Genomic DNA, 55762 nt, shown 5'->3' with positions numbered 1-55762 from the left:
ATGAGGGGGGGGGATGTCCACGGCAGGCCTGATGATTCTTCCGATGGAAGAAGGATACGCGCGGGAGCGCCTTGCCGAGGTGGCAATAAGACGGGCAAAAAGGCGATTATTCCGGGCTTTGCAGTGCGTGCCCGCCGCATTGCGCAGGTGGGCCTGGATCGCACATGGCCTCGTTCGGCGGCACGGGCGGGGGCGTGGCCCGCCCTTCCTCAGCCGCGAATTTTCCGCATCCGCTCGGCGGGCGTGATGATGTCGGTCAGGCGGATGCCGAACTTGTCGTTGACCACCACGACTTCGCCCTGTGCGATCAGCGTGCCGTTGACCAGCACGTCCATCGGCTCCCCGGCGAGGCCGTCCAGTTCCACGACGGAGCCATGCGCGAGTTGCAGCAGGTTGCGGATGGAAATCTTCGTTCGGCCCAGTTCGACGGTAAGCTGGACGGGAATGTCCAGAATCATGTCGAAGTCGTTGAGCGTGCCCGAGCGCGGCGATGTTGCACCGAAGTCCGGGAACAGATGGCTCGCGGGCTTTGCCTGGTACGGTGACTCAGCCGCGGCGGCGGCAAGGTCCGCGGCAACGCGGCGCGCTTCTGCGTCGGTACCGCTTTCGGCGGCCGACTGTTCCATCATCGCTGCGGCCCAGTCGTCTTCGGTGATCTGGTTCTCGATATCGTTGTCAGCCATTCTGGCCTCCGAGTAATGGGGAGTCGGCCTCTTCATTGGCGATGAAGCGCTCGACCTTGACCGCGTAGTTGGTGCCTTGCCGGCCGTAACTGAGTTCCAGTACCGGGGTGCCGTCGACGTCGCCTTGCAGCATTTTTGGGACGTCGATCGGTATGACGTCGCCGACGCGCATGTTGACGATGTCGCGCAACGTGACCTGTGCGGCGCCCAGGTTGCATACCAGTTCGACTTCGGCAGTCTGCAGCTGGCGCGTCAGGAGATTGATCCAGCGGTTGTCCTGACTCAGGTGGTCGCTCTGCATCGTCGAGTAGAGCAGATCGCGGATCGGCTCGACCATCGAATATGGAAAGCAGATGTGCATGTCCGCCTGCGAGCCGCCAAACTCCAGCGAAAAGCTCGCCGAAATCACGATTTCGGAGGGTGTTGCGATGTTGGCGAACTGGGAGTTCATCTCCGAGCGCACGTATTCCATCTCGATTTTGAACACCGGCGCCCAGGCACGCGTGTATTCGGCGAACACCACGCCAAGCATGCCCTGGATGATGCGTTGTTCGGTCGGCGTAAAGTCGCGTCCCTCCACCCGCGAGTGGAAGCGGCCGTCGCCGCCGAACATGTTGTCCACGACCAGGAATACCAGGTTCGGGTCGAACACCACCAGCCCGGTGCCACGCAGCGGCTTCGCGAGCACCAGGTTCAGGTTCGTCGGGACCACGAGGTTGCGGACGAATTCGCCGTATTTCTGCACCTTCACCGGGCCTACCGAGACTTCGGCGTTGCGGTGCATGTAGTTGAACAGTCCGATACGCAGGTAGCGGGCGAAACGCTCGTGGATGAGCTCCATGGTGGGCATGCGCCCACGTACGATGCGCTCCTGCGTTGCCAGGTTGTACGGCCGCACGCCGGACTGTTCGCCCGACTCTTCTTCCAGCTCCTCGGGCTCCCCGGCAACGCCCTTGAGCAGGGCATCGACTTCATCCTGGGAGAGAAAATCGGAAGACATGGCCGTCCGTCTCCTTACTGCACGATGAAAGAATTGAAAAGGACCGCCTGGATTGGGCCGGTCGGTGCCGCGGTAGTTCCCTCCCGCCTTGCCACAGGCGGCGCGCCCAGTACGCGGTTGGTGCGCTCGACGATTTCATCGGCGAGGTCTTCGCGGCCTTCCGTAGTGGCCAGTTCCGAGGGCAGCTTGCTCGACAGTATCAGATTGATCTGATGCCGAATTTCCGGCATGAATCCCTTCAGGCTCTCGCCCGTTCTTGCGTCGACGACGCGCAGTGCCAGCACGACCTGCAGGAAGCGCTCGCCTTCAGCTGGCGCGAGGTTAACTACAAAGGGTTCAAGGGCCACGAAGGTCGGCGGCTTGTTCAGATCCACCACGGCTGTTGCCGGTGCCTTCCCCGCCTGATCGTCTTCCGTGCCAGAACCCTTCTTCAGCAACAATACACCCACCACCGCGGCGATCAGCAGCAGCACTACCAGCACGGCGGCCATAATGATGATGATGAGCTTTTTGCTCCTTTTCGGAGCCGGGGCCTGTTCTTGCGCTGCTGGAGCGGGGGGGGCCTTTGCCATTAACTTCTCCTGTTTCCACAATTGAATTATGCGCGAGAATAACCTCGGCCGAATTGCGGAAAAGTGGGGCAGAGCGGCCCTAATTCAAGCGCTTCAGGCGAAGGTGTCGACCATGCCGCGGCCCGCATGCGACCAGTTGCTTGACGCCGTGCTTGCCATCAGTCCCTCGGGTCCGGCGCTTTCGAGGCCCGAGCCGCGACCCGGGCGCGAACCGCCACTGCCGCTATCCTGCTGTGCACGCTGGTCGCTGGAAGTGCTGACGTTGGCCTGGCCAAGGTTGATGCCGGCTTGCTGCAGTACCTCGCGAAGGCGCGGCATGGCCTGTTCCAGGGCGTCACGGGCGGCAGATGTGGCAGCGATGAAATGTGCAGTGGTCTGGTCGCCGTTGATCTGGATCGAAACTTCAAGTTTACCCAGATGCGCGGGCGTTAGCACGAGTTCCGCCTTCGATTCGTGGCGACCCACCATCCACATCATGCGATTTCCCACATCCTCGGCCCATACCCGCTGTCCGGCTGGCGTGTGCACCGGCAATTGGGGTACCTGCGCTTGTTCGGTCCGAGTGCCGGGGTTGAATGCGGCGGCCTGCAGGCCGGCCGCCTGTGCGTCGGGCGGCAGGGATTGCAGTGCTGCGCCATTTGAGGTGCTGGGCAAAACGGGAACCTGCAGGCGCGCCTTGAGCGCCCCTGCATCTCCGGTCGCCGGTGCGGCGTCGCCTTTCGATGTCCGGCTGGCGAAGGCGCCGAGTTGTTCGCCGAATCCGCCTGCTGGATTGTCCGCCTGTGCGCCGGGCGTGGCCTTGCCGCTGGCTTCGGCGATGAGCTTCTCCAGAACGGATGCCCCCGATTTCTGCGCGTCGGGGTCGAGCAGCTTGTCGGACGTCAATGCACTGTCGGTGCTGGTGCCGGCAAGTGTGGCCGGTAGGGCGGCAACTCCCGGCATGAGGGCGGCAAGGCTTGCCGCCAGGGCAGGATCGACTGCTTGGTCGGGCGCGCTTGGTGTTTCGTCTGCGCCTGCGGATTCGCTTGTCGCTGGCTCGTGTTCGGCGGTTCCGGTTTGTGCGACCTTTGATTCGTCCTCAGCCGAGGGCTCGGGGCGGGATTCGGTTTCGCGTCGTGATTCCGTAGTGGTATCGGTGCGCGGGCGTTCAGCCGCCCGCGTTGGTGTGCGTGCAAGGTCGGCAGCGCGCTCCGGTTCCGGACGGACAGGAGGGCGATCCTCCGCGTTCATGCGGCGTTCCAGCGCGCGCGAGAAGTTGTCGTCCGTGACTTCGTTGCCGGTGGAGCGGTTTTCCTGGGAGGCTCGCTGGAACATCTGCGCTGGCCCCGACGGCGCAGTGGCGCGCAGCATGTTGCTCAATACCGGGTCTGACATGGTGAATTCCCTTTCACGGCTGGTTCTGCCGTGATCACGCAAGGCGTATGCCAGCTTGCAGAACGGGAAATGCCGTTCAGGACTCCTCGGCTTCCCCGCGGTCGCGGTAGCGGTTGGCCGAATGTTCGTCCGATTGATGCTGTTCGACCCGGGCAGCCTTCTTCGCTTCGCCCACTTCGTGCCGCTTTTGCAGCGTATCGAAGGCCTTGACCTTGTTGCGCTGAGTCATCCAGGCATTCTGCCCGGCTGCGGTCAGTTGCCGCGAACGATCGACCTGGGTCTTCTGGATTGCGATGGCTTCGTCAATGCGGCCGATAAACGCACTGAAGTTCCGCCATGCCTCGGGACTGATGCCATTGCGTGCGGCCTCGTGAAAGCGGGACTCATACTCGTCACGATAGTTCTGCAGCAGTTCGAGCTTGCGCGTGCCTTCCTGCTCGCTGGCAATCAACTCGCCAAGGCGGCGCGCCGCGTCGTCCATGCGGTTCTGGCTCAGGTCCAGCAGCGGTTTGAGGGGAAACGGATTGGTCATCGTGAACGTGTCGCCTGTGCCCGATGCCGCCGCAAACCGGCAGTGCACGGAAGTGTTGTACTGCTAATTGTAAGAGGTGATTCGGATTCCCGCTTGTGCGACAAGTCACCCGGTCGCAAACAACGCGTCCAGATGTGCGGTCGCTTGGGTGTAGGTTTCCTGCTCGTTGATGCGTTGCTGCAGGAAGGCCTCGAGCTTGGGGTACATCGCCACCGCCTTGTCGAGCAGCGGGTCGGAGCCGGGCTGGTAAGCGCCGACAGCGATCAGGTCGCGCGAACGCTGATAGCGCGAAAAGAGTTGCTTGAAGCGTCGCACGAGATCGAAGTGCTCCTGGCTGACAAGTCCATGCATCGCGCGGGAGATGGATTGTTCGATGTCGATGGCAGGATAGTGGCCCTGGTCGGCCAGCGAACGCGAGAGCACGAAGTGGCCGTCGAGGATTGCCCGTGCCGAGTCGGCGATCGGATCCTGCTGGTCGTCGCCTTCGGCCAGCACGGTGTAGAACGCCGTGATCGAACCGCTGCCTTCGAGGCCGTTGCCGGCGCGTTCCACCAGCGCAGGCAGGCGCGCGAACACGCTTGGAGGGTAGCCGCGCGTAACCGGTGGTTCGCCGATCGCGAGGGCAATCTCGCGTTGCGCCATCGCATAGCGTGTCAGCGAATCCATGATCAGCAGTACCTGTTTGCCGTGATCGCGGAAATATTCGGCGATGGTGGTGGCGTAGGCAGCACCTTGCAGGCGCATCAGCGGACTGGTATCGGCGGGCGCGGCGACGACGACGGAGCGAGCACGGCCCTCGGCGCCGAGGTTCTGTTCGATGAATTCCTTGACTTCGCGACCCCGCTCGCCGATCAGGCCGACGACGATCACGTCTGCCGCGGTATAGCGGGCCATCATGCCGATCAGTACCGACTTGCCGACGCCGGAACCGGCGAACAGGCCGAGCCGCTGCCCGCGTCCGACCGTGAGCAGTGCGTTGATCGCGCGAATGCCGACATCGAGCGCAGTGTTGATCGGCGCCCGCGTCAGCGGATTGAACGGGCGGCTCTGCAGCGAACGGCTCTCCGCGCTGTCGAGGGGGCCGAGGCCATCGAGCGGACGCCCGGCGCCATCGACCACGCGTCCGAGCAATTTGTCGCCCACCGGCAGGTGTTTGGCGCGATCCGATGTGCGCCGCCGCGGGACCGGTTTGGCGCCAACTGCGAGTCGCGCCGACCGCGGTTCGACCGGCATCACGGGGGCGCCGGGGGCCAGCCCGAACACGTCGTCGGTGGGCATCAGGTACAGCTTGTCGCCATTGAAGCCGACCACTTCCGCTTCGACGGTTGCTCCGCCGCTGGCAGTGATGCGGCAGTCAGCGCCGAGAGGCAGCCGCAGCCCCGCGGCTTCCATCACCAAGCCGTTGATGCGGGTCAGGCGCCCCGACACCTCGAACGGGGAGATCGTACCGAGCAGCCGGCGGTGTTCGGCGAGATAGCTGGTCCAGGCATCGGCGTGGCGCATGGTCAGGCCTTTTCCTCCCATGCCGTGTCGCCGCGGCCGAGGCCTTCGAGGATTCGCCGCCAGCGGGTCTCGAGCGTGGCGTCGATTTCGCCACTGGGTGTGTGCAGGCGGCAGCCGCCGCGGGTGACGCTGTCATCCTCGAGAAGCTGGTGGTGGACGTGTACGGATTGCTCCGCAAGAAACTCGCGAACGAGCGCCATATCGTCCGGATGCACGTGAATGCGCACCTGGGACTGCGGCAACTGGTGAAGTGCTGTCCGCACCGTGTCGTTGATCGTCGACGGATGATCGGCGAGGGTGTGGCGCACCATCTGGCGTGCGATTTCGACCGCGAGCGCGACGACCTCCTCGGCAACGTCCTGGTCCAGGCGTTTGAGCGACTCATCGAGGTCGTTAGCGAGGTCGGCGAGCCGTTCCGCCTGCTGGCGCGCCAGTTCGGCCCCTTCCGCGAAACCGGCGGTGTAGCCCTCGCGGCGCGCATCCTCGTACATCGCTTCGATATCGGCGGCGGTCGGCAGCTGGATTGTCGGCTCCGGTGCCGGCTCGGGAAGTGAGGCCGCGGGCGGTTCGGGTGGAGGAAGTGGCTCGGGCTCCGCCGGTGTCACGTGGACCTGCGCCTGCCCGGGGTCGTCCAACGAGGGCGGCTCCCAGCGCCGGTAGGCCCCCACCGCCTGGTGGCGCGAAATGCTCATGGGCGCCCTCGGCTGTCGTGCTGCGGATGATTGGAGCATTTACACGAAAGCATCTTCGCTTCCCTTGCCGCCCAGCATGATCTGGCCTTCCTCGGCCAGGCGGCGAACGATCTTGAGGATTTCCTTCTGCTCCGCCTCGACTTCCGACAGGCGCACCGGCCCCTTGGATTCGAGATCCTCGCGCAGCATATCGGCTGCGCGCTGGGACATGTTCTTGAAGATCTTTTCGCGCAGTTCGGGGGCTGCACCCTTGAGCGCAGTCACCAGGGAATCCGACTGTACCTCGCGCAGCAGCGTCTGCACGCCGCGATCGTCGATGTCCATGATGTTTTCGAACACGAACATCTCGTCGAGAATCTTCTGTGCGAGTTCCGGGTCGTATTCGCGCACGTTGTCGAGCACGGCCGTCTCCGCGCCCGCGCCGACGAAGTTGAGAATTTCGGCGGCGTGCCTTACACCCCCCATTGACGCTTTCTTGACTGCGGATGCACCCGACAGCATGCGTCCGAGCGCCTCGTTCAGTTCCTTCAATGCGGTCGGCTGAACGCCGTCGAGCGTGGCGATGCGCAGGATCACGTCGTTGCGCAGACGGTCCGGAAACTGTTTGAGGATCTCGCCCGCCTGGTCGAACTCCAGGTGCACGAGAATCGTTGCGATGATCTGCGGGTGTTCATTCTTGATCAGGTCGGCCGCGGTTGCTGCATCCATCCATTTCAGGCTTTCGATACCCGCCGTGTCCGATCCCTGCAATACGCGCGCGATAATGTGACCGGCGCGGTCGTCGCCAAGTGCCTTGGTCAGCATCGCGCGGATCTGTTCCTCGTCCGCTTCGACCGGTGCGCCTTTCAGGTGGTGGGCGTCGAGTTCGTCGAGCACCGCTTCGACACGCGTGCGTTGTTGCGACGGCAGCGTGGCCATCGCCATACCGAGTTTCTGCACTTCCTTCGGTCCCAGCAATTTGAGGACTTCGGCCGCTTCGTCGGAGCCTAGTGCCAGCAGCAGCAGCGCGCTTTTTTCCAGACCTTCTTCAGGCGTGCTCATTTCTTCCCGTCCTCATTGGAACCCATCCATTCCTTGATCAGGTTCGCCACCACCCTCGGATCGGATTTGGCCAGTTCCTTGGCGCGCGCCAGTTTGTCGTCGAAGTTTGACGCAGGGACACCATGCGACAGGCTGACCACTGCATCCTCGTCCTCTTCTTCGGTTTCCGTCGCGGCGGGCGGCGGCGCAACGCTGCGCAGCAAGGGACGGATGACACCGAAGTATACGAAGGCCAGGGCGATCAGAATCACCGCATACTTGAGTGCTTCCTTGCCCAGGTCGACCATCTCGGGATCCTTCCACACCGGCAGCGCCGGCGCCACATCGCCCTTCGCCGTGGTGAACGGGGCACTCGAAACGTTGAGGCTGTCGCCACGCGGTTGGCTGAAACCCATCGCCTCGCGTACCAGGTTGGTGATGCGTGCGATCTCATCGTCAGAGAGCGCGACCGTTCGTGTCACGCCATTAGGCAACGTTTCATTGCGGTGATTCACCACGACGGCGACGGACAACCGGCGCACCTGGCCGAGCGCCTGCCGCGTGTGCTGGATGGTACGGTCGAGTTCGTAGTTGATCGTCGCAGCCCGGTTGCCATTGAATGCGGCAACGGGTCCGGCTGTCGTTCCGCTCGCGACGCTGGGCGAGGTGATCGGCGCCGTCGCCGGCACCGGCGGCTGATTGCTCAGTGCGCCGGGTACGCCCTGCGCAGCGGGATCACGCATGCCCTGTTCATTGGTCTGCTGACTGCGGATGGCCTGATCGGGCGAGGGGTTCGGTTTGAAGGTTTCGGCGGTCGCCTCGACCTGGTTGAAATCGACGTCGGCGGTGACTTGTGCCTTGAAGTTTTCCGCCCCCACGATCGGGTTCAGGATCGTTTCGATGCGGCGGATATAGCCGGATTCGACCTCGCGCACATAGCTCAGTTGAGTTGCGTCCAGACCTGCAGTGCGCAGGGGGTCGGCCCGATGGGTGAGCAGCGTGCCGTTCTGGTCGACCACGCTGACGCGATCATTGGCTAGTTGCGGCACGCTGGATGCGATCAGATGCACGACGCCCGCCACCTGCGTGGCGTCCATGTTGCGTCCCGGGTGAAGATTCACCATAACCGAAGCGGTGGGCTTCTGTTCGTCGCGCAGGAAGCCGGACTGCTTCGGAATTGCCAGATGCACGCGCGCCGATGCGACCGACGCAATCGACTGGATCGTGCGTGCCAGCTCACCTTCGAGCGCGCGCTGGAAATTCACCTGCTCATGAAACTGCGATACGCCGAGCTTCTGATTCTCCATCAGCTCGAAACCGACCAGACCGCCTTTCGGCAGGCCTTGGGCGGCAAGGCGCAGGCGAACGTCGTGCACCATCTGCGAGGGGATCAGGATCGCGCCGCCGCCGGGCGAAAAACGGTAGGGCACGTTCTGCTGCTGCAAGGCGGTGACGATGGCGCCGCCGTCGCGCTCTTCCAGGTTGGAAAACAGCACGGCGTAGTCGGGCGCGCGTGTCCATAGCCACACGCCGACCAGCATCGCCACGGCGATGGCAATGGCGGCCGCAGCCGCGAGTTTCTGACGCTGGCTCAATTCATTGAAGCGCTGCAACGCCTGCTGGGCCGGCAGTGGCGTTCCCCGCGCTGCGGCGGTGTCGGCGGTAGCCATGGTCGAGTCCTTGAATTACGTCACATTTTCCGATGACCGCATTGTCCGTCCGCGAAGGCAAATCGTGCGAGTGGAAAAGCGGCATTTTTTGCCGCCTATTTGCCGGTTACCATAGACCCACCACGGCTTAATCTGCCAGCCGTGAAATCGGATCTGCACGCCATGTCTGCTGACTCGCCATCTCCCGGTACGCCGGCCGGGCCCGCGCCTGGTGCGCCACAGCGCCTTGACGCCGCGCAGCTGGCCGAAGCATTTGCGATGTTCTCGCGTGCATCCGAAGAGTTGTCGACCGCCTACAACGCGCTGCAGGGACAGGTCGCGCAACTTACCGAGCGGCTCACCGTGCTGCTTGGTGCGCTGCCGGCGGGGGTGGTGATGCTCGACCGCGGCGGTCATGTCGTGCAGTTCAATCGCGCCGCGGAAAGCCTGTTGGGTACGGGGCTTGCCGGCCGGTGCTGGGATGAGCTGGCCGTTCGACTGATCGCTACCGAAACGCCGGGCGAACTCAATCTTGGCGACGAAGTGGGGGCACGGCGCGTCTCGCTCTCCGAGGCGGCACTGGAGTCCGGAGAAGGGCGCATCATCCTGCTTCACGATGTCACCGATACCCACCGCATGCGCCTGCAGGCCGAGCGTAACGAGCGGCTCGCCGCGATGGGCGAGATGGTCGCCGGCCTGGCGCACCAGCTGCGCACGCCGCTGGCCGCGGCACTGTTGTATACGGGGAACCTGCGTCAGCCCGAACTCGCCCCCGCCGACCGTACACGGGTGGCCGACCGTGCCATCGAGCGCCTGCGTTATCTGGAACGCCTGATTCGCGACATGCTGCTGTTTGCGCGCGGAGACAGTCTCGGGCGACAGCGCTTCGGCATCTGTGATCTGGTCGGCGAGCTCGTGCACACCCTCGAACCGCTGGCGCGCGCACGTCAGATCGAGTTCTCCTCGCACTGCGACTGCGGCGAACTGACCTTGCTGGGTGACCGCAAGGCGCTCGGAGGGGCACTCACCAACCTGCTGGAGAACGCCATCCAGGCCACCGATGCCGCGGGCAGCGTGGCGCTTGCGGCAACGCTCGAAGGCGAGAGCGTGTGTTTCCGCGTCAGCGACAACGGCCGCGGCATCGAGGCGGCACACCAGACACGCTTGTTCGACCCCTTCTTCACCACCCGGGCAGACGGTACCGGCCTCGGGCTGGCGATTGCGCGCGGGGTTGCACGTGGTCACGGCGGTGACATCGCGGTCGAATCCAGCCTGGGCAAAGGGTCGCTGTTTACCCTTAGCTTGCCGCTGCTGCGCCCCGAAGAGGGCGAATCGGGACAGAACTCCAAGGACTTCACATGATCGAAAAGATCAATATTCTGGTCGTCGAGGACGACGCCGCGCTGCGCGATGCCGTGTGCCTGACGCTGGAAATGGGCGGCCATCGCGTCACCGGCGTGGACGGCGGCCCGTCTGCGCTGATCGAAATCGGTCGCCAGGCGTTCAACCTCGTCGTAAGCGACCTGCGCATGCAGCCGATGGACGGATTGCAACTGCTCGGCGAAATCCGCTCGCGCCTGCCGCAATTGCCGGTATTGTTGATGACTGCTTACGGCGAGGTGGACAAGGCAGTCTCGGCAATGCGCGGTGGTGCCTGCGACTTCCTGATGAAGCCCTTCGAGCCGGAAGTGCTGCTGGAGCATGTCCGGCGCTATGCCGCCCAGCCGCCCAGCGCCGATGACATGGTCGCCGACGATCCGCATACGCGCAATCTGCTGGCGATGGCCGCGCGTGTGGCCGACACCGATGCAACCGTCCTCCTTACCGGCGAATCGGGCACCGGCAAGGAAGTGTTCGCGCGCTACATCCACGTCCATTCGTCACGCCGCGGCGGGCCCTTCGTGGCGATCAATTGCGCAGCGATTCCCGAGAACCTGCTCGAAGCCACACTGTTCGGCTACGAGAAAGGCGCCTTTACGGGGGCGCAGACGGCCCAGCCGGGCAAGTTCGAGCAGGCGCAGGATGGCACCATCCTGCTCGACGAAATTTCGGAAATGCCGCTGGGCCTGCAGGCAAAGCTGTTGCGCGTACTGCAGGAGCGCGAGGTCGAGCGCGTCGGCGGCAAGAAGCCGGTGAGCCTGGACATCCGGGTGCTAGCGACCAGCAACCGCGACATGGTGCGTGAAGTTGCCGCCGGGCGTTTCCGCGAGGACCTGTATTACCGCCTCAATGTATTTCCGCTCGTTATCCCCGGTCTGCGAGAGCGCCCGGGCGACATCCTGCCGCTTGCGCGGCATTTTCTTTCCCGTCACGGCGAAGTGCTCAAGCGGCGCGCGCGCCTCAGCCCCGAAGCCGAGCAGTTGCTCGTGTGCCACGCCTGGCCGGGCAACGTACGTGAGCTGGAGAACGCGATGCAGCGCGCGCTGATCCTGGCTGGCGGCGATACGATCACCGCCGATACCGTGCATCTGTGCTTGCCCAACTGGGTGGCAGCCGGACCCTCGACCCCCGCAGACTCGGCTCCTCGTGCTGGCGCAGCTGTTCTACCGGCAAGTCTTGCCGCGCATTCGGAAAATATTGCCGTTTTGGGACGGTCGCAAGCGGTAGAAAAGGATCTGGCACGCCCCGCAAACATGAAGGATCTCGAGCGCGAGCACATTCTGGCGACGCTGCGAGAGGTGGGTGGCTCGCGCAAGCGCGCTGTCGAAAAGCTTGGCATTTCGGAACGAACCTTGCGTTACAAACTCCAGCAGTACCGCGACGAAGGGCATGAGGTGTAAGCGTAATCTGGAGCGCCGCGACGGCTTCGCTGTATCCGGATAAGCCTGCGTCTGGTGCCAGCGTGTGGCGTGGCCGAATTTTGTCCATGCGCCCTATTGGCATGGCGATTGCTCTGCTAGACTGGGAGCAACGGATACTCGGTCTCAGGGGTCGAGATTATGGATACGCGTGGAATTGATCAGATGATTGGCGAGTTGCGCTCCACGGCGCAAACCGCGGCAGGCAAGTCGGCAGCGCAAAGCACGCCGGCCGCTGGTGGCGTTGACTTCGCCGAAGTGCTGCAGGGTGCCCTCAAGGACGTGAGCGCCGCGCAACAGGAAGCCCGTGGAATGGCGCAGGAATTTTCCACCGGCGATCCGAACGTCAACCTTCAGGATGTGATGGTGAACCTGCAAAAGGCCAGCCTGTCATTCCAGCAGATGGTCCAGGTGCGTAACCGTCTGGTGACGGCGTATCAGGACATCATGAATATGCCGGTTTAGTTTTGCCTGGATTCAGGAAAAATGGCCGCTCGATGAGCGGCTCTTTTTTTGTTCCGTGTTTGCGTGCGGCGGAGGCCCTCAGCCGGGTTCCCGGGTCTTGCGCTCGCGCTCGAGCTTGAACATGTAGCGCTGGATGCGCGCCGTCATCTGGCTCGACAGCCCGATGAATTCGCACCCGGCACGCATCACCTTCACGCCATTCGGCCTTTCGACCTGAAACAGGTTGCGCACTTTCAGTCGCACGGCCAATGGCTCACCGTCTGGCAGCTTGAGACTGCACTGACTGAATTCCGCTCCCGGTTCAAACGAAATATCGTCCGGCGGTACGGCAATGGCCAGACCGCCACCGCTGATATCCAGGATCCGCACCGGGATGGATTTCTTGCGCCCATCCGGCAACTCCTGTGCGATCGAGCAAATCAGTGGATCCGATTGCGGCGTGGAAAGGCGGAAATACTCCCGGCGTTGCAGGCGCAGGATACTGTCCGGAATCGCCGCACACAGGGCGGGCCGGTTCTCGTACACGGTGCATGCTGGTGCAACCAGTGCGAACTGCAACCTGACGTTGTCCAGGCGCGTCGTGCAGACGACTTGCGCAGCGTTCCCAGCGCGAGCGGTGAGCGCCTCGTCGGGGCTGGCGTCGATGATCAGCGATCCGCCATCCGGGGTTACCGCCAGCGCCACCGTGATGAATGACGGTCCGCGATCGACATATGCGGTGAGCAGCACCCGCTTTTCGATCAGTGCGTTGAGCAATTGCAGAATCTCGCGCCGGTCGTGCACGGCATAGCGTGCAAATGTCTCCGGATTAAGGGGTTGCAGCGGGTTGGTGTCGTCGGACTGGTCGCGCATGCGAAACGGAAGCGAATCCAAAGACCGATTTATAACATGGACTATGGCCTGCGGGGCTCAGCGGCCAAGGCTTCTGCGCCTGGGAGCGTATTCCCGGGACGTCCTCCCTGTTCGATCCGATAGATCCATGCCAGTAATTCGGCAATTGCTACGTAGAGTTCCGGCGGAATGCGCGCGTCAAGGTCGACCTGCATCAGCAGTCCCACCAATTCGGGGGATTCGTGCACGAAGACACCGGCTTCCTGTGCGCGTTCGATGATCTCGCGGGCAATCAGGCCGCGGCCTTTTGCCACCACCCGCGGGGCACCGTCGCCGTTGCTGTATTTCAGCGCGACGGCTTCGCCGCGCATGACATCGGCGCGTTCATCGTCCGGCATCACGACGCTCCGCGACGAATCCGGTGAGGGGGACGTTTGCCGCCGACAGGGCTGCGTCCAGCTGTTGCCGTCCCTCGTCGAGCGCCTTGACGGTATCGGCATCGTCGGCTTGCAGGCGAAGGGCCACGCCAGCGGGGGTCAGGATGAGCCGCGCTTCCACCCCGCCCAGCCGCGGCAGGCTCAGGCGCACGGTGGTGTTCCACTCGGTGGGCGCGTCACCGGCGTCACCCTGATGATCGCGCTGCGGATCCTCGATTTCCCATTCCATTGCCTGACCCGGCCACACTTGGCCCTGCCAAACGTAATTCTGCGTGGCCATGGCGTCGAGCTGCTGATGTACCACCGGTATCAGGCGTTCGGGTACTACGGTGGCGCGTGATGGACCGCCCTGGGGCTGCGCATTCGGATTGCTCGCCCCCTCAGCGCCGTCGGTAGCCTCCGCCGCCGAGGACGTCGCTTGAGACATCACGGACGCGCCTGCCTCGGGAGTCGGTCGAAGGAGGCTGAGAAGTCGCCCGTCGGTCGTCCGCCCGGGCTCCGGCGTGTCGCCAGCCTGCGCGCGCGCGGGTGATTGTTGCCCTTGGGGTTCCTGGAGCAAGGCGGCCGTATCGACTTTCCCGGAAATCCATTGCAACTGGTGCGACTCGTAAAACAAGCCGCTCTGCGCGATTGCCTGGCGCAGCACCGTCGCGAGCGCTGCGCCGTTGTTCGCCGGTGGCGCGTTGAGGAGGGGTTTGCCGGCGGCCAGCGTGGCGGGGGGGGAGTCGGGTTGTCCGGTCAGCAGGAATCCGATCAGTCGCCCGACCGCGCTCAGGTTCGGGCGGCTCGCGTCGGCGCTGGCCGTTGCGCTGGCCAGTCCAGGCTGGGCAAGTTGCGCAAATACCGCCTTTGGTGTGCTCTGGGTGACAACCAGTTCCAGTGTATCGCCGGCCTTGGCTGCGTGATTGAGGGCCAAGGTGTAGCTCTTGCCGGCGACAATGGCCTGAAAGGTGCCGTCGGGCAAGCTGCGTTGAAGGGTGGCAGTGAACTTCTCGCCCGCCGCCAGCTCCGGCAGCCGCGCCTGGATCTCGCGGACACGCGCCGGTCCGTGGATCGGTGGTTCGCTGTCGAACAGGCTCGCCTCGGTCAGCATGCGGAGGCGGGCGGCGAGATCGGACGGGATCATCGTTATCGCTCCTCTACGCTAAGACCGCCCGGGAGGCGCTCAGATCCTCAGGGGCCGTAGGCGGCCCGCACCGCGCGTTCGAGGGCCGTGCCGGAGAGCAGCTTGCGGGTGCTCGCGAGCCATGGCTCGACATGACGCCGGATCTCCCGGTCGTTCTCGAGCATGCCGGCGATCAGTGAGGCCTTGTGCTCCTGTTCCGCGCGGCTCAATTTCGCGTTCTCGCGCGGGTCCGGTTCGATCCGCATCAACTCGTTCCGGATTTGCCCCATCTCCCGCTCCAACTCGGCGAGCCGGTCCCAGTCGTTGGCGCGTGCCACTTCGAGCATGGTGGTCGATATCGTGCTCATCGATTCGAACAGCGCGAGCGTGTTCATGATGGGCTCACGCGGCGGCGCTGGCACGCGCGGGGGAGATGCCTTCCCAGGCTTCTCGCAGGGTGTGCAGCAAGCCGCTGACCTCGGCCAGCGCGGGCTGGCTGCTATGCAGATTGGCGTAGAGCAGGCGTTCACTCATGTAGACGTACAAAGCCCCCAGTCGCTCGGCAATCTCTCCGCCGGCGCTCGGGTCGAGACTGGCATTCAAGCCGTTGAGGATGATCTCGATGGCTTTCGAGATGGACTGGCCCTTGGCGGCGATATCGTTCCGCTCGATCGCTGCCGTGGCGGTCGCGATGGAAAGGATCGCGCCGTCGAACAGCATCAGGATCAGCTTGTGCGGATCGGCCGTGCTTACGCCGGTTTCGATGCCGACCTGCGCATAGGCGGCGGCGCGGTTGGGAAATGAACCGAACATAGGTTTCGTTCCTTATTACTGGTTGGCGCCGGGCAGATTTGCCAGTTGCTGCGTCAGGAAATTACCGGTCTGTGTCATGCTGGCCATCATCGTATCCAGGGCTGTAAATTGCGCCGTGTAGCGGGCCTCGATGCGCTCAAGCCGAAATTCAAGTGCCTCCTTGCGGGCATCGAGCGCCTTGATCGAGCGGTTGATGCCGTCGGTCCGCGAAGTCAGGAGGCCATCCGATTCCAGCATGCTGGTCAGCGTGTCGCCAAGGGTCTTCGCGTAACCACTGATGGTCCCGTTGCCGCCAAACAGTTCGGCAACGTTCTTGGTCGGGTCGGCGAGCGCAGCGGTGAGCTTGGTGTCATCGATCGACAGGCTGCCGTCCGCCTTGAACGATAGTCCGATATCCGACAACGCCGTTGCACCGGTCAGGCCGGTGAGCGGATCGCGAAAAACGTCGCGTACCTGATTGCGGATTGATCGGATTGCCGAATCGCCATTGAGGGTGCCGGCTTTCTTCGTTTCTGCGTTGTATGCGGACTGATCGCGCAGCAGCTTGTTAACTTCGTTGTATGCCGCGACGAAATCATTGATTGCGGTTTTTGCCACCTCGTCATTGCGGGCAACCGTAATCGTCGTGGCAGCACCCATGCCTTTCGTGAGGTTAAGCGTCACACCATCGATGACGTCGGTCAGCGTGTTGCTGCTGCGCGTTACCGCGATCCCGTCGATGGTCAGGCTGGCATCCTGTGCCGCCTGGATGGAGCCCAGGGTACTGCCTCCGGGATTACCGGCGTCGAAGCTGAAACCGGCGAGCCCACCGGAGCCCGAGATCTGGAAGGCCTTGGCCGCACCGCTTGCATCGCCGCTGATCACGAGCTGGTCTACGGTGCCATTGTTGATCACTCTTGCGGTCACCCCGGTCTTTGCCGCATTGATCGCGTCGCGCAATTCGGCGAGCGTGCTGCCGGCAGCCAGGGTGACGGTCTTGGCGCCCGAGCCGTCCGGCGTAAACGCCCCGCCGGCGTCGTAGCTGCCAAAGGTGATCGTCAGGTCACCGGCGCCCACCGTCGGTTCGGTGATGGCACTGCTCGCTACCCGCTGGGCGTAGGCGAGCTTGTCGACTTGAATCGAATAGACACCGGGGGTCGCCGACGCCGATGAAGTCGCAGACAGGACCGTGGCATCGGCAATGCTTGCCTTGGTTGCGGAAAAGTTCGTCGAGGTCGTGAGCGCCTTCGCCGCATCCTGCAACTTGGACAGTGCACTCTTGACCTGCCCATAGGCCGAAAGGCGTGCCTGAAAACTGGTTTGTTGCGACTCAAGCCGTGCAAGGGGCTGGCGTTCGACCGCCATCAGCTGGCTGATGATGCTCCGGATATCCAGTCCGGAACCGACTCCGGGTGCGCTGATTGCCATGATGTAAACCTCCTCGGACGGCTCAGGCTTCCTGCTTGATCAGCAGCCCCTGCAGTTTGTCGATCGCCTGCGCGATCTTAAGTATGTCTTCCGACGGAATCTGCCGGATCATCTCGTTCGTTTCAGTATCCATGACCTTGATCACCGTGCGTCCGGTGTCCTGGTCTAGCGAAAAATGCAAACTCTGTGCCACCGGTTTGACCGCTTCGCGGACTTCGTCGAGCGCCTTGAGTATCTCTTCATTTCCAGGCGTTGCGGCGGGCGCCGTGGGAGCGTCGACCGGCTGGACGGGGCGGGATTCGCCGCTGGCCGCGATCGCGCCGCTGATCGGCGACGTCGCCGTATCGCTCGCGCGCTGCGGAGGCTGCACTACCGCGGGTGGCGCGGCGGTTACAGACTGGATGGACATGATATCCCCCTGATGGACTAACGGCGCGGGGCATTTTCATGCGCCGCGCCGGTGTTGCAGGTCAGATCGACTTCAGCTTAGCGGAGCAGCGAGAGCACGTTCTGCGGCAGCGAGTTCGCCTGGGCGAGCATCGCGGTACCGGCCTGCTGCAGAATCTGGGTACGCGACAGGTTCGCGGTTTCGGAGGCGAAGTCGGCATCGATGATCCGACCGCGGGCGGCAGCCTGGTTCTCTGCGCTGGTCTGCAGGTTGGCGATCGCCAGCCCGAAGCGGCTCTGTGCGGCGCCGTAGTCCGCGCGGTCGCCGTTGATCACATCCAGCTTGGTGTCGATTGCCCCGATTGCCGTATTGGCGTTCGCTGCGCTCAGGAGATCACCCGCAACCGTGGTCACTGCGGCTGTGGTGATGGTCAGGGTGTCGCCAACGTTGGCGCCCACCTGGAAGACCTGAGCACCGGCGTCGCCGTCGATAATCGCGAGACCGTTGAACTTGGTTTGCGTTGCGATATCGGTGATTTCTGCGGAGAGGGCCTGATATTCGGCATCCAGGCTGGTACGGTCAGCTAACGTGTTGCTGCCGTTGGCCGACTGAACGGCGAGTTCGCGCATGCGCTGCAGGGCATCGGTCACCGCACCAAGCGCGCCTTCCGCCGTTTGTGCCAGAGACACACCGTCGCTGGCGTTGCGGATCGCAACGTTGAGGCCGCGAACCTGGGCGTTCATGCGCTCCGAAATCGCGAGGCCGGCGGCATCGTCCTTTGCGCTATTGACACGAAGGCCGGAAGACAGGCGCTGAAGCGAGGTCGCGAGTGAACTCTGTGAAGTGCTCAGGTTGCGTTGTGCATTGAGGGACGCAACGTTGGTGTTGATCGTCATTGCCATGATATTTCTCCTTAGCGAGAGAGGTGTTTCGTTATCCCGGCGTCCTGCCCTGTTTGCATCTTGGTCGGGGCGATGTGTGTGCCGTTGATTCAATTAACGGAGGCACCCCGGAAAACTTTAGGCGATTTTGTGGTTTCTTCTTTTGCCGATTTCCTGCACCCCATCGAGCGGAGTGTGAGCCGTTACAAGCGTCCGTCCGGCCCCGTTAGGGAGAGTACGACAGCATACACCTGCAGTCAGTGCGCGGCCGATGCATACGCGGGCTGGCGGCAGTTCAGGTCGCGGGGTTGGCGATGACCTTGTTCTTGCCGGTTTGCTTCGCCTGGTACATCGCGTCGTCGGCGCGCTTGATGACGGCATCCATGCTTTCCTGCGGATTCCATTCGGTTACGCCGGCGCTGAAGGTTATCAGCACCCTGTTTTCGTCCGCGAGGAAGAAGTTGCGTGTGAGTTCGCGCTGCAGGCGGACGAGTGCGGTCTGCGCTTGCTCGAGGTTGGTGTCGGGGTAGAGCAGGATGAATTCCTCGCCGCCGTGGCGGGCCAGGGTGTCCTGCGGGCGCAGGTTCTGGCGGACGATGGTGGCGAGGTGGATGAGGGCATCGTCGCCGGTCTTGTGGCCGTGGCGATCGTTGAGCTGTTTGAAGTTGTCGAGGTCGAGCAGTGCCAGGCTCAGCGGGCTGCCGTGGCGACGGGCGCGGGCGGATTCCTTGTCGAAGGTTTCTTCCAGCCCGCGGCGGTTGAGGGCGCCCGTAAGCTGGTCGTGGCGCATCAGGCGGCTAGTCTCGTCGAGCTGTTGTTGCAGCTCGTTCATGCGGGCTTCGGCTTCGCGGGCGCGCTCGCGTGTGGCCTGGAGTTCATCGCGTGAGCGGCGGGCTTCGTCGCGCATCGCAAGGGATTCACGCATGACCTCGCCGAGCACGCCACTGATTTCGGTGATGTCGCGTGCGGCGGATATCTTGTCGGCGCATTCGCCGATGCGGTCGTGGTAGGTGCTGGTGGTCTCGGCAAAGCTGGCGAGGTGGTCGACGAAGCCGGCGAGCATTTCCTTGAGCGAGCGCTGGGCTTCGGAGTGGTTGTGCTTGAGCTGGCTTTGCTTGTAGATGACTTCCTTGAGGCGGCGTTCGGCGTCGTCGATGAGACGCACGTTTGCCGGTTTGCCGACGATCTCGCGCAGGACTTCGATCTGGCCGTGCAGCCAGAGGTCGTCGATGACGAGTTGATCGATGTTCTCGAGCAGCAGGCGCAGCAGGTTGAGCAGGCCGGCGTTCACCTCGGCTCGGTCGCCGGCGGTCATTTCGAGGCGGTAGGCGAATTTCCGCAGCTGGATGGCGAGCGTTTGCAGATCGTCGGGGCTGCTGGCAGCCTTCACCGCGCGCGCGAATCCTGCTGCATCGCGCGAGACTTCGGGTTGGTCGGCGAGTAGCGCAGGGACGACCGATTCGAGCGCGAGCAGCAGGAGTTCGCGCAGGCTGGTCAGGAGATCCCCTGCTTCGCCCGCAGCAACGTGCCGGATGTCCGGTGCGGTGGCGGCGGGTGGGGTGAGTGGCGCCGTTGCGGGTGTCGTGGTCGTTGCGCCAAGTGCTGAAGGTGGGGCAATGGCCGCGGGACTATCCCGTCCCGGTGCGCTTTCGGGATCTTTCGGGGCTTGCGCCCACGAGCGCACCAGCCCGTGCAGGCGAGCGTAGAGCGTGGCCGGGTCGTTGGCGGTGAAGACGCGATCGAGCGATTCGCGTTTTCGTGCCGTGGTCCAGCCGATCTGGCGTGCCTCCCACTGCCGCAGCAGGTTTGAAATCAGTTCGTTCCAGGCTTGCGGCTGTTCGACCTTGAAACTGGCGAGGTACTGCGCCAGAGCCTGGTTGCCGGCTTCGGGATTGCCTTCGGCGAGTGCCTGGTCGAGTTGGCGGGCGAGCCGGGTGCGTTCGGCCGTATCGCGCGGAATCTGGCGCGCCAGGGCTTTGACGAACTTCTCCGGGAAGGGGCCTTCGTCATCTGGTGTTCCGGCAACTTCGTGATAGAGCGTGCGAAAGTTGTCCGGAGTGGGGGGGATGCGGCGCGCAGCGAACAGTCGCAGCACTTCGCGGGCAATTTCCGAAGGCTGGGTGGGGGCGGGCATCGGCGACAGATCTCGTGCAGGCGGCGGAAGTGGCGATTATAGGGGCATCGCCGCCATACCGGTCCGGCCGGTGGGGTCTTTCGCGACCAGTTCGAAGCAGTGCTGCGCCCGTGGGATGGAGCAGGCGAGCCAGGAGCGGCTTTTGCCGCAAACGGGCTGTCTTAGCGTGTTCACGGCTGAGGCAGCCCTTCCACGGTGGTGCTATACGAAATCCATGGATTGAGCCGCCGAGAAGAGGCGGTTCAGCCGTGCTTATCCCTCGTCGAAGGTCGCGTGCGCCTGCATGCGCATCAACCACACGGCGAAGATCGTCGCTGCGGCGAGCGTCGAGGCCTCGACAACGCGACCGGTGCCGAGCATGAGGCCGGAGGCGCCACCACAACCCATCAGCAGTCGATTGATCCACAGTTCCATGTCGGTCTCCATCGGAATGGCCCTTCTTGCGGGGCCGAGTTTGTCGAGTGCTGTAATTATATACAGTACTCGGCGCGGCGAGCAAGCTTGAAGTGAATACGCCGATTGGGCGGGGGTGCGTTGCCGGCGGACGGGACGGTCGAACCGCCGGATGCCGGAAATGAAAAGGGGCGCCGAAGCGCCCCTTGAACCTGCTCTGTGTGTTGCTTACTTCTTGCGTGGTGCCGGTACGTCGGTGCAGCTGCCGTGCGCAACTTCCGCCGCCATGCCGACCGTCTCACCCAGCGTCGGGTGCGGGTGGATGGTCTTGCCGATGTCCACCGCGTCCGCGCCCATCTCGATCGCCAGACACACTTCACCGATCATGTCACCGGCCGACGGGCCGACGATCGCGCCACCAATGACGCGGTGCGTTTCGGCGTCGAAGATCAGTTTGGTGAAGCCGTAGTCGGCGCCGTTGGCGATCGCGCGGCCGGAGGCGGCCCACGGGAACTTCGCGGTCTCGACCTTGCGGCCTTCCTTCTTCGCCTGCTCTTCGGTGTAGCCTACCCACGCCACTTCGGGGTGGGTGTAGGCGACGCCGGGGATCACAGTGGCGTCGAAGGCGGACTTCTGGCCGGCCGCGACTTCCGCCGCGACATGCGCCTCATGCACGGCCTTGTGCGCGAGCATCGGATTGCCGACAACGTCGCCGATGGCGAAGATGTTCGGCACGTTGGTGCGCATCTGCGCGTCGACCGGGATGAAACCGCGATCCGTGACGACGACGCCCGCCTTCTCGGCACCGATCTTCTTGCCGTTCGGGCTGCGGCCGGCGGCCTGCAGGATCATGTCGTAACGCTGCGCACCGGCAGGTGCCTTCTCGCCTTCGAAGGTGACCCACAGGCCGTCTTCCTTCGCCTCGACGGCGACGGTCTTGGTCTTGAGCATGATGCTGTCGAAGCGCTGGGCGTTCTGCTTTTCCCACACCTTGACGGCGTCGCGGTCCGGCCCTTGCATGAGGGCGTCGAGCATCTCGACGACGTCGACACGGGTGCCGAGCGTCGAATACACGGTTGCCATTTCGAGACCGATGATGCCGCCGCCGATGACCAGCATCTTCGCCGGCACCTGACGCAGCTCCAGCGCGCCGGTCGAATCGACGATGCGCGGGTCGCGCGGGATGAAGGGCAGGTGCACCGCGGCCGAACCCGCAGCGATGATGCACTGCTTGAACTTGATGACCTTCTTCTCGCCAGTCTTGTCCTGCGCGTCGCCGCTGGTGACTTCGACTTCGATGTGGTTCGGGTCGAGGAAGCTGCCGTAGCCGCGCACGATGTCGACCTTGCGGCCCTTGGCCATGCCGGCGAGACCGCCGGTGAGCTTGCCGACGATCTTGTCCTTGTGGGCGCGCAGTGCGTCGATATCGACGGTGGGCTTGGCGAACGTGATGCCGACGGCGGACATGTGTTCGGCCTCGTCCATCACCGCAGCGACGTGCAGCAGCGCCTTCGACGGGATGCAGCCGACGTTCAGGCACACGCCGCCGAGGGTTGCGTAACGCTCGACGATGACGGTCTTGAGACCGAGGTCGGCGGAGCGGAATGCGGCGGAGTAGCCACCAGGGCCGGCGCCGAGCACGAGCATGTCGCACTCGATGTCGGCAGCGCCAGCGTGGCTCGCAGCGGTGGGGGCGGCAACCGCTGCTGCTGCTGCTGTGGGTGCAGCCGGGGCCGCGGCGGGAGCAGGCGCTGCTGCGGCCGGCGCTGCGGCGGCTACGCCGGCCGACTCAAGCTTCAGCAGCACGGCACCTTCGGCAACGCGGTCGCCGATCTTCACCAGAACTTCGGTGACGACACCGGCGGCCGACGACGGCACATCCATCGTCGCCTTGTCCGATTCGAGGGTGCAGATCGCGTCGTCGACGGCGATGGTGTCGCCGGCCTTCACGAACAGTTCGATGACGGGGACGGAATCGAAATCGCCGATATCCGGAACCTTGACTTCAACTTGGCTCATGTTGCGGCCTCCTTACAGCATGACCCGACGGAAGTCGGCCAGCAGTTGGGCGAGATACACGTTGAAGCGGGTTGCCAGCGCACCGTCGATGACGCGGTGGTCGGCGGTCAGCGACATCGGCAGGGTCAGGCGCGGCACGAACTGCTTGCCGTCCCACACCGGCTTCATCACCGACTTGTTGACGCCGAGGATCGCGACTTCCGGCGCATTGACGATCGGCGCGAAGTAGGTGCCGCCGATGCCGCCCAGCGACGAGATCGTGAAGCACGCGCCGGACATGTCGGCCGGGCCGAGCTTGCCGTCACGCGCCTTCTTCGCCAGTTCGCCGGATTCCGCGGCGATCTCGAACACGCTCTTCTTGTCGGCGTTCTTGATGACCGGCACGACCAGGCCGTTCGGGGTGTCCGCGGCGAAGGCGATGTTGAAGTACTTCTTGTAGACTAGGCTCAGTTCACCACCACTCGCGTCGAGCGAGGTGTTGAACTCGGGGAATTCCTGCAGCGCGCGCACCGAGGCCTTGACGATGAAGGCGAGCATCGTGAGCTTCTTGCCGGACTTCTCGAACTCCTTGTTCATCTGGACGCGGAAGGCTTCCAGATCGGTGATGTCGGCGTCTTCGTGATAGGTCACCGCCGGGATCATCGCCCAGTTGCGGGCGAGGTTCTGGCCGGAGATCTTCTTGATGCGCGACAGCGGCTTCGATTCGACCTCGCCGAATTTGGCGAAATCGACCTTCGGCCACGGCAGCAGGTCGAGACCTCCGCCCAGGCTGCCGACTGCGGCAGCTGCCGCGGACTTGCCCGGCACGACGCCGGTCTGCATTGCGCCCTTGATGAAGGCGGTGACGTCTTCCTTGAGGATGCGGCCTTTCGGCCCGGTGGCCTTGACCTGGGCGAGATCGACGCCGAGTTCGCGGCCGTAGGCACGCACCGACGGGCTTGCATGAACCTTGCCACCGAGCGTGACCGCCGACGGTGCGGCGACGACGATGGCCGGGGCCGACAGGGCCGACTGGCCGAACGCGGCCGTCGAGGCCGCCGGGGTGACGCCCGACGAGGCGGGCGCCGGCGCCGACGGTGCCGGTGCGGCTGCGGCCGACGCTGCGCCCGCGCCTTCGAGGACGATCAGCACGTTGCCCTGCGACACCTTGTCGCCGAGCTTGACTTTCACTTCCTTGACGACGCCAGCGGCCGAGGACGGCACGTCCATCGTCGCCTTGTCGGATTCGAGTGTCGCAATGGCGTCGTCGACCTTGATGGTGTCGCCGACCTTTACGAACAGCTCGATCACCGGCACGTCGGAGAAGTCGCCGATGTCGGGCACCGTGACTTCGATCGGGCCGGCGGCAGCTGGCGCTGCCGCGGCTGCGACGGCCGGAGCTACAGTCGCGGCGGCTGCCGCGGCCGGCGCCGCCGGGGCCACGGCTACGGGAGCCGGAGCGGCGGGCGCCGCGGCAACTGCGGCGTCAGCGGCCTCGACGCGGATCAGCACGGTGCCTTCGGCAACCTTATCGCCGAGGCTCACCAGCACTTCCTTGACGACACCGGCCGCCGAGGACGGCACATCCATCGTCGCCTTGTCGGATTCCAGCGTCGCGATCGCGTCTTCGACCTTGATCGTGTCGCCGACCTTGACGAACAGTTCGATCACCGGCACTTCGTCGAAATCGCCGATGTCCGGAACTTTTACTTCTACGAGTTGGCTCATGTTTTTATCTCCCTCGGCGTTCAGACGGTCATCGGGTTCGGCTTGTTCGGATCGAGCTGATACTTCAGCAGCGCGGCGGCTACCTTGTCGCGTTCGATCAGGCCGTCATCGGCGAGCGCCTTGAGGGCGGCAACCGTGACCCAGTGACGATCCACCTCGAAGAAGTGGCGCAGTTTCTCGCGCGTGTCCGAACGGCCGAAACCGTCGGTACCGAGTGCAACGTAGCTGCGCTTGACGAACGGGCGGATCTGTTCGGCGAACAGCTTGATGTAATCGGTCGCGGCGACCACCGGGCCGGTCGTGCCCTTGAGGCACTTCTCGACGTGGCTGACGCGCGGCGCTTCCATCGGGTGCAGCATGTTCCAGCGCTCGGCGTCCTGACCGTCGCGCACCAGCTCGTTGAAGCTCGGGCAGCCCCAGATGTCGGACTCGACGCCCCAGTCGTTCTTCAGCAGGTCGGCCGCGGCGATGACTTCGCGGAAGATCGTGCCCGAACCGAGCAACTGCACGCGCAGTTTGCCTTCGCCGCCCTTCTTGAACGCGTACATGCCCTTGATGATGTCGGCTTCGGCGCCGGCAGGCATCTCGGGATGCTCGTAGTTCTCGTTCATCACCGTGATGTAGTAATAAACGTCCTGCTGTTCCGCAAACATGCGGCGCATGCCGTCCTGCACGACGACGGCGACTTCGTACTGGAAGGTCGGGTCGTAGCTGATGCAGTTCGGGATCATGTTCGCGAGCAGCAGGCTGTGGCCGTCTTCGTGCTGCAGGCCTTCGCCGTTGAGCGTGGTGCGGCCGGCGGTGCCGCCGATCATGAAGCCGCGGGTGCGCTGGTCCGCAGCCGCCCAGCACAGGTCCATCGTGCGCTGCAGGCCGAACATCGAATAGAAGATGTAGAACGGCACCATCTGCACGCCGTGCACCGAGTAGGCGGTGCCGGCGGCGATCCAGTCGGCCATCGCGCCGGCTTCGTTGATGCCTTCCTGCAGCACCTGGCCTGTCTTCGATTCCTTGTAGAACATCAGCTGGTCATGGTCTTCCGGCACGTAGTTCTGGCCTTGCTGGTTCCAGATGCCGTACTGGCGGAACATGCCTTCCATGCCGAAGGTGCGCGACTCGTCGGGCACGATCGGGACGATGTTCTTGCCGATCTGCTTGTCCTTGAGCAGGGTGTTCATGATGCGCACGATCGCCATCGTCGTCGACAGCTCGCGGCCTTCGCCCGATGCCTTCAGCAGCGCGGCGTAGGTGTCGAGTGCCGGCACCGGCAGCGGATCGGCCTTGCGGCGGCGCTGCGGCAGGAAGCCGCCCAGCTCGACGCGACGTTCCATCATGTACTTGTGCTCGGGCGAGTCCTCGGCGAACTTCAGGTAGGGCAGTTCGGAGAGCTTGTCGTCCGGCACCGGCAGGCCGAAGCGATCGCGGAAACGGCGGATGGCTTCCTCGTCCAGCTTCTTCTGCTGGTGCGAAATGTTCATCGCCTCGCCGGCCTGGCCCATGCCGAAGCCCTTGACCGTCTTGGCGAGGATCAGCGTCGGCTGGCCCTTGTGTTCGACGGCGGCCTTGTAGGCGGAGAAGATCTTGAACAGGTCATGGCCGCCACGGTTCAGTGCCCAGACCTCGTCGTCCGTCCAGTCGGCGACCAGCGCCTTCAGTTCCGGGGTGTTGAAGAAATGCTCGCGCACATAGGCGCCGTCCTTCGCCTTGAAGGTCTGATACTCGCCGTCGACGCATTCCATCATGCGCTTCTTCAGCAGGCCCTTGGTGTCGCGTGCGAGCAGCGAATCCCAGTGGGTGCCCCAGATCAGCTTGATGACATTCCAGCCGGCGCCGCGGAATTCGGCTTCCAGTTCCTGGATGATCTTGCCGTTGCCGCGCACCGGACCGTCCAGGCGCTGCAGGTTGCAGTTGATCACGAAGATCAGGTTGTCGAGCTTCTCGCGCGCGGCCATGCCGATTGCGCCCAGCGACTCGACTTCGTCGGTCTCGCCGTCGCCGAGGAAGGCCCACACCTTGCGGTCCTTCGCTTCGATGAAGCCGCGGCTGTCGAGGTATTTCATGAAGCGGGCGGAGTAGATCGCGCACAGGGGGCCGAGGCCCATCGACACCGTCGGGAACTGCCAGAAATCCGGCATCAGCCAGGGGTGCGGGTAGGACGAGATGCCCTTGCCGTCAACTTCCTGGCGGAAGCTGTCCAGTTGCTCCTCGTTCAGGCGGCCGAGCATGTAGGCGCGGGCATAGACGCCCGGGACCGAATGGCCCTGGAAGAAGATCAGATCGCCGCCGTGATTCGCCGAGGTAGCGCGCCAGAAGTGCGAGAAGCCGACGTCGTAGAGCGCCGCAGCGGAAGCGAAGGAGGCGATGTGGCCGCCGACGTTGGTGTGCTTGTTCGCGCGCACGACCATCGCCATCGCGTTCCAGCGGATGTAGGAGTGCAGCTTGATTTCCATGTCCGGGTTGCCCGGATACTTCGGCTGCTGGCTGGCCGGAATCGTATTGATGTACTGCGTCGTCGCCGAGTAGGGGATGTCGATGCCTTCCTCGCGGCCGGCTTCGATCATCTTCTCGATCAGGAAATGCGCCCGTTCGGGGCCTTCGTTTGCAACGACGGCCTGAAGGGCGTCCAGCCATTCCTGGGTTTCCTGGCTGTCCTGGTCGGGTTGCAGTATTACGTTGGGTGTCGCGGCCATGCTCTGTCTCCTTATGCGTTGAGCTTAGCGGTTAGCGAATCCGTCCTTGCGAAGCGTTGGAGCCTGAATTCGCGGGTCGCCGATCCCGTTTATTGATCGACATGTTTCGCATTCTAAAACGAGATTTCAGGATGTGCAATAATCAATGTAACGAAATTCGGGTGGGGATTGGCCGCGCGCAGACGGAAAAAAACGCTCGCGGCGAACGGCACGTGAGCCCGAGTACGCGATGTCGCAGGTGCTGCGGAATGCGGGAGCAGGAAAAAAATCGGCCGGGAGAAGGGGAGGGAGGGAGAGGAATATCTCCCGGCCGATCGAGAAAGCTGAATGGGTGGCGCGTGGCTCACCGGGCCGATGCCCGGCGGCGGTCTTCATCGTAGGCAAAGACGACCTGGCCATTGCGCACCTCGCCCATGAAGATGTCGTGGACGCTGGTGATCGTCTCGTGGCGCTCGCGCGTGAAGGGGCGCTGATACGTCATGACGACCCCGTCGATCTTCTCGTCCAGGTTCTCGAGCGCTTCGCGGATCCGGTCGCCTTCCGTACTGCCAGCCTGACGAATCGCCGCCGCGAGCAGAAGCAGGGAATCATACCCCTGTGCAGCGGCGGGGGGGACAGGAATGCGCGGGCTGCCGGTCGCATTCTTCCACGCGTCGAGGAACGCCTTGCGGCGTGCGGTGGTTGCCTCGGGGATGAAGGTTTGCGGCATGCGCGCGCCTTCGCCGTTGGGGCCCGCGTTGTCGATGAAGTTCGACATCGCCAGCGTCCAGCTGCCGATCAGCGGCGCGCGCCAGTTGATGCGTGCCATGCCATTGGCAATCTGTGCGAGCTCCGGGCCGATGCCATAGGTCAGGACCGCCTCCGCGCCCGCGTCGCGTGCCCGGCGCAGTTGCATGCTCATGTCGGCCTGGGGAATCTGGAAGCGTTCCACGGCGACGGGACGGATGTTGCGTTGGGCCAGCGTGCGCTCCAGATCCTCGCGCCCGAGTTGCCCGTAGTTGGTCGCGTCGTGGAAGATCGCAACACGTTTCAGGCCACGTCGGTCCACGGCCTCGGCGACGATCATCGCGGCCTGGATCGTGTCGTTGGCGGACACGCGGAACACGAAATTGTCCGGATGCTGCGGCGGCAGGAACTGCTTGGTCAACAGCGAGCCGGTGGCGACCGAGGTGACGACCGGAATGCGCGCCTGCTGGTAAAAGCGTTGACTCGCGAGCGCCACGCCGGTGTTGGCGATGCCGAGGCCCGCCACCACGCGTTCCTTGTCGATGAGTTGCTGCACCACCTGCGCGCCGCGCTCGTTGCGTGCCTCGTCGTCGCGCTCGACCAGTTCGATCGGCCGCCCGAGCACGCCACCGCCGGCGTTGAGTTCGGCGGCGGCAATGCGGATGCCTTCGCGCATCGAAATGCCCATCGGGCTGGAGCCCCCGGTGAACGGGCCCGACACACCGACCCTGATCGGGGCGGCGGCGATGGCGGGCAGGGCGATGAGACACAGCAACGCGAAGATGGGACGCAGCACGCAGGGGCCTCTCGCGATTGGGGACGGGGGCTCAATGTACGGGTCCCGGCCATCGGACTGAATTGGCGAAAACCCGAAGGCCGCGTCATGGCTGCCGTTTGGTGCGCTGCAGCGGTCGATGACGGACGTGCTAGGGGAAAACCCGATTGCCGTCGCAGCATCCGCCCCATGACAATGGCAGCGGGCCATCAGGAAGGGGCCAGTTTCCCGCGGTGCGCTTTTCCCGATTGTCCCGATTGCCTTGATCCCAATGCCCGATTCCTCTGAATCCCGCCGCCTCGCGCGAGCCCGCTGGTACTGGACCGCTCCCTATGTGGCGGTCGGTGTGTTCGCGCTGACGATGCTGGGCTTGGTATGGCTGCTGCAATCGCGCGATGCCGAGACGCAGCGCAACGCCGTCGCGCGCGACGTGCAGTGGGCCGAGCAGACCATGCGGCTCCACATGCAGGGTACGGAAGAATTCCTTAGCCAGCTTGCCCGGGATCTGGCGGTGGACACGCTCGACATGGACGGCTTCCAGGTGCGTGCCAATCAACACATCGCCAATAATGGCGAGCTGGTAAACGTCGTATGGGCCGGGCCGGAAGAAATCGTGCGCTGGTCCGCGCCTTTCGATACCACCGACTGGCTCGCCGGCGATGCCTTGTCGCGCGTGCAGACGGTGCCCTTCTACCGCGCACGCGACCTCGGTCGGCCCAGCTACGGCGAGGCGTATTTCAATCCGCGCAACCGCATGGTGCTGGAAGTGTACGTGCCGGTGCGCCACGGGCGCGAATTCCGCGGCGCCATCGTCGGCGTCTATTCCATCGACCGGATGGTGCAACACCTGGTGCCCAGCTGGTTCGCCGAAAAATACCACCTTGCGCTGATCGGTCCGGAAGGCGACACGCTGGCGGTCAATTCCAGCGTGCGCGATCTCGACGAGAGCATTTCCTATTCGATCCCGCTCGACCCCCCGGGCAGCGGCCTGATCCTGCGTGCGACGGCCTTCCGCACCGCCAGCCAGCTACCGCAGGCCCTGCCGGCGGCGATGATCATCGGCCTGTCCGTGATCGTGCTGTGGAGCCTGTGGCTGCTGCGCACCCATGTGCAGCGCCGGGTACAGGTCGAAAAGGAGCGCGACCGGCTGTTCAATCTGTCGCTCGATCTGCTGTGCATCGTTGGCCTCGATGGCGCGTTCCGGCGGGCCAATCCGGCTTTCGAGCGGATTCTCGGTTACAAGCCCGACAACTTGCCCGGCACCCCCTTGCTGGACCTGATTCATGCCGACGACGTACCGGATGCCGTGGAGCAACTGCGCCGCCTGGCCGAGGGCAATCCGGTCAGTTTCGAGATTCGCTGTCGTTGTGCCGACGGCAGCTTCAAGTGGCTGGACTGGAGCATCAATCCGGTGCGCGAGGAAAAGCTTGTGTACGCGGTGGCGCACGACATCACCGGACGCAAGGCCGGCGAAGAAGCGCTGCGCGCCGAGTCCGCATTCCGCAAGGCGATGGAAGAATCCGTCATGACCGGCATGCGTGCCATCGACCTCACGGGGCGCATCATTTATGTGAATTCGGCGTTCTGCCGCATGGTCGGGTTCGAGCAGGAAGAGCTCCTCGGCGCGACCCGACCGTTCCCGTACTGGGCGCCGGAAGAACTCGATGTCTGCAGCCGCAACCTGGATCTCACGCTGTTGGGCCGCGCCCCACCCAGCGGCTTTGAAATGCACATCCGGCGCAAGAACGGTGAGCGGCTGGATGCGCGCTTCTACCTGTCGCCGCTGATCGACAGCAATGGCGTCCAGACCGGATGGATGGCGTCCGTCACCGACATCACTGAACCGAAGCGCATCCGCGCGGCGCTCGAGGCGGCGCACGAGCGCTTCGAGGCGGTGCTCGATGGACTCGAAGCCGCGGTGTTCGTCGCCGACGCCCGCACCGACGAGATTCTCTTCGCCAACCGCGCGTTCAAGAGCATTCACGGCTTCGACGCGGTCGGGCGCACGGTGCGCGGCGTCGCGGTACCGCAGCCCGAGCGCGGCGATTACCTGATCGATCCGCGCGGGATGTCGGCGGCGGACTTGCCGCGCGAGTTGTTCGACGGCGAATTGCAGCACCCGCTGTCAGGACGCTGGTACCACGTGCGCGAGCACGCCACGCGCTGGGTCGACGGGCGCGTGGTGCGCATGGGGATCGCCACCGACATCACCGAGCGCAAACAGACGGCCGAAGTCTCGCGCCAACAGGCCGAGCGTCTGCAACGCACGTCGCGCTTGATCACGATGGGCGAGATGGCCTCTACGCTGGCGCACGAACTGAATCAGCCGCTGTCGGCGATTGCCAATTACTGCATGGGTTGCGTCACGCGCATCCAGACCGGCAATGCTCGCGAGGAAGACCTGCTGGCGGCGATGCAGAAAGCCAGCTTCCAGGCCGAGCGGGCTGGCAAGATCATTCGCCGCGTGCGCGAATTCGTGAAAAAGAGCGAGCCACGTCGCAGCGCGGTGCAAATCACCGATGTCCTCGAAGATGCCATCGGCTTTGCCGAGATCGACGCTCGCCGCATGAGTTCGCGCATCGTCTCCGAGGTGGCTCCCGACCTGCCGCCTGTCTTTGCCGACCGTATCATGATCGAACAGGTGGTGCTCAACCTGGTCAAGAACGGCCTCGACGCGATGTCCGACCTGCCCGCAGGCGAGCGCATCCTCGTCGTCAGCGCGCGCGCCCTCGGCCCGCGTGCCGTCGAAGTCTCGGTGATCGATCGTGGCCACGGCATCGGCGACGAAGAACGCAACCGGCTCTTCACGCCCTTCTACACCACCAAGACGGAAGGCATGGGCATGGGCTTGAACATCTGCCGTTCGATCATCGAGTTTCATGACGGGCGTTTAATTGTGGACAGCAACCCGGAAGGCGGTACCATCTTCTCCTTCACACTGCCTACCGAGGTTGCCAGTGAGCGACTTGTCCGCCGCGCCTGACCAGTTCATCTACATCGTCGACGACGACGAAGCCCTTCGCGATTCGCTCGTCTGGTTGCTGGAATCGAGTGGGCATCACGTTCGCGCCTATGAATCGGCCGAAGCCTTCCTCGGGCTCTACAACGCCGCGATGACCGGTTGCCTCGTACTCGATGTGCGCATGCCCGGGATGAGCGGGTTGGAGCTTTTTGAAGAACTGACGCGTCGTCACTGTACGTTGCCGGTGATCTTCATCACCGGCCACGGCGACGTGCCGATGGCGGTGTCCGCGGTCAAGAAGGGTGCCGTGGATTTCATCGAAAAGCCGTTCAGCGAACGCGACATGCTCGGGCTGATCGCGGAGTGCCTTGCCGCCGAGCAGCAAAATCGTGGCAAACGCCAGCACGAAGCGGAAACGGCGCGTCGCCTGCACCACCTTACCCAGCGCGAGCGCGAAGTGCTCGATCTGATCATTGCGGGCAAGCTCAACAAGCAGATTGCCGATGTGCTCGGTATCAGCATCAAGACCGTCGAAGTGCATCGCGCGCGCGTGATGGAGAAAATGGAAGCCAATTCGCTTGCGGAACTGGTGCAGAACGTCCTTGCCGCGGAGCCCGGTCAGGGGCGCTGAAAGCGGCCTGCCGCTGTCGTCCGGATGTGCCGTGGTGTAACTGGATTCGTGCCGTGAGTGTCGTGGCATGGCCGAGCGAGGGAGGTCAAATCATGAGAGTCAGAGTGTGCATGGTGGTGGCCCTGATGCTGGCGGCGGTGCCGGTTGCCGAGGCGGCGGTTGACCGTCCGGTTGAGCAGCTCGTCCGCGAACGCTGCCGGAAGTGCCATGGCCTCAATGGTCTGAGCAGCGAACCGGAGTTTCCCAAGCTCGCTGGGCAGGATCCCGATTACCTGACGCGCCAGATGGCCAATTTCAAGACCGGAGTGCGCAAGAGTGCGCGGATGAAGCAAAGGGTTGCGGACCTTAGCGGCGGCGAAATGAGAGCCCTGGCGGAGTATTTCAGCGAGAAGTCGCTGGTTCCGGAACGCACGGCCGATCCGGCGCTGGTCGAGATCGGTCGACGCATCTATTTTTCCGGACAGCCGACCCAGGGCGTGACCGCCTGCACGACCTGTCACGGCCCGGCGGGGCGCGGTGCAATCTATTTGCCGCGGCTGGCGGGGCAGCATGCGGAATATCTCGCCGCACAGCTGCGTGCGTTCCGCAGCCATTCGCGCACGTCGCCCAACATGGTGATGCATACGGTCGTCGAAAACATCACCGATCCCGAGATCGAAGCGGTCGCACAGTTCCTTAGCGTCATGGAGTGAATGCGCGACGCGGGATCTGGCCCGGAACGCCGGTTGCCGATTCGGACGAGAGTCCGCCTGGCCGGGTGATGCCGGTAGCCCGCGCTGAAGGCGAATTCGCGCGCGCCGCGTCACGTGGCGAATGAGACTTTGCGCTCAAGTTTTGTTCGCATCGTCCGATAAGCTGACCGTGGCCCGGCGCGGCCTGTAATTATTTCCGGAGGTGTTTTGTGCTGAATTTTTACAACCTGAGCGTCGGTTTTCGCCTGCGCCTCATCGTGATCATGGCCCTCGCCATGTTCGCGGTGGTGATGTTCGAGGCGGTTGGATCGCTCAGGGAAGTGTTGGCGGACGAGCGGAACGAACAGACGAAAAATTCGGTCGAGGCCGTGCACGGCATCCTGGAGTATTTCCAAAAGCGTGAGGCAGCCGGTGAGATGACCCGCGAAGCGGCGCAGGACGGGGCGAAGGCGGTGATTCGCGGTCTGCGCTATGGTGACGGCGAGTATTTCTGGATCAATGACATGCAATCACACACCGTGATGCATCCGATCAAGCCGGAACTCGACGGCAAGGACATGCGCGAAGTTGTCGACCCGAACGGCAAGCGCCTGTTCGTCGAATTCGTCAACACCGTGCGCAAGTCGGGCAGCGGCTACGTCGACTACCTCTGGCCCAAGCCGGGCGCGACGGCGCCGCAACCCAAGGTGTCCTACGTAAAGGGCTTTACTCCCTGGGGTTGGGTGGTCGGCACCGGCGTGTATGTGAACGATCTGGATGAAGTGTTCTGGGTGCATGCGTCGCATTCCCTGATCCTCGGGTCCATCGCGACGCTGCTGCTGCTGGTGCTTTCCTGGCGCATCGGACGCGGGGTCTTGCGTCAGCTTGGTGGCGAGCCGTCCGACCTGCAACGCATTGCGGCGCAGATTGCAGAGCGCGATCTGACCGCGCAGGTCAAGGTGAGGGAGGGGGACGCACGAAGCGTCACCTATGCGATGGACCAGATGCAGTCGCGCCTGGCAGAGGTGATCCGCAGGGTGCGCGACAACGCCCACGACGTCACCGATGCCGTGCGCCAGGCCGCCGACGCCGGGCGTGCCATTCACGACGCGTCGTTGCGACAGACCGAAGTCGCGGGCAGTACGGCGGCGGCGATCGAGCAGATGGCAGTCAGCATCGCGCATGTCTCGGAAAACACCGACGAGGCGCGTGGCAATTCACAGCGCACCGTGGACGTGGCGCAGCGCGGCGAGGCTCTCGCTCGTGATGCCTCCGAGGGCATCGCGCAGATCTCCGATACCGTCACCGGCGCTGCAAAGCAGATTCAGGTGCTGCGCGATCGGTCTGGCGAGATCGGCAAGATTGCCGACGTGATCCGCGAGATTTCCGACCAGACCAATCTGCTGGCGCTCAACGCCGCGATCGAGGCGGCGCGGGCCGGCGAGCAGGGCCGCGGGTTCGCGGTGGTCGCCGACGAAGTGCGCAAGCTCGCCGAACGTACGGGTGCGGCAACGGCGCAGATCTCGCAGGTGATCGTCTCCGTGAAGGCCGAAACGGAAAGTGCGGTGGCCAGCATCGAACAGATCGTGCCGAAGGTCGATTCCGGCGCGCGCCTGTCCAAACAGGCCGCCGATGCGCTGCGTGAGATCCGCGAGGGCGCGCGCGACACGCTGGACCGACTGGAAGACGTCGTGTCGTCGATGAAGGAATTGACGTCTGCGAGCAACAGCGTCGCCACCAACATGCAGGAAGTGGCCGAGATGGCCGAGCGCAGCAGCGACGAGATCCGCTGCAGCACCGAATCCACCGAGAAACTCAAACACAGTGCCGAGGCACTTGAAAGCCTCACCGCGGGATTCCGCGTCAGCTGATTGATGTGCCGACACCGGGCATCCGGTGTCGTTTGATCTTGGTCAATGGAGCAAAGCTGACCGGTCGGTAAACTTTGCTCTCTCTTTTTGTCCAGGGTCGTTCCATGTCCGCCATCCAGTCTGCCCCCGCAGCCGCCCGCATGTTCCTGTCCGGCAACGACGCGGTCGCCCGCGCAGTCTGGGAGGCCGGCACCCGCGTCGCAGCCGCCTATCCCGGCACCCCGTCGACCGAAATCCTCGAGGTGCTGTCGCGCTACCGCGACCTGCATACCGAGTGGTCGATCAATGAGAAGGTCGCGCTTGAAGTGGCGCTGGGTGCGTCGATGGTCGGTGCGCGCGCCTTTTGCGCGATGAAGCATGTAGGCCTGAACGTCGCTTCCGACGCGCTGATGACGATGACCGTGACCGGTACCGAAGGCGGTCTGGTGATTGCGGTGGCCGACGATGTCGGCATGTCCTCGTCGCAGAATGAACAGGACTCCCGCTACTGGGGCCGCTTCGCGCACGTTCCGGTGCTCGAACCGGCGGATTCGCAGGAGGCCTACACGATGACGCTTGCCGCCTTCGAGTTGTCCGAGCGCTTCAAGACCCCGGTGATCCTGCGTCTCACCACCCGAATTTGTCACGTCAAGGGTGTCGTTCAGACGGGCGAACGCCAGGCGTTCGAGCCCACTGGCTTCGTCAAGGATCCGCGCCACTGGGTGATGGTCCCCGGCAATGCCAAGCCACGCCTGCCGTTGATGTTTGCGCGCGAAGCGGCAGTGCGGGCCGAGGCGGAAGTTTCGCCGTTGAATATGCAGATCGATGGATCCGACCGCCGCATCGGCTTCATCACTTCCGGCCCGGCCTTCATGCACGTGCGCGAAGCCTTTCCCGATTCGCCGGTCTTCAAGCTCGGCCTGTCCTGTCCCGCGCCGCTGGAAAGCCTCGGGCGCTTCGCCGCGACGGTCGACTCCGTATTGGTGGTCGAGGAAACCGAACCGTTGCTCGAAACCGAACTGAAAGCCGCCGGCATCGCCTGTCACGGCAAGGACGTGCTGCCGCGCATAGGTGAGCTCGCCCCCGACGTGCTCGAACCGGCGGTTGCCCGCCTGCGCGGCGAGATCGTTGCGGAGCCCGAGCACGTCGTGCCGCAGCAGGTGTTCCCGCGCCCGCCGACGATGTGCGTCGCGTGTCCGCACCTGGGCGTGTATTACACGCTGTCGCAGATGCGCAACGTGCTCATCTCGGGGGATATCGGCTGCTACACGCTGGGGGCGGGACACCCGTGGAACGCGCTCGATACCTGCATCTCGATGGGCGCCTCGATGGGTATGGCGCTGGGCATGGACAAAGGGCGTGGCAAGGTCGACGCGAACAAGAAGGTGGTCGCGGTGATCGGCGATTCCACCTTCATGCACATGGGCATGCAGGGACTGCTCGACATCACCTGGAACCGCGGCAACGTCACGGTGCTGCTGCTCGACAACCGCGCCGTCGGCATGACCGGCGGACAGGACAATCCGGGTACCGGGCGCGACATTCACGGCGAGGAAACGGCGCGCGTCGATTTCGCCAAGATTTGCGAAGCGCTCGGGGTGAAGAAGGATCGCATCCGCGTCGTCGATCCCTACCAGCTGCCGGTGCTGTTCAAGGCGCTGCGCGAGGAAACCAAGATCGAGGAGCCCTCGGTCATCATCACCGACCGGCCGTGCGTGCTGATCGACCACTACAAGCCGACGAAGTCTTACATGGTGATGGAGGACCGCTGCACCGGCTGTGGCAATTGCGTCGAGGTCGGTTGTCCGGCGATCCATGTCACCCGCCGCGGCAAGGAGGTCAAGGCTTCCGGCAAGGAAGTCGACCTGTCCTTCGTGCGCATCGAAACCTCGGCCTGCACAGGTTGCGGCCTGTGCGTGCAGCCCTGCGCGCCGGAGGCCATCGTCCACGCCGAACCCGTCCAGACCATCCAGTTCGTGAGGAAATGAACGCCATGTCGAAAATCACCAATATCCTCGTGTGCGGCGTCGGCGGGCAGGGCGTCATGACGGCCACCGAAATCCTCGCCGAAGCTGCAATTTCCCTCGGCTTCGACTTAAAGAAAACCGAAGTTGCCGGCATGAGCCAGCGCGGTGGTGTGGTCACATCGCACCTGCGCTTCGGCACGGTCGTGCTGTCGCCGCAGATCCTTCCCGGTGAGGCGGACCTGCTGGTCGGCTTCGAAGCGGCCGAGGCGCTGCGCTGGGGGCACATGCTGCGCCCGGGCGGTGTTGCGCTCGTGAATGTCGGGCGCATCGTCCCGCCGGTGGTCAACATCGGCCTGTTCGACTACCCCGCTGACCCCGTCGCCGAAATGCGTGCACTCGGCCTGACCGTCCATGCCTTCGATGCCACCTCGCTGGCCGTGGAACTTGGCAACATCCGCCTGGGCAATACCGTCATGCTTGGTGCCAGCTCGGATCGCCTGCCGTTTCCGGCCGAAGTGCTGCGCGATGCGGTCCTCGCCCGTTTCGGCACGCGCAAGCCCGATCTGGTCGAGGCCAACCGCGCTGCCTTCGAGCTTGGTCGCCGCGCAGTCGCCGGTGAAGCGCTCGCGGCCTGAGGGGCCGGGAGGCGCACGTCGCCCATCAATCATCGCCCGCTGTCAAAGCTGATTCCGGCAAGGTGTAGGCCCCGACGGCGGATGTTTCGGGCTGAGGCGTCCGCCACGCGCCAACGAAGCGCGGAACATCCGCCGTCGGGGGCGGTTCTCGTCCAAAGCCTTCCATGGGAGTGATTCGCGCACAAGCCCCTGATCCTGCGATAAAATCACAGGTTTTTTCAGGGCATCGACCATGACGGCTCGCATTCTCGACGGTAACGCCCTTTCCGCCCGCGTCCGCGGCGAACTCGCCGAACGTGCGGCGGCATTGACCGCGCGCGGCGTTCAGCCTTGTCTCGCGGTGATTCTGGTGGGCGACAATCCGGCTTCCGCCGTGTATGTGCGCAACAAGGTCGCTGGCTGCGAAAAGGCCGGCATCCGCTCGCTGCGCTACGATTTCGCCGCCAATGTCGACGCCGCGGAAGTCATGGTGAAGATCGCCGAACTCAACGCCGACCCCGCTGTGCACGGCATCCTCGTTCAGCTCCCGCTGCCGAAACAGTTCAATGAAGCCGAAGTGCTCGAAGCGATCCGTGTCGAAAAGGACGTCGATGGCTTCCACGCCGAGAACGTCGGCCGTCTGTCGCAGGGGCAGGAAGCCTTCCTGCCCTGTACGCCGCACGGCGTCATGAAGATGCTCGAAGCCGAGAGCGTGCCGGTCCAGGGCGCCGAAGCGGTCATCATCGGCCGCTCCAACATCGTCGGGAAGCCGATGGCGATGCTGCTGACCAACGCCGGCGCGACCGTCACCGTCACCCACTCGAAGACCCGCGATCTCGCCTTCCATACCCGCCGTGCCGACATCCTGGTTGCAGCGATCGGCAAGCCGCGCTTCGTCACCGGCGACATGATCAAGCCGGGCGCCGTCGTCATCGACGTCGGCATCAACCGCCTCACTGAAGGGCCGGATGCCGGCAAGCTGTGCGGCGACGTCGATTTTGCCTCGGCGAAGGAAGTCGCTGCGCTGATCACCCCGGTGCCCGGTGGCGTCGGCCCGATGACCATTACCATGCTGCTCGCCAATACCGTCGAGTCGGCCGAACGCGCTGCGCGCAGAAAGAGTTAAGACAATGAGCGACAAACCCCTGGTCGGCATCATCATGGGATCGAACTCCGACTGGCCAACGATGCAGGCCGCGGCGAAGATCCTCAAGGAATTCGGAGTGCCCTACGAGGCACGCGTCGTGTCCGCACACCGTACGCCCGACCTGATGTTCGCCTATGCCGACACCGCGCGCAGTCGCGGCCTCAAGGCGATCATCGCCGGCGCCGGCGGTGCGGCCCACCTGCCGGGCATGGTCGCGGCCAAAACGACGCTGCCGGTGCTTGGCGTGCCGGTGCAATCGAAGGCGCTGTCCGGGCAGGACTCGCTGCTGTCGATCGTGCAGATGCCCAAGGGCATTCCGGTCGCGACCTTCGCGATCGGCGAAGCCGGTGCGGCCAACGCCGCACTGTTCGCCGTCGCGCTGCTCGCCAACGCGGACGCTGCCCTCGCCGCGAAGCTCGAGGATTTCCGCACCCGCCAGGCCCAGGCGGTGCTCGACATGACCCTGGACGACCAATGACGATGCCCACGCTTTCAGCGCTCGCTGCTGCGCTGTCGCCCGACAGGGCGAACGTCCTTCTTGGGGCGGCCCGGCGGAGGGCGTCATGATCCTCCCGCCCGCAACCCTGGGAATGCTCGGTGGCGGCCAGCTTGGCCGCTTCTTCGTTTCTACCGCCCACGAAATGGGCTACAAGGTGTGGGTGCTCGATCCCGATCCGCACAGTCCCGCCGGCCTGATCGCCGATCGTCATCTGGTCGCCGCCTATGACGACTACACCGCGCTCGACGACTTTGCCGGCGGCTGTGCGGCAGTGACGACGGAATTCGAGAACGTCCCGGCGACGACGCTCGACTACCTTGCGAAGTTCATCCCGGTGCATCCGTCCGCGAGCGCGGTCGCGGTGTGCCAGAACCGCATCGCGGAAAAGACCTTCCTCGCCGAAAACGGCTTGCCGCATGGTCCCTTTGCCGTGATCCGCTGCGAGGAGAACCTGCGCGACATCGATGGCGCGCTGTTCCCGGCGATCCTCAAGGTCGCCCGCTTCGGCTACGACGGCAAGGGGCAGGCGCGCGTGGCCAATCGCGATGAAGCGCTGCACGCTTTCCACCAGTTCGGCGGCGAGTCCTGCGTGCTCGAGAAGATGCTGAGCCTCGACAGCGAGGTCTCGGTGGTGCTCGCGCGCGACGAGTCGGGCGTGGTGCGCAGTTTCCCGGCGGGCGAAAATCGCCACCGCCACGGCATCCTCGACGTCACGATCACCCCGGCGCGCGTCGGCCCCGTGCTCACCAAACTTGCACGCGAGGCCGCTGAGCGCATCGCCGGGCAGCTCGGTTACGTCGGCACGCTGGGTGTCGAGTTCTTCATCTGCGGCGGCCAACTGTACGTTAATGAAATGGCGCCGCGCCCGCACAACAGCGGCCACCACACGATCGACGCCTGCGTCACCAGCCAGTACGAACAGCAGGTCAAGGCGCTGTGCGGCCTGCCGCTGGGCGAAGCGCGCGCCCACAGCGCCGCCGTGATGGTCAATCTGCTCGGCGAGTTGTGGTACGACGAAGCTGGCGATTACCGCGAGCCGGACTGGTCGCTGCTGCAGGCCGTGCCGAACCTGCGCCTGCACCTGTACGCCAAGCACCACGCCCGGCCGGGACGCAAGATGGGCCACTTCACCGTGATCGGCGACGATGCTGCGAAGGTGCTGGACACCGCGATGCACGCGCGTGCGGCGATCGGCATCCGCGATGACGGGTACTGATTCCGGCACCTCCGCGATGGTGTCGACCGCAGGTGCTCCACAGGCCGGCGTCGTGACCGCCGACGATATCCTTCGCGCCGCCGCACTGCTGCGTGCTGGAGAACTCGTCGGCATGCCGACCGAAACCGTGTATGGGCTCGCGGCGGATGCGCTGAATGTCGAAGCGGTCGGCAAGATCTTCTCTGCCAAGGGCCGTCCGGCCGATCATCCGCTGATCGTGCACCTGCCCGACGCTGCGCACCTGACGCACTGGGCGCGCGCAATCCCGAAGGAGGCGATCGCTCTTGCGCGTGCCTTCTGGCCGGGCCCGTTGACACTGATCCTGAAGCGCGAGGAGGGCGTGCCCGACGCCGTCACCGGCGGGCAGGATACCGTCGGCCTGCGTGTGCCCGATCACCCCGTCGCACTCGCGCTGCTGCGCGCGTTCGACTCCGGCATCGCCGCGCCATCCGCCAACCGCTTCGGTCGCATCAGCCCGACCACCGCCGCCCACGTGCGCGAGGAACTCGGCGACAAGGTCGCGCTGGTCCTTGACGGCGGTCCCTGCCAGGTCGGCATCGAATCGACGATCCTCGACCTGTCGCGTGACGCTCCGGTGATCCTGCGCCCCGGCGCGATTTCCGCCGAAGACATCGCCCATGTCATCGGCCGCACACCGCAGTTGCGTCAGGCGCATGCGGTGGAGGGCACAGCCGCCGCAGCGACCGACACTGATCAGCCGCGCGTCTCCGGCTCGCTCGCCGCACACTACGCCCCGCGCACGCCCTTGCAGACGGCGTCCGCCGCGTATCTCGTCGAAGAGGCCGCGACGCTTGCCGGCGAAGGCAGCCGCGTCGCCGTCCTGGCGCGCGAATGCGCCGATCCGAAGGATTCCCGGCTGACCTGGCGCAACGCGCCCGCTGACCCCGCCGGCTACGCCCATGAACTCTACGCCAGACTGCGCGAACTAGATGGTTGTGGCGCCGACATCATCGTCGTCGAAGCGCTGCCGGACACCGCCGATTGGCAAGCTGTCGCCGACCGCCTCGGGCGCGCCGCAGTCGGCTCCGGTGACGGTAAGGAGTCCGGCGACGAGCGCGACGAAACCTGAAGGACAAGTCGGCCTTCCAAAATCGAAAAAGCATCGCTATAATTCGCCGCTCTTAAGGGCCGATAGCTCAGCTGGGAGAGCGCTGCGTTCGCAATGCAGAGGTCGGGAGTTCGATCCTCCTTCGGTCCACCACGAACACTTCCGGGACGTTCCGGACAAAGCCGGGAAAGCCAATAAACACAAGGCTTCCCGGCTTTTTTTCGTCTGTAGTGTTCCGATATGGGTCATTGCAAGCTGGGGGTATGTGGAGGTAGATTGCACGGTATGTCCCTACCAATTCGCATAGCTGCGAATTGGTACCCCCAAATTGCGAGGAAGTCCGCGAATTCACTGCGTTTTTCGCTCCGCATTCTGATGGGGGATCGTGTCCCGCGGCGTGGCGCAGGAAGCGGTGGCAGGTCATCGGCGCCGGCATGGCAGGAGCGCACGTCAGGCTGCCACCGCAGGCAGGCTGACATTGGGATTGTCGCCAAAATCGGCGTGAGGTGCCCATCATGAAATCAATCGACACCAGCAAGCTTGATCGTATTGTCGCCGAGGCCCGCCGTGCTGCCGACGCCCGTAGTCAGGGTTACCGCGAGCGAGCCTTAAAAATTTACCCGTGGATCTGTGGGCGTTGTGCGCGGGAATTCACACTCGCGAATTTGCGTGAGCTGACAGTTCATCATCGCGATCATAATCACGACAACAATCCGCCTGATGGCAGCAACTGGGAGTTGTTGTGCATCTATTGTCATGACAACGAACATCAGCGGGAGCTTGAGGCGCAAGCCGGGGGGAGTGCGCTGACGGACAATGGTGTTGTGGCTACGCATTCACCGTTTGCGAATCTCAAGGCTCTATTGGGTAACAAGAAGCCGTAAGACCGGCTGCCTGTCTGCGCGAAACGGGTTGCAGCGGGTCATGACGTGTTTCCCCCGCGCTCTTCAGTCACTTTGGAGAAGCGAACAGGCTTTCGTGTGATGCTCACCCTGCCTTACGGAAGGTCAGATTGATGCGTTGGCTGCCGAGGAGGGAGTGATGTCCTTCCTTGAGTGGCAGGACGCCGTGAAATCTTAGCCTTGCCGGTCCGCCCCACACGACAACGTCGCCGTGCATCAGTGGGACACGAAGGTTCTTGTCGGCGCGTTGGAGGCCGCCGAACAGGAAGACGACCGGTAACCCCAGCGAAATGGAAACGATCGGGGCGTCGTGGTCGCGTTCATCGCGGTCCTGGTGCAGCGATAAGCGTGTGCCGGGGACGTAGCGATTGATCAGGCATGCGTCCGGCTGGAAATTGGCAAAACCAGCCTGTGCTGCGGCGTCCTGCGCCAGATCTCGGAACTCATCCGGCATCGACGGCCACGGGAGGGCGCTTTGCGGGTCCGCGGCTGTATAGCGATAGCCCGTTCGGTCCGATACCCAGCCGAGTGGGCCACAGTTCGTCATCGCGACCGACATGCGCAAGCCGCCGGGGGTGAGCATGTGGCGGAAAGGCGCCTGTTCGATCACCTGCTCGAGCGCCGCCAGCAGCGCCGTAGTCCTCGACGTTGCAAAGCCGCGCAAGAGCACGGCGCCGGGGCCGAGTGACGCGGACGGTGGGCCGGGGTGGTCGAGGATTTCGAATAGATCTTGTGTCATTCAGGTGTGCCAACGCGCTTCCGGTTGGCGCGATACCGGATCACGACGCGTGTGCAGTGAGGGTTCGCTGCGTGCCTGCGATTGGAGTCATCGGGACGCGATCGGGTTCGACGGTGTAGTGTTGAGCGCCCGGCAATCGGTGAACCACTTCGTGAATATGGCTTCCGCGGCAGCATCGTCGGTCAGGCTGTCGCGGGTCTGCACCACGGATTCTGGCAGATCGATGATTTCAAGCTCGTATTCGAGGTATTCGATATCCATTTTGGTGCTCCCTCGTCCAATTCGGCCATATGGTCTGGACATGGGACCAGCTTAGTACTGGAGAGGTCGCGACGTTCCGGGAATAAGTGCGACGAAACCCGCTCAATTCAGCTTCATGATGAAGCGCCGAAGTGGGTCAACCCAGTCCGAGACTGACGTGCTTGATCGACAGATAGCTTTCAATGCCGTAGCTACCCCCTTCCCGCCCGAGACCGGATTGCTTGACGCCGCCGAATGGTGCCGCTTCGGTAGTGAAGGAGCCGGCATTGACCGCTACCACACCGGCTTCGATGGCTTCGGTGAGGCGCCAGATGCGGGAGATGTCGCGGGTGAATACGTAGCTTGCGAGGCCGTAGTCGGTGGCGTTGCTCATGGCGATGGCGTCCGCTTCAGTGCTGAAGCGCATCAGCGGGGCGACGGGGCCGAAGGTTTCTTCGCGCGCGACGATCATGGCACTGGTGACGCCGGTTAGCACTGTGGGCTCGAAGAAGGTTCCGTCGCGGCCGAAGCGCTGGCCACCAGTGAGCACCTTGGCGCCGTGCGCGATGGCATCGTCGACGTGGCGCTGCACCTTCGTCAGCGCGAGATGATCGATCAGCGGCCCGACCAGCACGCCCGGTGTCAGGCCCGGACCGACCTTGAGTCCTTTCGCTCGCTCGGCCAGCCGGGTGGCGAAGGCGTCATGAATGCCGTCCTGGACAAGGAAGCGGTTTGCGGCCACGCACATCTGGCCGGCGTTGCGAAATTTGGCGTTGATGGCGCTTTCGACGGCGACGTCCAGGTCGGCATCGTCGAACACGACAAAGGGGGCGTGCCCGCCGAGTTCGAGCGAGAGGTTCTTCAGCGTGTCGGCGCTCTGCCGCATCAGTTGGCGGCCCACCTCGCTCGAACCGGTAAAGCTCAACATGCGGATTGCGGGATGGGTCGAAAGCTCGCGTCCGATGGCTTCCGCAGCGTCGCCGTCGCCGGTGACGACGTTGAAGACGCCGGGTGGCAGGCCGGCTTCTTCGGCGAGTGCTGCGAGCGCGAGGGCGGTGAGCGGGGTCTGCTCTGCGGGCTTGAGTACGACGGTACACCCGGCAGCGAGTGCCGGGGCGAATTTGCGGGCCAAGGTCGCGGCCGGATAGTTCCACGGCGTGATTGCCGCGCAGACGCCGATCGGTTCGCGCAGCACCCATCCACGCCGGCCGGGGTGGCTCGTCGGCAGCACGCCGCCAGTCAGGCGCTTGCCTTCCTCGGCATACCATTCGAGGAAGCCGGCGGCCTGCAGGACTTCGGCATGGGCATCATTCAGCGCCTTGCCTTGTTCGGTGGTCAGCAGGCAGGCGAGATCATCCGCACTGTCGAGGATCAATTGCTGCCAGCGGCGCAGGATGGTGCTGCGCTGTTGTGGTGTAAACCGGCGCCAAGCCACAAAGGCGACCACGGCAGCCTGGATGGCGCGGCGCGTTTCTTCCGCCCCCATGTTCGGCACTTCGGCGACAAGGGAGCCGTCCGCCGGGTTGCGGACTTCGAAGCAGGTCCCGTCGTCGCTCCCCACCCAGTCACCGCCGATATATGCCACGTTGCGGATCAGCGCGCGATTCCGAAGGCCGTGCTGGGGGTCGGAGAGGGGGAGCCTCATGTTCATGGTGCGATGTTCATCCTGAGCGTAGGGTTGAGGTGGAGGCATCACGGGATGCGGCAGTCCCACCAGAACAGCGCGAAGAATACCTTGACATGGGCGTCTTCGTCCGCCGTATCGCCGCCGTGGATCGAGCGTGATGATGTTCATGACGCGTTCGCGTCGGGGGGCTCCATCCGTTGATCGGGCGCTGCCGCTCGCGGTGTCTACCGCTTCACGGCAGCGGCGATTCTCCGGATGAATGCCGGGATGTATTTAAGTAGAATCTGATTCACCAGAGCATCTTCAGGTAATGAGCCATGGATATGTTGCTCGCCTACGTTGGGCCCGTTCTTTACGGGGGGATTGGTAACCTTGCGGCTTACCTCGCGGCCCATGTGTTGCTGTGCCTGCTGCCGGCCTTCTTTATTGCCGGAGCCATGGCGGCCCTGATTCCGAAGGAGACCATCACCCGTTTCCTGGGGCGCAACTCAAGCAAGGCGGTTTCCTATCCGGCTGCGGCGGCCGCAGGTTCGCTGCTCGCAGTCTGCTCCTGCACGATCGTTCCGCTGTTTGCCGGTATCTACAATAAGGGCGCGGGTCTGGGGCCGGCGATCACCTTCCTGTTCTTTGCCCCGGCAGCCAACATTCTTGCGCTGGTCTATACCGGCGGAATTATCGGTCCCGACCTGGCCGTCGCGCGGCTTATCCTTTCCCTGATTTTCGGCATCGGCATCGGGCTGATCATGGCGCTTGTCTTTCGCGACGACGATGCCGCACACGATCGCGCGACCGATACGCTGTTTGCCGCTCAGGGGGCGGAGGGCATGGGAAGGTGGGCGATCCTCTTCCTGTTCGTCTGGATTGCGTTGCTGCTGGCGGGAACCCTGAAGCTGGGGATCCTGACCGGCTCTTATGTTGAATTTGATCTGCCGCTGTCGGGCGCGGGGGCGTGGCAGCAAAGTCTCGATCGGCTTGTGCCCTACGACGCCGGCAAAGGCGAGGAGGGCGTGTCGGTCCAGGGTGTGGTTTTGATCGCGCTGCTTGCTGCGATCGGATGGAGTGCCTGGCGCGGGCTGGAAAATATCCAGGATGGCGCAAATGTCTGGACCCGCATAAGTCTCGTCCTGATCGGCGTGACGCTCCTGCTGGCGTCGCTTGCCGTCGAGTCGACAGAAACTGGCCTGCATATCGGACTGACCGGGAAGTTTTTCGGCGTGAGCATCGCGCTGGGCGCATTGTACCGAATCGGCAGCGTGCGCCTCTCGGTGGATGAGTTGCGGGATTGGTTGTGGGAGTCCTGGCGCTTTGTGAAGCAGATCTTTCCGTTGCTGGTCGTTGGTGTCTTCATCGTTGGCATGATCCGTGTGCTGATTCGCCCGGAGTGGATCGAAGCGCTGGCCGGTAGCAATTCCGTGCTCGGTAACCTGACGGGGGTCGCGTTCGGCGTTTTCATGTACTTTCCGACCCTGGTCGAGGTGCCGATCGCCAAGATGTTCCTTGACCTGGGGATGCATCGTGGGCCGTTGCTGGCCTATCTGATGTCCGACCCGGAACTGTCGCTGCAGAGCATTCTCATCATCTCCGCAATCATCGGCAGGAAAAAAACCGCTACGTACGTCGGGCTGGTTGCCTTGTTCAGCGCCAGTGCCGGAATGACTTATGGTGCCTGGGTCAATGGGGTCTCGGTCTTCGTCCTGGCGCTCTGGCTGGCCGGATTCATCGCGGTGCTGGCCGCTTTGCTGTCCGTCGCTAGTCGCCATTCAAACGCGTTGAAAGGAGTCTGATCATGCTGACCATCAAGGTACTCGGCCCGGGGTGCGCCAATTGCAGGAAACTCGAGGAAGTGGTGCAGAGTGCCGTGGCGTCGTTGCAGGTCGAAGCGCAGATCATCAAGGTCACGGACATGCAGGAGATCATTGCGTACGATGTGCTGAAGACGCCCGGCCTGGTGATCAACGGAAAACTGGTTTCCTCCGGCAGGATTCCTGTCCCCGCTGCGGTCGCCGAGTGGATTCGGGCTGCTGAATGAATCGGACATGGCAGCCGATCAATGGCGTGACTGAAAGGGGCACTGTCCTTGCCAACTTGATCGTCGGGCGTTCCGAAGCGCGTCCGGGCGCTTGCATTCGACATGGATAATGAGGTTTGATCTGGTCATGCTGCAGCGGGGAGCGTGTTTCGGATTCGCCCGCATCGTGGTCTAGACTGAGGTAAAAACAAGGAGCTCGTCATGACCACGATTGCGCGGTTCCAGGTCGAGTACACCCGGTTTGTCGATCCTCAAGGCGAGGCGACCCAGCCCTTGCCCGAGTTTGCGCTCGATCCCGCTGCACTGATTCCCCTGTACCGTGCGATGCTTCTGACGCGCACCTTCGACACCAAGGCAATCGCACTGCAGCGCACCGGCAAGATCGGCACCTTCGCGTCGGCGCTTGGGCAGGAGGCAATCGGGGTTGGCGTTGCCAGCGCGATGCGTGCCGAGGATGTGCTGGTGCCGTCCTACCGCGACCACGCAGCCCAGTTCATGCGCGGTGTCACGATGTCGGAAAGCCTCCTGTATTGGGGCGGTGACGAGCGGGGGAGCAATTTTGCCGTGCCGCGCGATGACTTTCCGATCTGCGTGCCTATCGCGACCCAGGTGTGTCACGCGGCCGGTGCCGCCTACGCGTTCAAGCTGCGCAGGGAGGCGCGCGTCGCAGTGAGTTTTCTTGGCGATGGTGCGACTTCCAAGGGCGATTTCTATGAAGCGCTGAACTTCGCCGCGGCGTGGCAAGCGCCGCTGGTGGTGGTGGTCAACAACAACCAGTGGGCGATTTCGGTGCCGCGCAGCGTGCAGACAGTGGCGCAAACGCTCGCGCAGAAAGCGATTGCAGCGGGGTTCGAAGGCTGCCAGGTGGACGGCAATGACGTCATTGCGGTGCGTCACGCGGCCCAACAGGCAATCGAGAAAGCGCGCACAGGCGGTGGTCCGAGCCTGATCGAAGCGATCAGCTATCGCCTTGGCGATCACACCACCGCCGACGATGCGACACGTTACCGTGATCCCGAAGTTGTTCAGCAGCAATGGGCATTCGAACCGATCGTGCGCCTGCGCAGCTATCTGTTGCGCGTGAATGCGTGGAGCCAGCAGGAGGAAGAGCAACTCGTCAAAGAGTGCACGAATGCGGTCAATGAAGCAGTGGAGGCCTATCTTGCGATGCCGCCACCGACCACGGCGGCAATGTTCGATCACCTGTATGCGACGCTGCCGGCTGCGCTGCAGGAGCAGCGCGACACCGCGCTCCACTTTGCGCCGCCGCAAGGAGGCGAACATGGCTGAGCTCAATCTGATCGAGGCGATCAATCACGCGCTCGCATACGAGATGGCGCATGACCCGGCGGTGGTCATGCTCGGCGAGGACATCGGCGTCAATGGGGGAGTTTTTCGCGCAACGGTCGGCCTGCAGCAGCAATTCGGCGCCGAACGGGTGATCGACACCCCGCTCGCGGAGACCGCGATCGCCGGTACGGCGATCGGTATGGCGGCGATGGGACTGAAACCGGTCGCGGAGATCCAGTTCTCGGGCTTCATCTACCCGACGATCGATCACATCATCAACCATGCCGCGCGGCTGCGTAATCGCACACGCGGCAGGCTGTCGTGCCCGATGGTGCTGCGCTCACCCTGCGGCGCCGGTATCCATGCGCCGGAGCACCATTCGGAAAGCCCGGAGACGCTGTTCGCGCACATGCCGGGACTGCGCGTGGTGATGCCGTCGTCGCCGTCGCGGGCCTATGGCCTGCTGCTGGCGGCGATGCGCGATCCCGATCCGGTGATCTTTCTTGAGCCGACGCGGCTGTACCGTCTCTTCAAACAGGAAGTGGTGGATGACGGTACCGCGCTCCCGCTCGACGTGTGCTTCACGCTGCGTTCCGGGACCGACGTGACGCTCGTCAGCTGGGGTGCGATGCTGCACGAAACCCAGGCGGCGGCCGACGCGCTGGCGCAGGAAGGGATCATGGCCGAGGTGATCGATGTCGCAACGTTGAAGCCGCTCGACATGGAGACGATTCTCGAATCGGTGAGTCGGACCGGACGCTGCGTGATTGTGCATGAAGCGGCGCGCACTGCGGGATTCGGCGCGGAAATCGCTGCCAATCTGGCCGAGCACGGCTTGTATTCCCTGTTGGCACCGGTGCAGCGCGTTACGGGATACGACATCGTCGTTCCGATGGCGCGGCTCGAGTATCAGTATCTGCCGAGTGTCGAACGTATTGTCGCGGCAGTCCGGAAGACGCTGGAGGGCTCATGAAGATCTTCAAACTGCCTGACCTCGGGGAAGGGCTGCAGGAAGCGGAAATCGTGGAATGGCACGTGAAGGTCGGTGATGAGGTGCAGGCCGACCAATTGCTGCTGTCAGTGGAAACGGCCAAGGCGATCGTCGAGATCCCGTCACCGCAAGCGGGCCGTATCGAAAAGCTGTTCGGTCAGCCTGGACAGATCGTGCATGTCGGTGCGCCCTTGGTCGGCTTCGAAGCTGCGGCCGAAGACAGCGACTCCGGTACCGTGGTCGGTGAAGTGCAGGTCGGCCACCAGTTGCAGCAGGAAGCACCGGCCGCGGTGGGGCGGAGCGGGGCGGCGATCAAGGCGACCCCCGCCGTACGCGCGATGGCGCGTCAGCTGAATGTGGAATTGGAGATGGTGACACCGTCCGGCCCCGATGGCGTGATCACCGCTGCCGACGTGCAGCGCGTCGCGAAGATTCTGGCCGAAGTCGGGCCGGCGGAAATCCTGCGCGGGGTACGGCGTGCAATGGCGCAGAACATGACGCTGGCGCAGAGCGAAGTGGCCGCCGCGACGGTCATCGACGACGCCGATATTCATGCCTGGCAACCTGACAGTGACATCACGATCCGTCTGGTGCGCGCGCTGGTCGCGGGCTGCCGGGCCTCGCCGGTGCTGAATGCCTGGTACGAAAGCCATACCATGGGGCGCCGTGTGCTGAGCAAGGTCGATGTCGGCATCGCCGTGGATCTGCCGGAGGGCTTGTTCGTGCCGGTATTGCGGGATGTCGCCAATCGCGATGCAGCTGATCTGCGCCACGGCCTGGACCGCATGCGCGCCGATGTCGTCGCGCGCAAGATTCCGCCCGAAGAGCTGCGTGGCAATACGATCACCCTGTCGAACTTTGGAATGATCGGGGGCAAATATGCGGCGCCGATCGTCGTGCCGCCAACCGTCGCGATTCTCGGCGCCGGACGGGTGCACGAGCAGGTGCTGGCGGTCGATGGCGTGCCCACAGTGCGCCGGGTGCTGCCGCTGAGCCTGACTTTCGATCATCGGGTCGTGACCGGTGGCGAAGCGGCGCGTTTCCTGGCCGCCGTGATCGCGGATCTGACGTTGCCGAGCTAGTGCTAGGGCCGAAGGCAGCGAAAATCCGCGGCGGGTGACGATCGCCGACCTTCTGTGGACCTGGAGCGCCCGCCAGCCCATGGCCGCACCGGGTCACCGCAACACGATCGGAGCGATGGCCCTGACCCACGCCGCATATTCTGCGGGTTAGCCTAGCCTGTTTTTGCCGGTGTGCGGGCTGCGCTCCACGGGAACGGCGGGCTCCAATTGCCATCCCGCCCGGCACGTGTCATGCGTCACGGTCGAGAATCAGCCTTTTCCGCTAGAGTTGTTTCCAGATGTTATGCAGATACCCTGTATCTGTCGGCATCGATTTGGCTGGGCCAGTTGGCGCTTGGGGAGGGCGTGTCGTCCTGCCCCGAATCGAATGAATCCTGCGCACGGGACGGACAAGGAAATGAAAAAATACCGGATTCTTGCCCCGGCAGCCTTTGTGGCTGCAATGTTGTCGCCGCTGCTGGCTCATGCCGCTCCTGTCACGGTTTCCATCGCGTCGGGGGCGTGGGTTGCCGGTAGTGGGTGGGGGGCCTTATGCGCCGGAAGCGACTGTGACCCGACCCATTCTTTCTTGAACGTCGGTTGGAGCATTGATTCGGCACTGGCATCGACGTCTTTTGTTCTCAACAATGTTGGTGCCAGTCAAACCGTGAATTTCGGGTATGCGACTTTCGCGGAGGAAGACTCCTTCATAGACCACGCTGAGACCGACGATCTGATCCTCTCGGCCATCCTGAATTTCAGTTCTCCGACACTCGGACAAACCAGCAGTGCAGCAAGCGCTACGGCAAGTTTCGGTGCACTCAAGGATAACGGAGCGCTGAACGAAGACCTGCATGCGAGTTTCGATTCCGTGCTTCTCGCTTTCGCCACGGGCGGGGAAATCAGGATAGATTTTTCGTCGCTGTCCTGGAACTGCCAGGGCACGAACGAATGCAGTTACAAGAAGCCGGATGACAACCTGATCCGGGCAACCTTCACGCTGACGAAAGACGCCGCAGCGACAGTGCCGGCGAGCGTTTTGGCAGTGCCGGAGCCGTCGTCCCTGCTGCTGTTGGCGGGTGGCCTGGCAGCTTTGGGGTTCCGCCGACGGAAGGGTGTTCTGGCCGCTCAGTGACGGGGAGTCGTGGTGTGATCCTCTTCCCTTGCTTACGCACAGGCTCCGAAGATGGGTACCTTGTGTCGGCGCCGGAAGGCGATCAACGTGAAGTGCTCGTCCCACGCAAGGGAGCGCAGTCGTAGGGGTTTGACCCAATACCCACACTTGCGTCATTGGTTAATGATTCCCGCGAGCGTCGGGAAGATTGGTGTGTATCGGTTTGTGAATTAGTTTTAATCAATATTATTAAGTTCTTGATACTGGTGTGTTCACGCGGCAGTGCTCTTGGGCATTGCCGGTGTATGGCAGCGAGAAGCGGTGATGAAGATAGAGACGTAGAGCTTATTCTTATCCTAGGAGCGGAGACCATGAAGAGCAGAACCAGGGTGGCAAGCGTGGTTGTGGTGCTGGCGGCGATGGGCGCGTGGGCGGGGCCTGCAAGCGCTGTCGAATTTGTAAAGTATTCTGGGGAATGCGCAACTGAACTCAATGCCGTAGGCCAGGCAATCGAAGACGCGACTTTCCTTGGAAATAAAGCGACCACCGACGAAAGCAATTTGTTCGCGAAGCTCGATGCTGCCAATGCCAAAGTCGGCTTGGAGAAGTACGATGACGCGGTGGACAAGCTGATGAACATCGTAAGTACCGCCACGGCGCTCGCCAACGCAGCGAAACCAAAGCTCGATAGTGCTTACGGGATCAATACGGCGGCTGGGGCTGCGATGGACTGCGTGGGCGCTTTGGGGAACTAGTTTCCGATGTTTGCGACTGCGCAACAGCGCATATCACCTGCTGACGCCCTGCGATATTGGTGTTGGCAGGTGAGCGCAAAGCGTTTCGCCTTCAAGTCCGGTGCGACTGGCGAGTTCCTTCGCGTCGCAACGTGTTGGCATTGATCGTCAATATTCAGCCTCCCGTAGCCTTCCTGTACTGCATCCTCCGCCGCGACGGCGTCGCTCCGGATTCCAGGCCGACGATCACCTGGGGCAAGGTACGGTATCCTTTGACGATACCAACAGCCGATGCGACCAGGATGGAGCGAATATGGGATTGCAACAATCCGCCGATTCGGGCGTGGAGCCGTCGCGTGAAGACGTCGATCAACTCGAAGGACCGACCGTTATCGAATTCGGTGCACCCTGGTGTGGCTACTGCATGGCTGCCCGGCCATTGATCGACCAAGCACTCGCCAAGCATTCAAACGTACGTCACCTCAGGATCGAAGATGGTCCGGGTCGCCGCCTGGGCCGCTCATTTCGCGTGAAGCTGTGGCCGACGCTGGTGTTTCTGCGTCAGGGTGTCGAAGTGGAGCGTCTGGTCCGGCCGTCCGATTCCAGCACGATCGAAGGGGCGCTTGCACGGATCGATGGTGTGGCATGACGCCGTGTGACTTCACGACGCTGAATGACGCGGGGCTCAATCTGCAGGCCATTTTGAACCTGGACGATCTGCCGACGGACATCACCGCTGAACTCCGACGCTGTTACGACCCGGAAAATCGGTATCGCCAGCTGATCCTGATCGGCCATGCAGGGAAGACGCTGTGGGACGCCGTCACGGCGTCAGGGGGGGCTTCGGAAAACCCGATCGATGATTTCAGTGTCCAGACTGTCGAGCGATGGTTTTCGGCGCAGTTTGCCGACAAGCAGGGGGAAGTCATCTACCCCGGCAATATTGCGATAGGGCTGCAGAGGCTCGGGAAAATCGCGGGCTGGCACCGAGAGTCGCCGCTCATGGTCGGAATCCACCAGGAGTGGGGCACGTGGTATGCATACCGATTGGTGATGCTGACTGATACCGATCTCGCGCCGACCCCGCCCATGCAAGGGGAGCGTCCCTGCGATCGGTGCCAGGACACGGTGTGCATTACCAGTTGTCCGGCGGGGGCGCTGTCGGGCGGCACGTTCGCGCTGGAAAAATGCATCGGCTATCGCAAGGAACCCTTGTCACGCTGCGCGACGACTTGTATTGCGCGGGTGAGTTGCCCGGTGGGCAGCATCCACCGCTATTGCGACGACCAGATCCGGCATTGTTATTCGATTTCCCTGAAAGCCATCCAGCAGTTCTGCTGATCGTTCAGCCCGGGACGAAGGGATCGGCCTCGGAGCGCCACCCCTGCGGGAGCCATTTCAGATCCGCCGGTTCATCGATGTCGTGCATCCGTCGCAGGTTCTTCACTGTCCATCCGAGTCGTCCGAGCCGACACAGGGTTTCGAATGCGACGGTCTCGGTGCTCCACGGCATGTTGTCGAACAGCAGCGGGTGAAAGTGCCTGAGGCCCAGCAGGGCATAGCCGCCATCGGCCGTGGGTGCCAGGGCCGTGTCGTGTTCGTGAAGCGCGTGAGCGGCTTCCCGCAGGTGGGTAGCGCTCAGCGCCGGGCAATCAGTCCCGATCAGCAGTACCGATTCACCACCGCGGATCGTGCGTTCGGCCGCCCGTGCCATGCGCGCGCCGAGATCCCCGCCGCCCTGATCAGACCAGATGAGGCGATCGGGCAGGGCGAGTTGGTGCCATGCCGGGTCCGAGGGCGTCGGGCTCACGCATAGCTCGACAACACCGATATCGGCATCCACCGCCACATGGACCGCGTGCTCGCACATGCGCCGTGCCAGGCCGGCCGCGCGGTCCGGGCCGAGAGCGGGAATCAGGCGTGTCTTGACGAAGCCGGGAATCGGTGCCTTGGCAATGATGACGATACGCGTCGGCTTCATCGGTACGCCTCGGCCAGCTCGTGTGCGGAGGCGCCGCGCCAGTAGGCCCAGCGCAGGCGCCACATCAGGAAGATCGTGCGCCAGACGCCGCGCGTTTCCCAGCGGCGGCCCGAGGTCGTGACCTTGTCGACAATGCGCGCCGGCCGCGACAGGGTGCGCAGGCGCCTCGACAGTTCGACGTCTTCCATCAGGGGCTGATCGGGAAAGCCTCCGATGGCGTCGAAGGCGGCGCGGCTCAGGAACATTGCCTGGTCGCCCGTGGCGATGCCGGTCCAGTGCGAGCGCCAGTTCATCATGCAGGCGATCACGCGCAGCATCGTGGCGCACCCTGCAATGCGCACGTCGAAGCGGCCCCAGACATGCGCGGAGTCCTGCAGGGCATCGGCAATCCGCATGGCGGCCTGCTCGGGCAGGCGGGTGTCGGCGTGCAGGAACAGCAGCGCCCGGCCGCTGGCATGGGCGGCGCCGGTGTTCATCTGCCGGGCACGGCCGCGCGCCGAGTGCAGCACCGCAAAACCCGCGGCTTCGGCGCTGGCAACCGTGGCGTCTTCGCTGCCGCCGTCTACGATCAGCACTTCGGCTCCGGCCCGCGCCAGTGGCGAAAGGTGATCCAGCAAGTCCAACATGCCCGAAGCTTCGTTCAGCACCGGTACGATGATCGACAACTGCCAGGTATCGGTCGAAGTCATGCGCTCGCCCCCGGTTCCAGGCGGCTGATCCAGTCCGCCCTGAGGCCTTGCAGGCTCAGACACTGGTCGAGGTCGACGGCAAAGAAAGCAATGACCGGAATCACGACGAGGGCCGGGATAAACGGTTTTTCCACCGGGCTCACTCGTGTAGCGCGCCGCCGCAACTGCTGCCCTGACCGGCGGTGCAACCATAGCAATGATCGGCGACCGCAATCGCACGGCCTGCAGGGTCGGCTTGCAGCAGGTCGCGCAGATGCGGACGCGCCGGCAGACCGCGTGACGTGGCGGAATCGGCCGGCAGGGTCAGGCCGAGCTGCTGGTTGAAATCGCAATCGTAGAGATGGCCCTGCCAATCGACGCTGACCAGCGTGTGGCACATCACGTTAGCGAGATTGCCGGGCGCGAAGTTGTCCTTCAGCAGCCGCATGTAGCTGTTGAACTGCCCTTTGGAGACGAGCATCGAGCCGAAGCGCTGGATCGGCATATTGGTCAGCGCCAGGAGTTCGTTGAAGACGATGCCGAAGTGTTCACACAGTTCGCGCTTATAGGCGGCCTGCAGTTTTGCCTGATCCGGCGGCAGTGAAGGCCCCTGCGGGTTGTAGACCAGATTCAGCGTGAGCCCCGAACCGGGCTGGCCATATCCGAGCGCGTTGAGTTGCCGCAGCGCGGTGATGCTCTTGTCGAACACGCCCTTGCCACGCTGTCGGTCGACGTTTTCGAGCGAGTAACACGGCAGCGAGGCGACGACCTCGACCCTTTGTTCTGCCAGAAACTGCCCGAGATCTTCCTGGCCGGGCTCGAGCAGGATCGTCAGGTTGCACCGGTCGATGACCCGCAGGTCCAGCGCTCGGGCGGCGAGCACCAGCTTCCGGAAGTCGGCATGCAACTCGGGCGCGCCGCCGGTCAGGTCCAGCGTTGGGATCCGGCGTGCCACCAGCACCTGCGGAATCAGCTCGACGAGCTCGCTGGCCATCATTTCGGTACGTGACGGGCCGGCGTTGACATGGCAGTGCACACAGGCCTGATTGCAGCGATAGCCGAGGTTGACCTGCAGCGTCGTCAGCTTGCCGCGCCGCAGCGGAGGGAATTCGGTCGCGCGGAGGAGGGGAAGGGTGGCGTGCATGGGAGTCCTGCTGGTCGGGGAG

Annotated in this window: 53 protein-coding genes and 1 tRNA gene; 24 read left to right on the top strand and 30 right to left on the bottom strand. The window is 63.7% G+C overall.

The genetic code is table 11. The annotated features are described in order from the left end of the window. Positions 1–209 precede the first annotated feature (209 nt). From fliN to fliF, 9 genes are all read right to left on the bottom strand, one after another. The gene (gene fliN, locus GPA25_RS16780; protein WP_169261552.1) at positions 210–683 is read right to left on the bottom strand and encodes a flagellar motor switch protein FliN; all 474 of its coding nucleotides are present in this window, start codon (positions 681–683) and stop codon (positions 210–212) included. Continuing rightward, positions 676–1683 carry a flagellar motor switch protein FliM gene (fliM, locus tag GPA25_RS16775; protein WP_169261551.1) on the bottom strand — a complete coding sequence of 336 codons (1008 nt, stop codon included), beginning with the start codon at positions 1681–1683 and terminating at the stop codon, positions 676–678. The genes fliN and fliM overlap by 8 nt, the downstream gene beginning before the upstream one ends. A gap of 14 nt (positions 1684–1697) precedes the next feature. Continuing rightward, positions 1698–2255 carry a flagellar basal body-associated FliL family protein gene (locus GPA25_RS16770; RefSeq protein ID WP_169261550.1) on the bottom strand — a complete coding sequence of 186 codons (558 nt, stop codon included), beginning with the start codon at positions 2253–2255 and terminating at the stop codon, positions 1698–1700. A gap of 93 nt (positions 2256–2348) precedes the next feature. Beyond that, on the bottom strand, positions 2349–3629 hold the full coding sequence (locus tag GPA25_RS16765; protein WP_169261549.1) for a flagellar hook-length control protein FliK: 1281 nt from the start codon (positions 3627–3629) through the stop codon (positions 2349–2351). Between the two features lie 76 nt (positions 3630–3705). Continuing rightward, positions 3706–4161, bottom strand: coding sequence for a flagellar export protein FliJ (fliJ, locus tag GPA25_RS16760; RefSeq protein WP_169261548.1), 456 nt, complete (start codon positions 4159–4161; stop codon positions 3706–3708). A 105-nt stretch (positions 4162–4266) separates the two neighbouring features. Continuing rightward, positions 4267–5685 (bottom strand): flagellar protein export ATPase FliI, encoded by a 1419-nt coding sequence (gene fliI / locus GPA25_RS16755; protein WP_281357729.1) that lies wholly within the window; start codon positions 5683–5685, stop codon positions 4267–4269. Further along, positions 5667–6356: a flagellar assembly protein FliH gene (locus GPA25_RS16750; RefSeq protein ID WP_169261547.1), complete on the bottom strand. Its 690-nt coding sequence runs from the start codon at positions 6354–6356 to the stop codon at positions 5667–5669. Before GPA25_RS16750 ends, fliI begins: the two co-directional genes overlap by 19 nt. A 39-nt stretch (positions 6357–6395) precedes the next feature. Continuing rightward, a complete protein-coding gene (fliG, locus tag GPA25_RS16745; protein ID WP_169261546.1) occupies positions 6396–7397 on the bottom strand; it encodes a flagellar motor switch protein FliG in 1002 nt (333 codons plus the stop codon). Continuing rightward, complete coding sequence (gene fliF, locus GPA25_RS16740) at positions 7394–9046, bottom strand: flagellar basal-body MS-ring/collar protein FliF (RefSeq protein WP_169261545.1); 1653 nt, start codon at positions 9044–9046, stop codon at positions 7394–7396. The genes fliG and fliF overlap by 4 nt, the downstream gene beginning before the upstream one ends. Before the next feature lie 162 nt (positions 9047–9208). On the opposite strand from fliF, the gene GPA25_RS16735 reads away from it, so the two are divergent. The 3 genes from GPA25_RS16735 to fliE all read left to right on the top strand — a co-directional run bounded on the left by GPA25_RS16735 (position 9209) and on the right by fliE (position 12288). Then, complete coding sequence (locus GPA25_RS16735) at positions 9209–10387, top strand: sensor histidine kinase (RefSeq protein WP_169261544.1); 1179 nt, start codon at positions 9209–9211, stop codon at positions 10385–10387. Continuing rightward, positions 10384–11805, top strand: coding sequence for a sigma-54-dependent transcriptional regulator (locus GPA25_RS16730; RefSeq protein WP_169261543.1), 1422 nt, complete (start codon positions 10384–10386; stop codon positions 11803–11805). The genes GPA25_RS16735 and GPA25_RS16730 overlap by 4 nt, the downstream gene beginning before the upstream one ends. 159 nt (positions 11806–11964) lie before the next feature. After that, complete coding sequence (gene fliE, locus GPA25_RS16725; RefSeq protein ID WP_169261542.1) at positions 11965–12288, top strand: flagellar hook-basal body complex protein FliE; 324 nt, start codon at positions 11965–11967, stop codon at positions 12286–12288. 78 nt (positions 12289–12366) lie between these two features. On the opposite strand, the gene GPA25_RS16720 is transcribed toward fliE, so the two are convergent. The 14 genes from GPA25_RS16720 to GPA25_RS16655 all read right to left on the bottom strand — a co-directional run bounded on the left by GPA25_RS16720 (position 12367) and on the right by GPA25_RS16655 (position 28615). Beyond that, on the bottom strand, positions 12367–13140 hold the full coding sequence (locus GPA25_RS16720) for a flagellar brake protein (RefSeq protein ID WP_169261541.1): 774 nt from the start codon (positions 13138–13140) through the stop codon (positions 12367–12369). A gap of 41 nt (positions 13141–13181) precedes the next feature. Then, on the bottom strand, positions 13182–13517 hold the full coding sequence (locus GPA25_RS16715; protein ID WP_211163179.1) for an EscU/YscU/HrcU family type III secretion system export apparatus switch protein: 336 nt from the start codon (positions 13515–13517) through the stop codon (positions 13182–13184). Continuing rightward, entirely contained in the window at positions 13504–14682 is a 1179-nt protein-coding gene (gene fliK, locus GPA25_RS16710; protein WP_169261540.1) for a flagellar hook-length control protein FliK, read from the bottom strand. The genes GPA25_RS16715 and fliK overlap by 14 nt, the downstream gene beginning before the upstream one ends. Positions 14683–14729: 47 nt before the next feature. Then, positions 14730–15056, bottom strand: a complete 327-nt coding sequence (locus tag GPA25_RS16705; protein ID WP_246265783.1) for a flagellar protein FliT — start codon at positions 15054–15056, stop codon at positions 14730–14732. A gap of 7 nt (positions 15057–15063) precedes the next feature. Next, positions 15064–15474, bottom strand: coding sequence for a flagellar export chaperone FliS (gene fliS / locus GPA25_RS16700; RefSeq protein WP_169261539.1), 411 nt, complete (start codon positions 15472–15474; stop codon positions 15064–15066). Positions 15475–15489: 15 nt separating this feature from the next. Continuing rightward, positions 15490–16881: a flagellar filament capping protein FliD gene (fliD, locus tag GPA25_RS16695; RefSeq protein WP_169261538.1), complete on the bottom strand. Its 1392-nt coding sequence runs from the start codon at positions 16879–16881 to the stop codon at positions 15490–15492. Positions 16882–16903: 22 nt separating this feature from the next. Then, positions 16904–17290 carry a flagellar protein FlaG gene (locus tag GPA25_RS16690; RefSeq protein WP_169261537.1) on the bottom strand — a complete coding sequence of 129 codons (387 nt, stop codon included), beginning with the start codon at positions 17288–17290 and terminating at the stop codon, positions 16904–16906. Between the two features lie 77 nt (positions 17291–17367). Further along, positions 17368–18171, bottom strand: coding sequence for a flagellin N-terminal helical domain-containing protein (locus tag GPA25_RS16685; protein WP_169261536.1), 804 nt, complete (start codon positions 18169–18171; stop codon positions 17368–17370). A gap of 274 nt (positions 18172–18445) precedes the next feature. After that, on the bottom strand, positions 18446–20284 hold the full coding sequence (locus GPA25_RS16680; protein ID WP_169261535.1) for a GGDEF domain-containing protein: 1839 nt from the start codon (positions 20282–20284) through the stop codon (positions 18446–18448). Positions 20285–20536: 252 nt separating this feature from the next. Then, the gene (locus GPA25_RS16675) at positions 20537–20698 is read right to left on the bottom strand and encodes a hypothetical protein (RefSeq protein ID WP_169261534.1); all 162 of its coding nucleotides are present in this window, start codon (positions 20696–20698) and stop codon (positions 20537–20539) included. 207 nt (positions 20699–20905) lie between these two features. Next, a complete protein-coding gene (gene lpdA, locus GPA25_RS16670; protein ID WP_169261533.1) occupies positions 20906–22696 on the bottom strand; it encodes a dihydrolipoyl dehydrogenase in 1791 nt (596 codons plus the stop codon). Between the two features lie 12 nt (positions 22697–22708). After that, positions 22709–24403: a dihydrolipoyllysine-residue acetyltransferase gene (gene aceF, locus GPA25_RS16665; RefSeq protein ID WP_169261532.1), complete on the bottom strand. Its 1695-nt coding sequence runs from the start codon at positions 24401–24403 to the stop codon at positions 22709–22711. 20 nt (positions 24404–24423) lie between these two features. Next, complete coding sequence (gene aceE, locus GPA25_RS16660) at positions 24424–27093, bottom strand: pyruvate dehydrogenase (acetyl-transferring), homodimeric type (protein WP_169261531.1); 2670 nt, start codon at positions 27091–27093, stop codon at positions 24424–24426. Between the two features lie 343 nt (positions 27094–27436). Then, positions 27437–28615 (bottom strand): ABC transporter substrate-binding protein, encoded by a 1179-nt coding sequence (locus GPA25_RS16655; RefSeq protein ID WP_343034981.1) that lies wholly within the window; start codon positions 28613–28615, stop codon positions 27437–27439. A gap of 250 nt (positions 28616–28865) precedes the next feature. On the opposite strand from GPA25_RS16655, the gene GPA25_RS16650 reads away from it, so the two are divergent. The 12 genes from GPA25_RS16650 (at position 28866) to GPA25_RS16595 (ending at position 42104) form a co-directional block, all read left to right on the top strand. After that, positions 28866–31577 carry a PAS domain S-box protein gene (locus tag GPA25_RS16650; RefSeq protein WP_169261530.1) on the top strand — a complete coding sequence of 904 codons (2712 nt, stop codon included), beginning with the start codon at positions 28866–28868 and terminating at the stop codon, positions 31575–31577. Continuing rightward, positions 31552–32187, top strand: coding sequence for a response regulator (locus GPA25_RS16645; protein WP_169261529.1), 636 nt, complete (start codon positions 31552–31554; stop codon positions 32185–32187). Before GPA25_RS16650 ends, GPA25_RS16645 begins: the two co-directional genes overlap by 26 nt. Before the next feature lie 92 nt (positions 32188–32279). Then, complete coding sequence (locus GPA25_RS16640) at positions 32280–32879, top strand: c-type cytochrome (RefSeq protein WP_169261528.1); 600 nt, start codon at positions 32280–32282, stop codon at positions 32877–32879. A 209-nt stretch (positions 32880–33088) separates the two neighbouring features. Beyond that, on the top strand, positions 33089–34729 hold the full coding sequence (locus GPA25_RS16635; RefSeq protein WP_169261527.1) for a cache domain-containing protein: 1641 nt from the start codon (positions 33089–33091) through the stop codon (positions 34727–34729). Positions 34730–34833: 104 nt separating this feature from the next. Then, entirely contained in the window at positions 34834–36696 is a 1863-nt protein-coding gene (locus tag GPA25_RS16630; RefSeq protein ID WP_169261526.1) for a thiamine pyrophosphate-dependent enzyme, read from the top strand. Positions 36697–36701: 5 nt separating this feature from the next. Next, on the top strand, positions 36702–37310 hold the full coding sequence (locus tag GPA25_RS16625) for an indolepyruvate oxidoreductase subunit beta (protein WP_169261525.1): 609 nt from the start codon (positions 36702–36704) through the stop codon (positions 37308–37310). Positions 37311–37542: 232 nt separating this feature from the next. Continuing rightward, positions 37543–38415 carry a bifunctional methylenetetrahydrofolate dehydrogenase/methenyltetrahydrofolate cyclohydrolase FolD gene (folD, locus tag GPA25_RS16620; protein WP_169261524.1) on the top strand — a complete coding sequence of 291 codons (873 nt, stop codon included), beginning with the start codon at positions 37543–37545 and terminating at the stop codon, positions 38413–38415. 4 nt (positions 38416–38419) lie between these two features. Continuing rightward, entirely contained in the window at positions 38420–38914 is a 495-nt protein-coding gene (purE, locus tag GPA25_RS16615; protein ID WP_169261523.1) for a 5-(carboxyamino)imidazole ribonucleotide mutase, read from the top strand. Between the two features lie 85 nt (positions 38915–38999). Beyond that, positions 39000–40151, top strand: a complete 1152-nt coding sequence (locus GPA25_RS16610) for a 5-(carboxyamino)imidazole ribonucleotide synthase (RefSeq protein ID WP_169261522.1) — start codon at positions 39000–39002, stop codon at positions 40149–40151. Positions 40152–40167: 16 nt separating this feature from the next. After that, positions 40168–41241 carry an L-threonylcarbamoyladenylate synthase gene (locus GPA25_RS16605; protein WP_169261553.1) on the top strand — a complete coding sequence of 358 codons (1074 nt, stop codon included), beginning with the start codon at positions 40168–40170 and terminating at the stop codon, positions 41239–41241. Positions 41242–41297: 56 nt separating this feature from the next. Continuing rightward, a tRNA-Ala gene (locus tag GPA25_RS16600) sits at positions 41298–41373 on the top strand. Between the two features lie 362 nt (positions 41374–41735). Beyond that, complete coding sequence (locus GPA25_RS16595) at positions 41736–42104, top strand: YajD family HNH nuclease (protein WP_169261521.1); 369 nt, start codon at positions 41736–41738, stop codon at positions 42102–42104. Positions 42105–42207: 103 nt separating this feature from the next. Here GPA25_RS16595 and alkB read toward each other — a convergent pair whose 3' ends face one another. The 3 genes from alkB to GPA25_RS16580 all read right to left on the bottom strand — a co-directional run bounded on the left by alkB (position 42208) and on the right by GPA25_RS16580 (position 44746). Beyond that, positions 42208–42861, bottom strand: a complete 654-nt coding sequence (alkB, locus tag GPA25_RS16590; RefSeq protein WP_169261520.1) for a DNA oxidative demethylase AlkB — start codon at positions 42859–42861, stop codon at positions 42208–42210. Between the two features lie 87 nt (positions 42862–42948). Continuing rightward, positions 42949–43122, bottom strand: a complete 174-nt coding sequence (locus GPA25_RS16585; RefSeq protein ID WP_169261519.1) for a hypothetical protein — start codon at positions 43120–43122, stop codon at positions 42949–42951. A 136-nt stretch (positions 43123–43258) separates the two neighbouring features. After that, positions 43259–44746, bottom strand: a complete 1488-nt coding sequence (locus GPA25_RS16580; RefSeq protein ID WP_211163180.1) for an NAD-dependent succinate-semialdehyde dehydrogenase — start codon at positions 44744–44746, stop codon at positions 43259–43261. A gap of 299 nt (positions 44747–45045) precedes the next feature. On the opposite strand from GPA25_RS16580, the gene GPA25_RS16575 reads away from it, so the two are divergent. From GPA25_RS16575 to GPA25_RS16535, 9 genes are all read left to right on the top strand, one after another. Next, positions 45046–46512, top strand: coding sequence for a permease (locus GPA25_RS16575; protein ID WP_169261517.1), 1467 nt, complete (start codon positions 45046–45048; stop codon positions 46510–46512). 2 nt (positions 46513–46514) lie between these two features. Beyond that, a complete protein-coding gene (locus tag GPA25_RS16570; RefSeq protein WP_169261516.1) occupies positions 46515–46757 on the top strand; it encodes a thioredoxin family protein in 243 nt (80 codons plus the stop codon). 201 nt (positions 46758–46958) lie between these two features. After that, positions 46959–48047 (top strand): pyruvate dehydrogenase (acetyl-transferring) E1 component subunit alpha, encoded by a 1089-nt coding sequence (gene pdhA, locus GPA25_RS16565; RefSeq protein WP_169261515.1) that lies wholly within the window; start codon positions 46959–46961, stop codon positions 48045–48047. Next, positions 48040–49020 (top strand): alpha-ketoacid dehydrogenase subunit beta, encoded by a 981-nt coding sequence (locus tag GPA25_RS16560; RefSeq protein WP_169261514.1) that lies wholly within the window; start codon positions 48040–48042, stop codon positions 49018–49020. The genes pdhA and GPA25_RS16560 overlap by 8 nt, the downstream gene beginning before the upstream one ends. Continuing rightward, positions 49017–50120, top strand: coding sequence for a dihydrolipoamide acetyltransferase family protein (locus GPA25_RS16555; protein WP_169261513.1), 1104 nt, complete (start codon positions 49017–49019; stop codon positions 50118–50120). The genes GPA25_RS16560 and GPA25_RS16555 overlap by 4 nt, the downstream gene beginning before the upstream one ends. A gap of 397 nt (positions 50121–50517) precedes the next feature. After that, on the top strand, positions 50518–51234 hold the full coding sequence (locus GPA25_RS16550) for a PEP-CTERM sorting domain-containing protein (protein ID WP_169261512.1): 717 nt from the start codon (positions 50518–50520) through the stop codon (positions 51232–51234). Positions 51235–51584: 350 nt separating this feature from the next. Continuing rightward, positions 51585–51968: a hypothetical protein gene (locus GPA25_RS16545; RefSeq protein WP_169261511.1), complete on the top strand. Its 384-nt coding sequence runs from the start codon at positions 51585–51587 to the stop codon at positions 51966–51968. 298 nt (positions 51969–52266) lie between these two features. Further along, the gene (locus GPA25_RS16540; RefSeq protein WP_425486404.1) at positions 52267–52596 is read left to right on the top strand and encodes a thioredoxin family protein; all 330 of its coding nucleotides are present in this window, start codon (positions 52267–52269) and stop codon (positions 52594–52596) included. Continuing rightward, a complete protein-coding gene (locus tag GPA25_RS16535; protein ID WP_169261509.1) occupies positions 52593–53288 on the top strand; it encodes a hypothetical protein in 696 nt (231 codons plus the stop codon). Before GPA25_RS16540 ends, GPA25_RS16535 begins: the two co-directional genes overlap by 4 nt. A gap of 4 nt (positions 53289–53292) precedes the next feature. On the opposite strand, the gene GPA25_RS16530 is transcribed toward GPA25_RS16535, so the two are convergent. From GPA25_RS16530 to arsS, 4 genes are read right to left on the bottom strand one after another with little or no spacing between them, the layout of a single operon-like run. Next, positions 53293–53928, bottom strand: a complete 636-nt coding sequence (locus tag GPA25_RS16530) for a TIGR04282 family arsenosugar biosynthesis glycosyltransferase (RefSeq protein ID WP_169261508.1) — start codon at positions 53926–53928, stop codon at positions 53293–53295. Beyond that, a complete protein-coding gene (locus tag GPA25_RS16525; protein ID WP_169261507.1) occupies positions 53925–54617 on the bottom strand; it encodes a TIGR04283 family arsenosugar biosynthesis glycosyltransferase in 693 nt (230 codons plus the stop codon). Before GPA25_RS16525 ends, GPA25_RS16530 begins: the two co-directional genes overlap by 4 nt. Next, the gene (locus GPA25_RS16520) at positions 54614–54751 is read right to left on the bottom strand and encodes a hypothetical protein (protein ID WP_169261506.1); all 138 of its coding nucleotides are present in this window, start codon (positions 54749–54751) and stop codon (positions 54614–54616) included. Before GPA25_RS16520 ends, GPA25_RS16525 begins: the two co-directional genes overlap by 4 nt. A 5-nt stretch (positions 54752–54756) precedes the next feature. After that, positions 54757–55740, bottom strand: a complete 984-nt coding sequence (gene arsS, locus GPA25_RS16515) for an arsenosugar biosynthesis radical SAM (seleno)protein ArsS (protein WP_169261505.1) — start codon at positions 55738–55740, stop codon at positions 54757–54759. Positions 55741–55762: the final 22 nt, after the last annotated feature.

The sequence above is a fragment of the Aromatoleum diolicum genome (assembly GCF_012910955.1).
In the GTDB taxonomy this organism is placed as follows: Bacteria; Pseudomonadota; Gammaproteobacteria; order Burkholderiales; family Rhodocyclaceae; genus Aromatoleum; species Aromatoleum diolicum.
Note: the sequence above shows the minus strand (reverse complement) of the source record. Positions and strands in the feature narration are given on the sequence as shown.

What these genes read in the sequence shown, in the direction of transcription:
- GPA25_RS16575 (WP_169261517.1), top strand. Translation starts at nt 45,046, where the DNA reads ATGGATATGTTGCTCGCCTACGTTGGGCCCGTTCTTTACGGGGGGATT.
- arsS (WP_169261505.1), bottom strand. Translation starts at nt 55,740, where the DNA reads ATGCACGCCACCCTTCCCCTCCTCCGCGCGACCGAATTCCCTCCGCTG.
- pdhA (WP_169261515.1), top strand. Translation starts at nt 46,959, where the DNA reads ATGACCACGATTGCGCGGTTCCAGGTCGAGTACACCCGGTTTGTCGAT.
- GPA25_RS16545 (WP_169261511.1), top strand. Translation starts at nt 51,585, where the DNA reads ATGAAGAGCAGAACCAGGGTGGCAAGCGTGGTTGTGGTGCTGGCGGCG.
- GPA25_RS16675 (WP_169261534.1), bottom strand. Translation starts at nt 20,698, where the DNA reads ATGGAACTGTGGATCAATCGACTGCTGATGGGTTGTGGTGGCGCCTCC.
- GPA25_RS16550 (WP_169261512.1), top strand. Translation starts at nt 50,518, where the DNA reads ATGAAAAAATACCGGATTCTTGCCCCGGCAGCCTTTGTGGCTGCAATG.
- aceF (WP_169261532.1), bottom strand. Translation starts at nt 24,403, where the DNA reads ATGAGCCAACTCGTAGAAGTAAAAGTTCCGGACATCGGCGATTTCGAC.
- GPA25_RS16610 (WP_169261522.1), top strand. Translation starts at nt 39,000, where the DNA reads ATGATCCTCCCGCCCGCAACCCTGGGAATGCTCGGTGGCGGCCAGCTT.
- GPA25_RS16625 (WP_169261525.1), top strand. Translation starts at nt 36,702, where the DNA reads ATGTCGAAAATCACCAATATCCTCGTGTGCGGCGTCGGCGGGCAGGGC.
- GPA25_RS16525 (WP_169261507.1), bottom strand. Translation starts at nt 54,617, where the DNA reads ATGACTTCGACCGATACCTGGCAGTTGTCGATCATCGTACCGGTGCTG.
- GPA25_RS16730 (WP_169261543.1), top strand. Translation starts at nt 10,384, where the DNA reads ATGATCGAAAAGATCAATATTCTGGTCGTCGAGGACGACGCCGCGCTG.
- GPA25_RS16720 (WP_169261541.1), bottom strand. Translation starts at nt 13,140, where the DNA reads ATGCGCGACCAGTCCGACGACACCAACCCGCTGCAACCCCTTAATCCG.
- fliG (WP_169261546.1), bottom strand. Translation starts at nt 7,397, where the DNA reads ATGAGCACGCCTGAAGAAGGTCTGGAAAAAAGCGCGCTGCTGCTGCTG.
- fliE (WP_169261542.1), top strand. Translation starts at nt 11,965, where the DNA reads ATGGATACGCGTGGAATTGATCAGATGATTGGCGAGTTGCGCTCCACG.
- GPA25_RS16595 (WP_169261521.1), top strand. Translation starts at nt 41,736, where the DNA reads ATGAAATCAATCGACACCAGCAAGCTTGATCGTATTGTCGCCGAGGCC.
- GPA25_RS16555 (WP_169261513.1), top strand. Translation starts at nt 49,017, where the DNA reads ATGAAGATCTTCAAACTGCCTGACCTCGGGGAAGGGCTGCAGGAAGCG.
- fliK (WP_169261540.1), bottom strand. Translation starts at nt 14,682, where the DNA reads ATGATCCCGTCCGATCTCGCCGCCCGCCTCCGCATGCTGACCGAGGCG.
- GPA25_RS16605 (WP_169261553.1), top strand. Translation starts at nt 40,168, where the DNA reads ATGGTGTCGACCGCAGGTGCTCCACAGGCCGGCGTCGTGACCGCCGAC.
- fliN (WP_169261552.1), bottom strand. Translation starts at nt 683, where the DNA reads ATGGCTGACAACGATATCGAGAACCAGATCACCGAAGACGACTGGGCC.
- GPA25_RS16640 (WP_169261528.1), top strand. Translation starts at nt 32,280, where the DNA reads ATGAGAGTCAGAGTGTGCATGGTGGTGGCCCTGATGCTGGCGGCGGTG.
- lpdA (WP_169261533.1), bottom strand. Translation starts at nt 22,696, where the DNA reads ATGAGCCAAGTTGAAGTCAAGGTTCCGGATATCGGCGATTTCGATTCC.
- GPA25_RS16715 (WP_211163179.1), bottom strand. Translation starts at nt 13,517, where the DNA reads ATGCCGGACGATGAACGCGCCGATGTCATGCGCGGCGAAGCCGTCGCG.
- GPA25_RS16535 (WP_169261509.1), top strand. Translation starts at nt 52,593, where the DNA reads ATGACGCCGTGTGACTTCACGACGCTGAATGACGCGGGGCTCAATCTG.
- fliI (WP_281357729.1), bottom strand. Translation starts at nt 5,685, where the DNA reads ATGGGAGGAAAAGGCCTGACCATGCGCCACGCCGATGCCTGGACCAGC.
- purE (WP_169261523.1), top strand. Translation starts at nt 38,420, where the DNA reads ATGAGCGACAAACCCCTGGTCGGCATCATCATGGGATCGAACTCCGAC.
- GPA25_RS16735 (WP_169261544.1), top strand. Translation starts at nt 9,209, where the DNA reads ATGTCTGCTGACTCGCCATCTCCCGGTACGCCGGCCGGGCCCGCGCCT.
- GPA25_RS16750 (WP_169261547.1), bottom strand. Translation starts at nt 6,356, where the DNA reads ATGAGCATTTCGCGCCACCAGGCGGTGGGGGCCTACCGGCGCTGGGAG.
- GPA25_RS16630 (WP_169261526.1), top strand. Translation starts at nt 34,834, where the DNA reads ATGTCCGCCATCCAGTCTGCCCCCGCAGCCGCCCGCATGTTCCTGTCC.
- fliS (WP_169261539.1), bottom strand. Translation starts at nt 15,474, where the DNA reads ATGTTCGGTTCATTTCCCAACCGCGCCGCCGCCTATGCGCAGGTCGGC.
- GPA25_RS16570 (WP_169261516.1), top strand. Translation starts at nt 46,515, where the DNA reads ATGCTGACCATCAAGGTACTCGGCCCGGGGTGCGCCAATTGCAGGAAA.
- GPA25_RS16680 (WP_169261535.1), bottom strand. Translation starts at nt 20,284, where the DNA reads ATGCCCGCCCCCACCCAGCCTTCGGAAATTGCCCGCGAAGTGCTGCGA.
- GPA25_RS16585 (WP_169261519.1), bottom strand. Translation starts at nt 43,122, where the DNA reads ATGGATATCGAATACCTCGAATACGAGCTTGAAATCATCGATCTGCCA.
- GPA25_RS16690 (WP_169261537.1), bottom strand. Translation starts at nt 17,290, where the DNA reads ATGTCCATCCAGTCTGTAACCGCCGCGCCACCCGCGGTAGTGCAGCCT.
- GPA25_RS16770 (WP_169261550.1), bottom strand. Translation starts at nt 2,255, where the DNA reads ATGGCAAAGGCCCCCCCCGCTCCAGCAGCGCAAGAACAGGCCCCGGCT.
- fliF (WP_169261545.1), bottom strand. Translation starts at nt 9,046, where the DNA reads ATGGCTACCGCCGACACCGCCGCAGCGCGGGGAACGCCACTGCCGGCC.
- GPA25_RS16650 (WP_169261530.1), top strand. Translation starts at nt 28,866, where the DNA reads ATGCCCGATTCCTCTGAATCCCGCCGCCTCGCGCGAGCCCGCTGGTAC.
- GPA25_RS16530 (WP_169261508.1), bottom strand. Translation starts at nt 53,928, where the DNA reads ATGAAGCCGACGCGTATCGTCATCATTGCCAAGGCACCGATTCCCGGC.
- fliM (WP_169261551.1), bottom strand. Translation starts at nt 1,683, where the DNA reads ATGTCTTCCGATTTTCTCTCCCAGGATGAAGTCGATGCCCTGCTCAAG.
- GPA25_RS16560 (WP_169261514.1), top strand. Translation starts at nt 48,040, where the DNA reads ATGGCTGAGCTCAATCTGATCGAGGCGATCAATCACGCGCTCGCATAC.
- fliD (WP_169261538.1), bottom strand. Translation starts at nt 16,881, where the DNA reads ATGGCAATCAGCGCACCCGGAGTCGGTTCCGGACTGGATATCCGGAGC.
- GPA25_RS16685 (WP_169261536.1), bottom strand. Translation starts at nt 18,171, where the DNA reads ATGGCAATGACGATCAACACCAACGTTGCGTCCCTCAATGCACAACGC.
- alkB (WP_169261520.1), bottom strand. Translation starts at nt 42,861, where the DNA reads ATGACACAAGATCTATTCGAAATCCTCGACCACCCCGGCCCACCGTCC.
- fliJ (WP_169261548.1), bottom strand. Translation starts at nt 4,161, where the DNA reads ATGACCAATCCGTTTCCCCTCAAACCGCTGCTGGACCTGAGCCAGAAC.
- folD (WP_169261524.1), top strand. Translation starts at nt 37,543, where the DNA reads ATGACGGCTCGCATTCTCGACGGTAACGCCCTTTCCGCCCGCGTCCGC.
- GPA25_RS16765 (WP_169261549.1), bottom strand. Translation starts at nt 3,629, where the DNA reads ATGTCAGACCCGGTATTGAGCAACATGCTGCGCGCCACTGCGCCGTCG.
- GPA25_RS16580 (WP_211163180.1), bottom strand. Translation starts at nt 44,746, where the DNA reads ATGAGGCTCCCCCTCTCCGACCCCCAGCACGGCCTTCGGAATCGCGCG.
- GPA25_RS16705 (WP_246265783.1), bottom strand. Translation starts at nt 15,056, where the DNA reads ATGAACACGCTCGCGCTGTTCGAATCGATGAGCACGATATCGACCACC.
- aceE (WP_169261531.1), bottom strand. Translation starts at nt 27,093, where the DNA reads ATGGCCGCGACACCCAACGTAATACTGCAACCCGACCAGGACAGCCAG.